This window comes from Rhodococcus sp. 15-725-2-2b, assembly GCF_002259075.1.
Classification (GTDB): domain Bacteria; phylum Actinomycetota; class Actinomycetes; order Mycobacteriales; family Mycobacteriaceae; genus Rhodococcoides.
The window spans coordinates 1-57,413 of record NZ_NPFL01000009.1; the positions used below are offsets into that span (position 1 = coordinate 1).

Consider the following 57,413-nt stretch of genomic DNA (forward strand, 5'->3'; position numbering starts at 1 on the left):
ACTTCTCACTTGCGACGCAGACCTCACCCCGGTGATCGTCGACCACCACGGCGTCCCGCTCGCGCTCGGGCGCACCACCAGACTCGCCACCGACGACCAGCGCATCGCCCTGACCATCCGCGACCGATGCTGCGTCATGTGCGGCCGCCCCGCGCAGTGGTGCCACGCCCACCACGTGAGGTTCTGGGAACACGGCGGCAGAACCGACCTGAGCAACCTCGCGCTGGTCTGCGGCGAATGCCACCGCCTCGTCCACCAGGGCCACTGGCAACTGCTCATGGGCGACGACGGACACCCCTATGCCATCCCACCCGAATCCATCGACCCCACACGCCAACCCATCCCCAGCTACCACCGACGACAACACCGCGCAGCCTGACCACGCGTCAGCTGCGACCCTTCGATTCGACTATTCGTCTCCGGCCGGCGTCTGCGGGGGTACGAGGCTGCGGTAGTGCGCTGCGATCTCGCCCGGTGTTGTGAACCAGACGCCGTCGCCGTTGTCGGTCATGTGCTGCAGCGCCGCGCGGAACCGTCGAAGTCGATAGGGCTGGCCGGTGAGGAAGGTGTGCAGCGAGATCGCGAGCACCAATCGTTGGCGCTCCGCGTTCTCCTTCGATTCGTCGAAACTGTCGATGATGTTGCGCTCGAACGTCGTTGCAGTCTGGTGATGGTGGACGAACACCGGTAGGTCGTTCACCTCGTGCGGGTACGGGACACTGAGCAACGGCCCGCCGCGGGTCTTCAGCCACACCGGCTGATCGTCGATGGGCCAGTCCAGCGTGTACTCGTAGCCTCGTTCGGCGAGAAGGTCCTCGGTCACGCGGCTGGGGTTGGCACCGGGGCTCATCCAACCCCGAGGCGGGGCACCCTCGTGACGCTCGATCGCGGAGGTGACCTCGTCTATCGAGCGCCGTTCGTCGTCCTCGTTCTGATCGTTGGGCTGTACGGCGTTGGTTCGGCCGTGCGAGACGACCTCGGCATCGAGGGCGCGGAAGGCCTCGATCAGTTGCGGGGCATGCTCGTACACCTCGGTGTTGACGAGCACGGTCGGGCGAATGCCGCTCTGCTGCAACGTCTCTGCGATTCGAAACCCACCGACTCGGTTGCCGTACTCACGCCACCCCCAGTTGTAGGTGTTGGGCTGGTCCATCGCTGGCGTGTATCCGAGGCCGGGTTCGCCGTCGTCGTACGGAAAGTGCTCGCAATTGACGGCCACGTACACCGCGAGGCGCGCACCGCCCGGCCAGTCGAACTGTGGTCGATCGCCGATGGGGGAGTAGTCGAAGCGTCCGTGAGAGGCGAGGGGCATGGCCGCAGAATTGCCCACGGTCGTTTCCTGCAAACCAACTGCGTCGATTGCGAATTCGGTGAATGGACATCTCGGGCAGTCCGGTTGCCGCCCGTAGTGATGCACGTGATTCCAGCGCAACGATCGAACCGCGACGGAGTTCGTTGCCCCGGTTCGGGGTCGTCGAGTGATCGTGCGGTGGCTACCGATGCTGCTCGGGGTTGCCTCGAGGATGGCGACTCCGTCGGCGGTCAGTGGGAATGCTGTTGTCGGTTGGCGGCAAATCGGGCTTTCTTCTGACGGTTTCCGCAGGTGTTCATGTCGCACCATTTCCGGCTGCGGCTTTGGCTGGTGTCGAAGAACGCCGCTCGGCAAGTCGGCGATGCGCACAGTGCCAGCTTTCCGTCCCGCTCGCCGGAGATGATGTCGATGGCGTCGTCGGCGATGACGCCCAAGGCGTCTTCGACGGCTGACTCCGAGTTCAACGTCCATCGCCGTGTGCCCTCGGGTGTCAGGACCGCCGACGCATTGCCCCGAACGCTGTGGTCGTTGACGACCTGGACGGCCGACGCGGGCAGAGCCTCGTGGACTGCCGCCGCTGTCGCGGCGAGGTGTATCGCTTCGCGCAGTTCCACGGCCAGGTCCAGTTGTGCCGAGGTGCAGGAATCGACGGAGAGTCCGTTCGATGCCAACCAGTCGACGAAACGATGAGGAACCGGAATTCGTTCCACGGGGTCGCCGCGTCGCTCGGTCAACGTCCCGGTGAACGCGGTGCTCAGCACGCTTCCGGGTCGGAACTCGGGGAACTCTGCAGCCATGCGAACCAGCTTAGCCGGTTGCGCATCGGTCACCGCGAAAGGTAGAACTGGCTTAGCCGGTTCCATCGAAGGAGATTTCATGACGACACCGAGCTCGACGGATGTGCACGCGTTCGAGTTCCGCGCATCGGACGCGGACCTGGACGATCTCCACTCACGGCTGAGCGCCGCACGGCTACCGGAACCGGAGACGGTGTCCCTTAGTGAATCCGGCCGGCGACGATGGAGCCAGGGCGTTCCGCTGGCGGACCTCCAGGAGGTCGTCGGCTATTGGCGTACCGGATACGACTGGCACAAGTTCGAGGACCGTCTCGACGCCGTCGGTCAGTTCCGCACGATCATCGACGGCCTGGGAATTCACTTCATGCACTGTCGATCCGCGCGTGTGGACGCCGTTCCGCTGATCATGACGCACGGCTGGCCGGGCAGTATTGCCGAGTTCGTCGATGTAGTGGACGCTTTGGCGAATCCCGATGACCCCGGCGCGCCTGCGTTCCACGTCGTCGTCCCATCGCTGCCCGGGTTCGGTTTCAGTGGCAGACCGAGCGCCACCGGTTGGGGAACCGAAAAGATCGCGGCCGCGTGGGTCGAGCTGATGCAACGGCTCGGGTACCGAAAGTTCCTGGCCCATGGCGGCGACTGGGGAGGCGTGGTCACCACCATCCTCGGCGGCCGCTTCCCGGAGCATGTCCTCGGGATTCACACCACGCTCGCGCAGGCAACGCCGGGGATGACGACAGAAGGCCTGACCGCTGACGAACGCCGGTGGGCCGAGGACACGAGAGATTTCCGGCTGCATCGCTCGGCATACGCGAAGCAGCAGGCCACCGGTCCGCAGACCGTCGGGTATTCGCTGGTCGACTCCCCGGTCGGTCTGCTTGCCTGGATTCTCGACAAATTCGCGGAGTGGACGGACACCGAGGACAGTCCGTTCGAGACGATCTCGAGGGACCGGCTTCTGGACAATGTCACCCTGTACTGGCTGACCCGCACCGGCGCATCGTCGGCTCGGATCTACTACGAGAGTCACGACTCGCTGGATCCGAATCTGCGGGTCGACGTTCCGGCGGCGATCACGACCTACCCCCACGACATCGAGAAAACTCCTCGCGCGTGGGCTCGGCACCGCTTCCGGCGTATCGCGAGATGGCACGCACCCGAGTCCGGGGGACATTTTCCGTCGCTCGAGAATCCCCAGGGCTTCGTCGGAGATCTGCGGGACGGGCTCGCTGCTGTGATGGCGGAGATCGGAACGCGTAGTACCTGAAAACACGGCTCTGTAGCGCCAGGACCGGCGGGTGGATGCGTTCAGGCACGGCTGCGCCCGCCGATCTCGACCAACTTAAAGTCAGGCTGGACTGTTTGTTGATTTAGCGCTACTGTGCAAAGTGTGACTACCGACACAGGGCTCGACGGCGCAGCGCCTACCGAGCGCCGGACCCAGGCCGAACGCACCGCGGGCACTCGGGCAAAGCTGCTCGACGCCGCGATCGACTGCCTGGTCGAGCTGGGCTTCGCCAAGACCAGCACCCAGGAGATCGCCCGGCGTGCCGGTGTCTCCCGCGGTGCACAGCTGCACCACTTCCCGACCAAGGAATCCCTGCTGATCGCGGCCGTCGAGCACCTGGTCGATCGTCGTCTCTCGGAGATCCTCGAAGCCGAACCGGACCCCGAGCGAGGGCCCGAGATCCTCGCCGACGCATTCTCCGGTCCCCTCTTCCACGCCGCGCTCGAGCTGTGGGTGGCGGCCCGTACCGATCCGGCCCTCCACGAGGCGATGATTCCGCTGGAGCGGCGCGTCGCCGAGGCCATTCAGGGCGGTGCCCAGATCGTCATGGGTAGTCGAATGTCTCCCGAATCCATCGAGCTCAGTGTCGAACTCGCCCGCGGACTGGCCGTCTCGGCGCTGTTCCGTACTCCCGAAGCCGACGCGCAACTGCGCGGGCGGCTCCTTCCGATCTGGTCCGAAAAGGTGATGGACGCGTGAACGCAACACTTCCCGAACAACTCGACGTGTTGGTGGTCGGAGCCGGTTTCGCGGGCTTGGCCGCGGTGGCCAAGATCCTCGCCGCCGACCCGAGCGCCGACGTGACCGTCATCGAACGCGCGTCCGACGTGGGTGGGACGTGGCGCGACAACACCTACCCCGGGTGTGCATGCGACGTGCCGACCTCGCTGTACTCGTTCTCGTTCGCTCCCAGTCCCAAGTGGAGTCACACCTTCGCGCGGCAACCGGAGTTGTTCGACTACCTGCGTTCGGTGGTGGATCGTCTGGACCTCAACGATCGCATCGTCACGAACTGCGAACTTCGGTCCGCGACCTGGGACGAGGCGACCAAGCGATGGTCGGTGCAGACGTCTCGCGGGTCGGCGAGCGCCAGGGTGTTGGTCGCTGCCACCGGGGCACTGTCCACTCCGAAGATCCCGGACGTCCCGGGCATCGACACGTTCGCCGGCACCGTGTTCCACTCCGCCACCTGGAATCACGAGCACGACCTCACCGGTGAGCGGGTCGCCGTGATCGGCACCGGGGCCTCGGCCGTGCAGTTCGTCCCCGAGATCGTCGACCGCGCCGAACGGCTCACCGTCTTCCAGCGCACTCCCGCATGGGTGATTCCGCGCCTGGACCGCACCATCGGCCGGCTCGAAAGAACAGTGTACGAAAAGATTCCCGCGGCCCATCGCGCGGTGCGCGGTGTCATCTACGGCTACCGCGAGGCCTACGTCACGGTGCTGGCGGACAATCCGTGGATGCTGCCCGCGGTGAAGGTGTTCGCCAAGGCCAACTTGAAGCGGCAGGTCAAGGATCCCGCGACGCGGGCCGCTCTCACCCCCGATTACGCACCCGGGTGCAAAAGGCTTCTGCTGTCCAATGATTGGCTGCGGACGTTGGATCGTCCCGATGTCGATCTCGTGACGTCGGGCCTGGCGTCGGTGACCGAGAACGGCGTCGTCGACGCCTCGGGCCGCAACCACGAGGTGGACACGATCATCTTCGCGACCGGGTTCACCCCCACCGAGCCGCCGGTGTCTCATCTGTTGCGCGGCAACGACGGTCGGACGCTGGCGGAGCACTGGGGCGGTAGTCCGCAGGCGCATCTGGGGACCACCGTCGCAGGCTTCCCGAACCTGTTCCTGATGTACGGCCCCAACACCAACCTCGGGCACAGTTCCATCGTCTACATGCTCGAGTCGCAGGCCAATTACGTGGTCTCCGCGCTGAACGAGATGAAGCATCGGAGGGTCGCGGCCGTCGAGGTAAACGAAGCCGCTCAGCGCCAACACAATTCGTGGGTCGACTCCGCGCTCGACGGCACCGTCTGGAATGCCGGTGGCTGCTCGAGCTGGTACCTCGACGCCAACGGCCGCAACTCGACGATGTGGCCCACCTACACGTTCAAGTTCCGCAACAAGACGCGCGAGTTCGACGTCGCGAACTATCGGCTCGCGTCCGACACTCTCGAATCCGACCACGAGGTGGTAACAGCATGAGTGACTACGACGTATTGATCATCGGCTCCGGTTTCGGCGGTAGTGTCGCCGCATTGCGCGCAGTCGAGAAGGGCTACCGGGTGGCGGTTCTCGAGTCCGGTCGCCGATTCGAGGACGGCGAACTGCCGAAGACCAGCTGGCGTCTACGAAAGTACCTGTGGGCTCCGGCCCTGGGTTGCTATGGGGTGCAACGCATTCACCTGCTGCCCGATGTGCTGGTGATGGCGGGGGCCGGCGTCGGCGGAGGGTCGCTGAACTACGCGAACACGCTGTACCAACCGCCGGCGAAGTTCTTCGAGGATCCGCAGTGGGGTTCGATCACCGACTGGCAGCGCGAGCTGAACCCGTACTACGACCAGGCCCGCCGGATGCTCGGCGTCGAGACCAACCCGACCATCACCGCCTCGGACAAGGTGATGAAGGAGGTGGCGGAGGACATGGGCGTGGGGGACACGTTCACCTCGACCCCGGTGGGCGTCTACTTCGGTGACCGCGGCAAGACTGCACCCGACCCGTTCTTCGGTGGTGCAGGCCCCGAGCGCACCGGGTGCACCGAGTGCGGAGCGTGCATGACCGGCTGCCGCGTCGGCGCGAAGAACACCCTCGTCAAGAACTACCTGTATCTCGCCGAACACGCAGGCGCTCATGTTCTTCCGTTGACCACGGTCGTGGACGTGCGCCCGAACGGCGCAGGCTACGACGTGGTGACGCGACGGACGGGCGGGAAGCTGCGTCGCAAGGAGAAGACGATCACCGCCGATCAGGTGATCTTCTCGGCCGGGACCTACGGCACCCAGAAGCTGATGCTCGCGGCCAAGGAGAAGGGCTCGTTGCCACGGCTGTCGGAGCGTATCGGCTCGCTCGTGCGCACCAACTCCGAGGCCGTGCTCGCCGCGACCGCCAGGGGCCGCGAGGTCGACTATCACGAGGGTGTTGCGATCACGTCGTCGTTCCATCCCGACGATCACACCCACATCGAGCCGGTGCGATACGGCAAGGGCAGCAACGCCATCGGCCTGCTGCAGACCGTGCTCAGCGACGGCGGCGGCAAGATGCCACGCATCCTCAAGACCCTCGGCGTCGCGTTGCGTCATCCCGGCGCTGCGGCGCGGAGCCTGTCGGTCCATCGGTGGTCGGAGCGCACCGTCATCGCACTGGTGATGCAGACCGACGACAACTCGCTCGAGCTCGGATCCAAGAAGGGGCCGTTCGGGCGGCGCCTCACCAGCAGGCCCGGTGCGGGTGATCCACCGCCGCAGTGGATTCCGCAGGGGCACGAGGCCATTCGTCTGCTCGCGGACAAGATCGGCGGCGACCCGGGCGGATCGATCGCCGAGATCGTCAACATTCCGATGACCGCGCACTTCCTCGGTGGCTGCGCGATCGGTGACTCGCCGCAGACCGGGGTGATCGACGGGTACCAGCGGGTCTACGGCTACGAGGGACTGCACGTGCTCGACGGTTCTGCCGTCAGCGCCAACCTCGGCGTCAATCCGTCCCTGACGATCACCGCCCAGGCCGAGCGCGCAATGGCGTTGTGGCCCAACAAGGGTGAAGCCGATCGGCGACCCGCGGTGGGATCGGGGTATCAGGAGATCGCACCCACACAGCCGGTGCACCCGGTGGTGCCGGTGTCGGCCCCGGGTGCCCTGCGGCTCCCGCTGACCGTCGTGGGGAGGGATCGATGATGTGGAGTGTCACCGAATCCGAGACCGAGCGCACCGATTGGCCGATCAGCCCGGCAGCGCCGTGGCCGGCGAATGTCCGCGCCACCATCTGGTGGCATCGGGCCCGGTCGTCGGAGTTCGCGCCGGCCGGTGCCAAGACTCTGCCGATCACGATGTGCATGATCGTCGACTACACCACCTCGCCGGTCGGCCCGTACCGCGAGATCCTGGCGAGCCCGGCCCTGCGCCGGGACGTCGGACGCGTTCCGCGGATGGCGGTGCCGTTCATCGCCGTGGATTCCGCGACGTCGGTGCACGGCGGCCGGACCAACTGGCACCTGCCCAAGGTGTTGGCCGAATTCGAGGGCGACGTGCTGGGCGAGGCCGGGGCGAGCGGCGACGAATGGTCGGTCCGGACGACGTCCCGCGGCGTCGGACCGCAGTTCCCGATGCTCGGCTCGATCGGTTTCGCGCAGCCGGTGCCCGGCGGATCGGCCGTGGCCGTCGCGAGTCTGAGGGGCAAGGCCAGGGTGGCCCGCGTCGAGGTGGACGCCAAGGGCCCCACGTTGAGTCGCTGGATGCCGTCGGGCACGTATTTCGGGTTGCAGATCGTGTCGGGGTCGATGCGGACCGGTGAAGCGCGCCTGGTCGGATAGCGACGACCCCGCTTTTCTTGACTTAGTCCAGATTAGGGGCATACTGGGGTACATGCAGCTCACCGAACGTGTCGACCCCGCAGCGCAGTTGCGCTCGGTGGGCCTACGCGTCACCGGACCCCGAGTTGCAGTTCTGGATGCGGTCACAGCCCGACCGCATTCGGACGCCGACGACATCGCTGCCGCCGTTCGCGAGAGCGGCGGCTCGGTGTCGACCCAGGCCGTCTACGACGTGCTCAGGGCCTGCGTCGACGTAGGTCTGCTGCGTCGCATCGAACCTGCGGGTTCGGCTGCGCTGTACGAGAGCCGGACGGCGGACAATCATCACCACCTCGTGTGCCGGGAATGCCACGCGGTGGCCGATGTCGACTGCGTTGTCGGAGCAGCGCCGTGCCTCGTACCCGAGGACACGCGCGGATTCGTCGTCGACGAAGCCGAAATCGTCTTCTGGGGTTTGTGCGGCGACTGCACGAGGCATTCCGTCTAGTACTGCGGTCCAGCGTACGGCCGCTCGGTTTCACCGATTTTCGAGAAGCAGCCCCTTCTCGAACCCGATTCAGCCCTTCAGGAGGCTTCGTATGACCAAGCCGATCACCAACAAACCGACTACCAGCAACTCGGGAATCCCCGTGCCCAGCGACGATCAGTCGCTGACCGCCGGAACGCAGGGTCCGATTCTTCTGCACGATCACTGCCTCATCGAGAAGATGGCGCAGTTCAACCGTGAGCGGGTCCCGGAGCGCGTCGTGCACGCCAAGGGCGCAGGCGCGTTCGGTGAACTCGAGATCACCGGAGACATCAGCAAGTACACCAAGGCGAAGGCGTTGCAGCCCGGTGCCAAGACCGAGATGCTGGCGCGCTTCTCCACCGTCGCCGGCGAGCAGGGCAGCCCCGACACCTGGCGCGACCCGCGTGGCTTCTCGCTGAAGTTCTACACCGAGGAAGGCAACTGGGACCTGGTCGGCAACAACACCCCGATCTTCTTCGTCAAGGACCCGATCAAGTTCCAGGACTTCATCCGCAGCCAGAAGCGCATGCCCGACTCCGGTCTGCGCGACAACAATATGCAGTGGGACTTCTGGACCCTTTCGCCCGAGTCGGCACACCAGGTGACATGGCTCATGGGTGACCGCGGCATCCCCAAGTCGTTCCGCCACATGGACGGCTTCGGCTCGCACACCTACCAGCTCATCGCCGAGGACGGCACGAAGACCTGGGTGAAGTTCCACTTCAAGACCGACCAGGGGATCGACTACCTGACGCAGGACAAGGCGGACGAGGTTGCGGGCACGTCGCCCGACCATCACCGTCAGGACCTGTTCGGATCCATCAAGAACGGCGACTTCCCCAGCTGGACCCTCAAGGTGCAGCTCATGCCGTACGACGAGGCCGAGAACTACAAGTACAACCCGTTCGACCTCACCAAGGTCTGGTCGCAGAAGGACTACCCGCTGATCGAGGTCGGCAAGATGACCTTGAACCGCAACCCGGAGAACTTCTTCGCGCAGATCGAGCAGAGCTCGTTCGAGCCGTCCAACACCGTGCCCGGCATCGGATTCAGCCCCGACAAGATGCTGCTCGGACGCGTCTTCTCCTACGCCGACGCGCACCGGTACCGCATCGGAGCGAACTACGCGCAGCTGCCGGTCAACGCCCCGAAGTCCGAGGTCAACTCGTACTCCAAGGACGGCAACATGCGGTACTCGTTCAACTCTCCGGAAACGCCCGTCTACGCGCCGAACTCGTTCGGCGGCCCGTCGGCTGACACGAACAAGTACGGCGACGACGGAGCGTGGGACTTCGAGCCTCGTTTCGTGCGTACCGGGTACATCGAGCACCCCGAAGACGGCGACTTCGTGCAGGCCGGAGCCTTGGTCCGCGAGGTCATGGACGATGCGCAGCGTGAGCGTCTCGTCGGAAACATCGTCGGACACGTCCTCAACGGCGTGAGCGAGCCCGTTCTGAGCCGGGTGTTCGAGTACTGGACCAATGTCGATGCCGACCTCGGCAAGAAGGTCGAGGAGGGCGTTCGGTCGCAGCAGAACGAGACCGCACCGACCACCGGTGCAGGCGCAGTCGACGATCCTGCCGACGAGGCCGCCAAGGTCTGATCCGACCGGTTCTGGGATCGGCGTCACAGCGACGGTGGCGCCGATCCGGAACAATGCACGTCGACCTGCCGTTGTGCAGTACAGACGAAAGCACAATAATGGCGTGCGATGCACACCGTCGTCCAACGGCAGGGAGGCCACATCATGACGAACCCCATCACCAGTACCCTCGACGCAGGTCAGCAGAAGATCGCCGGCGACGCACTCCAGGGAACCGTGGTCGATCTCATCGACCTCTCGCTGATCGCGAAGCAGGCGCACTGGAACGTGATCGGTAAGAACTTCCGGTCGGTGCACCTCGAACTCGACGAGTTGGTCACGGCCGCACGTGAATTCACCGATCAGGCCGCCGAGCGCGCCACCGCCATCGGGGTCAGCCCCGACGGCCGTGCAGCCACCGTCTCCTCGACGGCAGGCACCAAGGGCTTCGGTGCCGGGTGGACTCAGGACAGCGAGGTCGTCCCCGCTGTCGTCGACAACATCGCCGCGGTCGTCGAGCGTCTTCGCGGACGCATCGCCGATACCGGCGAAGCCGATCCGGTGACCCAGGACCTGCTCATCGGCATCACAGCTCGGCTCGAGCAGCTGCACTGGATGTGGCAGGCCCAGGCCAGCTGACGTTTCTCCACGACAGGCCCCCCGCGTACTGCGGGGGGCCTGTTGCTTTCGTCCGACGATTGTTTGCCCGCACCACCCCCGGGTATCCGACGCTCATGCCTGTCCCCACACCGACTGTCGGTGCAGTTCTGCTCGACATCGACGGCACCCTCGTCGATTCCAACTACGTGCACGTCGACGCCTGGTCGCGTGCATTTCGTGAGGCGGGCCACGAAGTGCCGTCGTGGCGTGTTCATCGAAGCATCGGCATGGACGGGTCGAAGTTGCTGGAGACACTCGTCGGCTCGTCCGACAGTGCACTGGCGCAGGAAGCGAAGAAGCTGCACGGCGAGTACTACGCCGAGGCCTCGTCCGATCTCGAAGTGCTACCGGGTGCTCGGGAACTGTTGGCGGACTTGAGTACCCGTGGAGTGACCGTCGTGCTCGCAACATCGGCTCCCGAGAGCGAACTGTCGACGTTGCGAGATCTGTTGGACGTCGAGGATTCGGTTGCTGTCGTCACGTCCGGTGAGGACGCAGAGGTCGCCAAGCCGGAGCCCGACATCATCGCGGTGGCTCTGGAACGGGCAGGCGTCGAGGCTGTCGACGCGGTGATGGTCGGCGACAGTGTGTGGGACATCGAGTCGGCCGGGCGCGCGGGCGTACGCGCCATCGGCGTGTTGAGCGGCGGAATCTCGCGCAGCGAATTGCTCGACGCGGGCGCGGCAGCGGTGTTCGACGACCCGGCCGATCTGCTCGAGCACGTCGAGAGCAGCCCGATCTTCGCTGGAAAGGCACGTGCTTGAACGACTTCCGAAAGCCGTACCCCCGGGTGGACGGTTATGTCGCCATCGAAAGTTACGGAGCCATCGGCGACGGCCGAACCGTGGCTATGATCGCCGACGACGGCCGCATCGACTGGTTTCCGGTGCCCAACCTCGACTCGCCGCCGCCGTTCGCAGCATTGCTCGACGCGCCACACGGCGGCTACATCGAACTGACGCCCGTGGAAGAGTTCACCGTCCAACGCGAATTCGTCCCAGGGACAAACGTTCTGAGTACCACGTTCCGCACCGATTCCGGTTCCGTGCGCATCACCGACTCGTTGAACACCGGGGTCGCCGGCCGGCTCCCGTGGGTGGAGTTGGCCCGTCGCGTCGAGGGTCTCGACGGCACCGTCGAGCTGAGGTGGTCCGTCGCGCCGGGCACCATGCTCGGCATCGCGTCGCCGTGGGCGTACGACACCGAGCACGGCACCGTCCTGCGGGTCGACGGATTGACCTTGGCGGTGCGGACTCTGGGCATCGAGAACGTGCGCGTGGCCGACCGCGACATCGGTGGGGTCGTCAGCACGCAACCGGGTTCTCGGCATGTGCTGGGTGTGGTGGGGACGGAAAACGAGCCGCTGCCGTTGCCCGATCCGCAGCATCTCGACGAGGGGATCGATCGGACCATCGACAACTGGCGCGTGTGGTCCGACGAGTTCTCGTACGAGGGTCCGTGGGCAAAGCATGTGGCTCGCAGCGCGCTGGCCCTGAAACTGTTGCTGCACAGTCCGTCCGGTGCCATCGCCGCCGCCGCGACAACCTCGCTACCCGAGAACCGGACCGGTGGCAAGAACTGGGACTACCGCTACGCCTGGGTTCGCGACGCCGCGTACACCATTCGCGCTCTGCAACGGTTCGGTCTCCGTGAGGAGATCCACGCCGCGGTGGCGTGGCTGCTGAGGGTCATCCGTGTCAACGATCCGTTGGTCAACGTGTTCTACACCCTCGGCGGTGAATTGCCCGGTGGCACCGAACAACCCGACGTTCCCGGTTGGCGGAGCATCGGGCCGGTGGTCAACGGAAACGCCGCGGCGGACCAGCTGCAGTTGATGATCTTCGGTGACCTGTTCTCGATCATCCGGCAGTACGTCGACGCAGGAAACATCCTCGATGCGCAGACCGGTCGGCTGCTCGCGACCATCGCGGACGAGGCGTGCGATTCGTGGCAGCGCAAGGACGCCGGGATCTGGGAGCTCGAGGACGAGCAGCACTACACCAGTTCCAAACTGGGCTGTTGGCAAGCGCTGGACTGCGCGGTGCACCTGGCCGAAGCAGGGGAGATCCCGGGCATACCCGATCGGTGGAAGGCGGAGAGAGAACGCATCCGCCACTACGTCGAATTCGAATGCTGGTCGGACGAGCGCCAGGCCTATCTCGCGTACCCGGGTGCGGACGGCCTCGACGCGTCGGTGCTGCTGGCAGCCGAGATGGATTTCGATCGTGGAGAACGTCTTTCGTCCACCATCGATGCTCTCGTCGAAGAACTCGGTGCCGGACCGCTGATGTATCGATACAGCGGGGTGTCCGAGGAAGAAGTGACCTTCGTGGCCTGCGCCTTCTGGCGGGTGTCGGCGCTCTCCTGCGTCGGTCGAGACGACGAAGCCACAGCCCTGATGGACCAGCTGGTCGAGCTCTCGAACGACGTGGGGTTGTACAGCGAAATGATCGATGCTTCGGATGGATCGTTTCTGGGTAACTTCCCGCAGGGCTTGAGCCACCTGGCCCTGGTGAATGCGGCGCTGACCATCGCGCGCTCGCACGACGCCACAGCCTGACATCAACCTCTAGCGCAAAGTGGGATCGTATGGATCTGGGAATCGACGGTAGAACAGCGCTGGTGACCGGGGCCGACTCCGGCATCGGTTGGCACACGGCGAAAATGCTGTTGGCCGAGGGCGTTCGGGTCGTCATCAGCGACAAGGATCAGGACTCGCTCGACGCCGCCGCGGCCGAACTCGCGGCAGCGGAGGGCCGGTTGTTCGCGTTCGCTGCGGACGTGACCGACACCGAGGCCGTCGAGAAATTGGCCGTACAGACGCAGAAGGCAGTGGGCGACATCGACATTCTCGTTCAGTCCTCGGGCGTGACCGGAGCGCAGGGACTGTTCCACGAGATCGACGAGGAAGGGTGGCGGTCCACCCTCGACATCGACCTGATGGGCCCGGTCCGCCTGCTGCGGGCATTTCTGCCTGCACTACGCCGCGGCGGTTGGGGACGCATCGTGCTGTTGACGTCGGAGGATGCCGTGCAGCCCTACGACGACGAATTACCTTATTGCTCGGCCAAAGCCGGGGTTCTGGCCCTGGCCAAGGGCCTCTCGCGCAGCTACGCGTCGGAGGGACTACTGGTCAACGCCGTCTCTCCCGCGTTCATCCACACCCCGATGACCGACGCGATGATGGACAAACGCGCCGAGGAGAAGGGCACCGACCGCGACGGTGCCGTCGAGAGCTTCCTCGACGAGGAGCGTCCGTACATGGAACTCGGACGTCGAGGCGAGCCCGAGGAAGTCGCCTCGGTGATCACCTTCCTGTGCTCGGACCGCGCCAGCTTCGTCAACGGATCCAACTACCGAGTCGACGCCGGCTCCGTCGCAACTATCTAGGAGACACATATGACCAATTTCGGATACACCTTGATGACCGAGCAGAGCGGCCCGAAAGAGTTGGTGCAGTACGCCGTCGGTGCCGAGAAAGTCGGCTTCGACTTCGAGGTCAGCAGTGATCACTACTCACCGTGGCTCTCGTCCATGGGCCACTCGCCGTACGCCTGGACGACTCTGGGCGCGGTGGCTCAGGCCACCGAACGCGTCGAGCTGATGACGTACGTGACGTGCCCGATCATCCGGTACCACCCCGCCGTCGTCGCGCAGAAGGCTGCGACGTTGCAGATCCTGGCCGACGGACGCTTCACCCTCGGACTCGGCAGTGGTGAGAACCTGAACGAGCACGTCGTCGGCGAGGGATGGCCGTCCATCGACAAGCGCCAGGACATGTTCGTCGAGGCGCTCGAGATCATCCGCGCATTGCACGCCGGCGGCTTGGTCACCTACGAGGGCAAGCACTTTCGCGTCGACTCCGCCCGGATCTGGGACCTGCCCGAGGGCGGCGTGCCGATCGGTATCGCCGCCGGTGGTGAGAAGGCGGTGGCGCGGTTCGCCGAGTACGGCGATCACCTCATCGCCACCGAGCCGGATGCCGGTCTCGTCAAGGCGTGGTCCGACAACCACGAGGGACCGGCGCGGTCCATCGGACAGATCCCCATCTCCTGGGATCCGGACAAGGACGCTGCCATCGATCGCGCACACGATCGATTCCGCTGGTTCGCCGGTGGCTGGGCCGTGAACGCCGATCTTCCGACGACGGCGGGATTCGCCGGAGCCACCAAGTTCGTGCGGAAAGAGGATGTGGCCGACACGATTCCGTGCGGACCGGACCTCGATGCCATCGTCGAGGCCGTGAAGCCGTACTGGGAGGCCGGTTACACCGACATCGCCCTGGTTCAGGTGGGCGACGAAACCCAGGAGCGCTTCCTCGCCGAGGCCGCAGGCCCACTGTTGGAGAAGCTGCGCGCTGCATCCAGCTGAGCACAAGCGACGAGACCCCGATCGAGACCGTCGATCGGGGTCTCGCGCTGTCACCGAACGTGGATGTCTCTGCGGTTGAGTGCCCTGCCGGTCACCGCGACGACTACGACAGTGAGCAGTGCCGTGGCCGTCAGCACCGATAGTGCGGATCCGGTCGTGAGCGAACCGGAGTCACTGAAAGTGCCGGAGGCCAGTTGGGTTGCGCGAGTTGCCAGTGCATAGGGCAACACGAAGATTGCCTCGGTCACCTCGGCGGTGAGGAGGAACACCGATGTACCGGCCCCGACGAGAGCGATGGCAATCGGCACCGCAAACGACCTGATCGCCATCGACAGACCGGATTGCAGAGCCGCCACCGGTAGCGACCCCACCACGACGAGTGCACTGGTCGCGAAGAGCTCGGAAGGAAGCATGCCGTCGAGCGAGAAAACCACCTTGCCGACAACGACGACCGCTGCCAGCATGACGACGTTCATGGCCGCAGTCAGCGTTGCCACCACAGCCGTCTTGGCGATCACGATGCGCGTCGACGGAACCGGCCCACTCATCAGGGCATTCCAGTTCCCTCCTCGGTGTTCGGATTTCCACGCCAGCGAGGCCAGCACAGCAACGCCGAGTGCGAGTGGGAACAGGCCGTAGAACACGACTGTGCGCAACCACAACGTGCGCCACCCCTCTGCCGACTCTGCGCCCGACGCGATCGTGTTGAACGTTCCGACCCCCGCGATGATCAGAGGGAGGAGAACGACGACAGTCCATGCCTGCGAGCGCCTGAGCTTGATCATCTCTGCCGAAAACGCATTCATGCTCGTACCTCCTGTCGATCGAGTCGAACGGTCATGAGCCAGAACAACATTGCCCCGACAACTCCGAGGGCGACGATGCTGACGTAGGACGGGTTCAGTGTCACCACCTGCTCGCCTCGGTAGTCGGCGGCGGACGCCGAGGAGTAGTACCCCCACGGCGTCAGGTGTGCTGCCCAGGAGGGGAATCCGGAGGCGCAGATCGCGATGACGGTACCCACGATGCCGATTCCCAGCGCGACCAGTTGGTTGTCCACTCGCGCCGAAATCAGCAGGTGGAGTGCAAGTATTACGATGTTCACCGTCACCGCCGCCGCCGTGTAGCCCAACCACAGACCGGCAGGCAACGGTTGAGTCACCCCGATGGCGGTCCCCAGAAATACACCTGCAGCGCTGGCCGCCACCGTCGCGCCACCGACGACGAGGCCCGTCGAGACGAGCTTCGCCCGCACGAGGGCTCCGCGGTCGGCTCCAGTGGTCTGGTTCAGTAACCAGCCGTTGCACTGGTGCTCGACTTCCACTGTGCGGCTTGCCATCACTGCGATCAGCAGTGGCGACGCGATGGGGACGGCAAGGGACAGCCCGGCCAGTGGCAGTGCCCAGGAGACCGCGGTCGAATCGTTCGACGTCGCCGCGGTGAGAGCGCCGACGAAGGTCAACCCTACGATCGCGGCGACCAACAATGCGGCGATCGCGCCGATGTGCAGGTGCCTGAGTTTGGCGAATTCGTTGCGTACGGTCGTCACAGTCGGCCGCCCTTCGTCAGGTTCATGAATACGTCCTCGAGCGACTGATCGTCGCGTCGAACGCCGTAGACGCCTGCGTTTGCGCCGACGAGCTCCGCCACCACCTGCGCGATACCACGATCGTCGATGCCGGACAGCCTCAACGTGTGGTCGTCGAACTGCACCGGGATCTTCTGTTGCAGAATCGAACTCGCGCGGCTGGGATCGCTTGCGTCGATGAGCACGTCCGGAGTGGAGGCGGCGAACAGCTCGTCGCGGGTGCCTTGGAAAATCAGGCGGCCCTGGCTCAGGATTCCGAGCATGTTCGCCGTCTTGTCGATCTCGCCGAGCAGATGGCTCGAGACCATCACTGTCACACCGTGTTCGGCGAGATGACGGAGCAAGCCGCGGATCTCTTCGATGCCTGCCGGGTCCAAGCCGTTGGTGGGCTCGTCCAGGATCAGAAGTCGTGGTTCGCGCGCGAGTGCCATCGCAATGCCCAGGCGCTGTTTCATTCCCAGCGAGTAGTTCTTCACCTTCTTGTCGAGGTGTTCCTGCAGACGGACGGTGGCTACTGCCCGCTCGATCTGCTCGGCGTGCAATCCGAGCGAGCGTTGCACGATACGAAGGTTCTCCGCACCCGTGAGATGTCCGTACCCGGGCGGAGCTTCGATCAGTGATCCGATGTGCGAGAGCACTTCGCGGCGGGTGCCGTGATTCATCGGCCTACCCAGGATCTCCACCTCACCCGAGGTCGGTCGAATCAGGGACAGCAGCATTTTCATGGTCGTCGATTTGCCCGATCCGTTCGGACCGAGAAAGCCGTAGACGCAGCCCTCAGGAATGCGAAGGTTCACGTCGTCGACGACGGTATGCGTGTCGTAGCGCTTGCCGAGGCTGTGAGTTCTGACGATGTCCATGCCTCGACTCTGGCGCGTCGATCATGGAGAGTCGTCGCACCGGAGTATCGACATGGTCATACTCGAGGATGATGCCGAGCGAACCCCTACGGAGCCAGGCGCGAGAGGTTCTTCGAGATGCTCGACGTCAGTGCCTTACCGACGATCGCAGCGAGTCCGGGGACCGGCGCGTCGAAACCGATCGTGTAATCGAGTTCGGTGCCGCCGTCGGCGGTGGGGGTGAACTTCTGCACGCCCCAGTGACCGCGTAGCGGGCCGCCTTTGGTGATGCGGTACTCGATCAGCGAGTTCGGCTCGGAGGTGACCGTCGTTTCCTCGAACGCCGGTAGCGGGCCGAGCTTCAGGCTGCGGGTGGAGCCGACTCCATTGCGCGAGGTGTCACCGTCCCGAACGCGGCCGATCTTGGCCATGAAGAGCGGCCCGAGGTTCTCGTGTTCGGACAGTGCCGCGAACACGACCTCGGGCGGAGAGACGAAACGGTGCTTGACGTGTACGCGGGTGGGTGTCGGCATGTCGAGAAGTCCGTTCGCTGGCTCCGGCAAGGTGGACTCACAGTACGTGAGCACCGCACAACTGAAAATGGACCCGCTCGAGTGAATCGAGCGAGTCCATCTGTGTCGGGGTGGCGGGATTCGAACCCACGACCTCTTCGTCCCGAACGAAGCGCGCTACCAAGCTGCGCCACACCCCGTGTACCGCTGCAGAAGTCTAACTCACGACTGCCTCGGAACGCGAAACGCCCTCGTCGGAGACGTTTTTCGGACCCATTCTCGGGGCCGGAGTCAGCGTGATGAGGGTGGCCTCGGGCCTGCAGCAGAACCGTGCAGGCGCGTACGGTGACGTGCCGATGCCCGCGGAGACGTGCAGTTGGGTGTGTGCGCCCCACTTGGACGGCCCCTTGACGCGCGAACGGTCGATCTCGCAGTTGGTCACCAGGGCACCGTAGAACGGCAGGCACAGCTGGCCCCCGTGGGTGTGACCGGCGAGGACGAGGTCGTATCCGTCCTGGGCGAACTTGTCCAGCACGCGTGGCTCCGGCGAATGGGTGATGCCCAGGCGCAGGTCTGCCAGCGGGTTCGGCTGGCCGGCGATGGTGTCGTAGCGGTCGCGCTTCAGATGCGGATCGTCGACGCCCGCCGACGCGATCCGCACCCCGGCAACCTCCAGTTCGCGGCGTACGTGCGTCACGTCCAGCCAACCCCGCTCGGAGAACGCGGCGCGCAGATCGCGCCAGGGCAACGAGTCGCCGGTGGTGCGCTTGTGATTCTTGTCGAAGTACTTGAACGGGTTCTTCGGCTTGGGCGCGAAGTAGTCGTTGCTGCCGAACACGAACAGACCCGGCCGGGCCAGCAGCGGCCCCAGTGCCTGTACGACGCTGGGCACTGCGCGCTGGTGCGAGAGGTTGTCTCCGGTGTTGACGACCAGATCGGGGTCGAGGCGGTCCAGCTCACGCAGCCAGTTCTGCTTCATCCGCTGGCCGGGCATCATGTGCAGATCGCTGATGTGCAGCACGCGCAGCGTCGCCGAACCCGGCTCGAGCACCGCCATGGACGTCTCGCGCAGCGTGAACGCATTGCGCTCGATGAGTGTGGCGTATCCGACCCCGAGCGCGGCGGCTCCTGCCGTCCCGATCACCGAACTCTTCAGCGGTGACGCCCTGACGGCATCTCGCGCCAGCTCTGCGGCAGAGCGCAGTTGCGTGGAGGCACTGCGCAGTTGCGTGGAGGTGCGGCGCAGTTGCGTGGAGGTGCGGAGAAACGAGGGACTGAATTGTGCGGACACCTCATCCACGATACGGCAGCAACCGGATATGGACGTGCGAGCCGACGACTGCGCCGCGTAGCGTTTCCGCCATGTCCGAACTCAAGGCCCGCCTCCGTACCGACCTCACCGCAGCGATGAAGGCGAAGGACAAACTCCGCCTGGCAACGCTGCGCATGATTCTCGCCGCCATCCAGACCGAGGAGGTCTCCGGCAAGGAGGCCCACGACCTGACCGACGACGACGTTCTCAAAGTGCTTGCCAAGGAAGCGAAGAAGCGCGGCGAGTCGGCCGAGATCTACACGCAGAACGGCCGCGGCGAACTCGCTGCCAACGAGCGCGCCGAGGCGCAGATCATCGACGAGTACCTGCCCACGCCGTTGACCGACGAGGAACTGGCGAACATCGTCGACACCGCCATCGCGCAGGTCGCCGAGGATCTCGGGGAGCGACCGGCGATGAAACAGATGGGTCAGGTCATGAAGATCGCGTCGGGACTCGCCGCGGGCAAGGCCGACGGATCGCGCCTGTCGAAGGCTGTCAAAGACCGCTTGTAGTGCGCTCCGCGCAGTGGTGCGGTTGCGTGCCCCCTGGGGCACATAACCGCACCACTGCCGTAGGCACTACCGAGGAACGGTGATACCGGGGATCGCCGGGATCTGGATTCCCGGCGGTAGGTCCGGAATCTGAATGTTCGGCAACGAGGGCGTCGGGGCGGGGGCAGGCCGAACCGAACCGTCACTGACGTAGATCGTGATGTTCGACCCGGGGACCGCCGAGCCCGACGGCGACGTCGACACCACGGTGCCGCGGGCCGCCTGGTCGGCCGTGGTGGCCACCGTCACCTGGAAGCCCGCACCCTGCAGGGTCGCGGTTGCCGACGACTGGCTCTGGCCGGTGACGTCGGGTACCTGGCCGTTGGCCGAGCCGCGGACGTATTTCTGGTCGACGGGTGGCAACGAGACGGGTCCGAAATTGTTGGCGATCGGGCTCATCGCGTCGAACCATGTCCTGGCCGGTTCGTTACCGCCGTACAGGTTTCCGGACCCGCAGGGCCGCAGCGGGAACGAGCAGATCTCGCTGGGTGTCGGAGAGTCGCCGTAGGTGTAGACGGCCGCGGCGTAGTTGTTGGTGAAGCCGAGGAAGCCGGACGACCGGTGTGACTCGGTGGTGCCGGTCTTGCCGGACATCGGCAACGTCCAGCCGACCGATCCTGCGGCGGATGCGGACGTGCCGCCTGCCTGGTCGTCCTTGCTCATCGCGTTGGCGAGAGTGTTGGCCAGTCCGGGCTCGACGACCTGCTCACAGGCCTGCTGGGTGACGGGAACGGGCTTGCCCTCGCGATCGAAGACCGAGTCGATCGGGGTGGGCGGGCACCACTTGCCGCCGGAGGCCAGTGTGGCCGCAACGTTGGAGAGCTCGAGGGGGTTCACCCAGGTGGGTCCGAGGGTGAACGAGCCGAGGTTCTGGTCCTTCTGGAAATCGGCCATGGACTGGTCGGTTCCCGAGGAACCGGGGTTCGTGTACGAGCGCAGGCCGAGGCGGACGGCCATGTCGACCGTCGGGGTTACCCCGACCGACTCGATCAGCTTGACGAACGCCGTGTTGGGGGACTGGGCCAAGGCGTCGGTGATGGAGAGGGCAGGCGGGTAGTTGCCGGCGTTCTCGACGCAGTACGTCGCTGCCGGGCAGTTCCGTGCTCCGCCGTCGCCGACGCCCTTGACCTCGACACGACGCGGAACCTGCAGCGTTGCGCTGGTGCCGAGTCCGCGTTCCATCGCCGCGGCGGTGGTGAAGATCTTGAAGATCGAGCCCGCGCCGTTGCCGATCAACGAGTACGGCTGCGGCTGAACGGTTTCGTCGGCATCGGCGTCGAGTCCGTAGGTTCGGCTGCTGCCCATCGCGAGGATGCGGTGTTGATCTTGTCCCGGTGCGACGACGTTCATCACCGTGGCGACACCGTCGAGCGAGGGGCTGGTGTTGCCGACCAGGGCGGCCTTGGTGGAGTTCTGCACCGAGGGGTCGAGCGTCGTGCGGATGAGGTAGCCGCCCTTGTCGATCTGCTCCCGGCTGATGCCGGCGTCGGCGAGGTACTGCAGTGCGTAGTCGCAGAAGAATCCGCGGTCACCTGCTGCGATGCATCCGCGGGGCAGGGTCTGGGGGACCGGAAGTACACCGAGCGGCTCGGACTTGAGGGCGGCGAGCTCGTCGGCGCGTTCGGGGAGGTTCTGGATCATCGTGTCGAGCACGGTGTTCCGCCGCTCGATCACGCCCTCCTCGTTGGTGTACGGGTTGAGCGCCGAGCTGGACTGCACCATGCCCGCGAGCATCGCGGCCTGAACGGCGCTGAGCTGGCTGGCGTCGATGCCGAAGTAGGTCTGGGCCGCGTCCTGGATGCCGAAGGACGCGTTGCCGAACGGCACCAGATTGAGGTATCGGGTGAGGATCTCGTCCTTGGTCAGTTCCTTGTCGAGCGTCAACGCCATGCGGATCTCGCGGATCTTGCGAGCGGGCGTCGTCTCGATGGCCGCGCGGCGCTCGGCGTCGGTCTTGGCCACCACGAGCAGCTGATAGTTCTTCACGTACTGCTGGTCGATGGTGGATGCGCCCTGCTCGACCTGCCCACTGGTGGTGTTGGTCAGGAACGCTCGGAGCGTGCCCTGCCAGTCCACACCCTGGTGCTCGGCGAAGCGGCGGTCCTCGATCGAGACGATGGCGAGCTTCATCTCGTTGGAGATCTGGTCGCTCGGCACCTCGAATCGACGCTGCTCGTACAGCCAGGCGATGGGCGTGCCGTTGACGTCCGTCATCGTCGAGACGGCAGGCACTGCGCCTTCCACCAACTCGGCCGAGACGTTGTCGACGGTATCGGCGGCGCGGTTGGAGGCGTACCCGAACCCGCCGGCCAAGGGGAACATCACGCCGGCGAGCAATGCACCGGCGAGTGCTGAACATCCGGCGAGCTTCGCCACGGTTTTTCCAACTGACACAGAGCACAGCGTACGTGGGTACCGCTCGGACCGGCAGAGGCCTGCATGCGCTGTGTGCTGCGCCCCTGCTCGGGACGGCCGTACCAGAAATGTGACCTCGCCGTCTTGCATTCGGGGCTCGCGTTACCTAAATTATGAACACGGTGTGATTCGCATAACACTTGATAATGAATGTGGGGCAGCTCCTAGAATTTGTGCTTCGACCGACGAGGTACAAACCGCTTCGAGCCTCCGGGACGTCCAGTGAGGACGTCCGCAACGCAAAGGGGTATCCGCATGCACACGACAACAGCGCCGACGCGACTCGATGTAGAAGAAGCAGAGGCACGCATCGCCTGGGTGTCGCACGCCCGTTGCAAGGGCACTGACCCGGACCAGCTCTTCGTCCGGGGTGCAGCGCAGCGCAAGGCCGCCACCATCTGCCGGCACTGCCCGGTACTGATGCAGTGCGGAGCGGATGCACTGGACAACCGCGTCGAGTTCGGTGTCTGGGGTGGCATGACCGAACGCCAACGCCGGGCGCTGCTCAAGCAGCACCCCGAGGTCGACTCCTGGTCCGAGTTCTTCGAGACCCAGCGTCAGCAGCAAGCAGCTATCTAGGCAATGCCGGGCACGGCTGACCCGGCCCGTGCGGGTCAGCCGATCTAGCCCTTGCGGGTCAGCTGATCGGCCACTGCGCGCAGCGCGGCGAGGTCGGAGACCTCGAACGGCAGCGACGGCACACCGACGATGGGCACCCGGGGGTGCGCACCGGTGAAGCGTCGAAGCAACCGCACCTCCCGCGCTGCCGTGACCGCGCGCTGGGCGTGGATTCGGAGGACTGCAGCGGTCAGGTCCGCGCCGGGATCCTCGATTCGATCGAGCAGATCTGCGGCCGTCGCTGCGTGATCGGCCTGCACCGTCGACAACGTCGGGTGCGTCCGGTTCACCACCAAGCCGGCCAGCGGCATCTTCTCCGCGGACAACCGCTCCACGAAGAACGCTGCCTCGCGAAGTGCATCCGGCTCTGCGGCAGCGACGACGAGGAAGCTGGTGCCGTCCTCGCGTAGCAACTGGTAGGTACGCGTCGCCCGCTCGCGGAAGCCACCGAACATCGAATCGAGCGACTGAACGAAAGCCGATGCGTCGGAAAGCATTTGGCTACCGATCACGGTGGAGACGCCGCGCATGGCCAAGCTCATCGCGCTGGTGACCACGCGGGTGATGCCGCGACCCGGAGCGGTGAGCAGTCGGATGAAACGGCCGTCGAGGAACGAGCCGAGTCGCTGCGGCGCATCGAGGAAGTCCAGTGCGTTGCGCGACGGCGGAGTGTCCACCACGATCAGATCCCACGACGAGTCGAGGGACAGCTGCCCCAACTTCTCCATCGCCATGTACTCCTGCGTGCCCGAAAACGACGACGCCACAGTCTGATAGAACGGATTGGCCAACACCTGCTCGGCCTTCTCCGGCGTCGAGTGCTCGATGACCATCTCGTCGAAGGTGCGTCGCATGTTCAGCATCATCGCGTGCAGTTCACCCTTGGCGCCGGCACCCAACTTCACCGGCTGCGGGCTGTTGTCGAGATCGCCGAGACCGAGTGCCTGAGCCAGGCGGCGGGCCGGATCGATCGTCAGCACCACCACGCGCCTGCCCTGCTCGGCGGCGCGCAGCGCCATCGCTGCCGCGGTGGTCGTCTTGCCGACACCGCCCGCCCCACAGACGACGACGATTCGCGACGTGGGATCGGTCAGAATGCGGTCGACATCGAGTTCGGTTGCTACTGGTCGCGTCATCGGACACCCTGTTCTGCGAGCTTGGCGGCGAGCTCGTACAAGCCGCCGAGATCGACACCGTCGGCCAACATCGGCAGCGACATCCGCGCGACGTCGAGTTCGTCGAGCGTGGTTGCGCTTTCCACCTGAGCCGAGAGCGTCGCCGCATGCTCGATCGATTCGGTGAGCAGCCCCGCGAAGTCCGCCTCGGACAACGTGATTCCGGTCTTGGCGAGACCGTCCTGGATGGCGACGGCATCGATCTCGCCCCCGGCGATGGCGTCGAGGGACTCCGCAGGCAGGTACGTCGGTTCGGTGCGATTGACGATCACCGTGCCGAGCCGAAGATCGGCCGCCTCCAGCTCGCGCACAGCGTCGGCGGTCTCCTGAACCGGCAGCGCCTCGAGCAGCGTCACCAGGTGCACGACGGTGTCGGCCGAGTGCAGCAACCGCACCACGCCCTCGCTCTGTGAACGAACCGGACCGCCCTTGGCGAGATCTGCCATGGCCTTGGTGACGTCCAGAAAGTTTCCGATGCGGCCGGTCGGCGGCGAGTCGACGACGACCTCGTCGTAGATGCGGTTGCCCTTCTTGTCGGTCCGCACCACACATTCCTTGACCTTGCCGGTGAGCAGTACATCGCGCAGACCGGGTGCGATGGTCGTCGCGAACTCGATGGCACCGATCTTGCGCATCGCGCGGCCGGCGAAGCCGAGGTTGTAGAACATCTCGAGGTATTCGAGGAACGCGGTCTCGATGTCGATCGCCAGTGCGTAGACCTCACCGCCGCCGTCCGCCGAGGCGACCCGCGTCTCCTGCGGCGGGAGCTGCGGCACGTCGAAGAGCTGCGCGATGCCCTGTCGGCCCTCGACCTCGACCAGCAACACCCGTCGACCGCCTGCCGCGAGCGCCAGCGCCAATGCGGCAGCGACCGTCGTCTTGCCGGTGCCACCCTTACCGGACACGAAATGCAGCCGCGCGGCATCTGCCTTCGCCGGCCATCCCTCTTCGTTCGCTATACCCACACCCCGACCATATAGAGGTCGTCCCCGGGCGTCCGACCGAAGTCTCTAACTCTGCCCCGAGTGTCGGCGGAGTCGGTCGACCAATTGCCGGGTGTAGCCGTCGAGATCCGGAACTGCGTCGGGACAGGCGACCATGGCAACCGTCACCACAGAGCCGATGCCGAAGATCCCGTGGTTGAGACACCGGCCGTCTTCGAGGAACGGAAAGCCCGCCGAGAAGCGCGAAACGGCACCGCACAGCTCGAGATTCGCGCGGCCACGGTCGACACTGACCACGGTTGTCTGAGCCCCGACGCGCGCCGGAGAGCGGTCGCGTTTTCGGAATCGACGTCCCTGGACGAATCGGACGATCGGTGCGGGCACCCGCTCGTCCGCTCGCGCGATGCGTAGCAGTGGCGCGGCCGTCACTCTGGCTCGTTCGACTGCGAGCGACCGAGTGATCAGCTCGGCCCGCTTCTCGAGATCGGGTTCGCCGACGTGGAGATCGACCGTTCCGACCACTGCGCGATTCGCTGCAGGCCACTCCGTATCGCGAGGCAGGGCCATCGGGACGAAGGCCGACACGATGCCTCCGGTCTCGGACAGTGCCCCGTGACCGTCGCCGAGATACCGATCGAGGCACGGGCCGACGGCGCAGAGAGCGGACACCGTCAACGACGCGGCACCCACGCGGACCTCCGTCGCCTGCATCGGCACTATCCGGACGACTCGATACGGCCCCACGGCCCGGTTGATCGACGTGGCGGGCACCGCAGGCGGGCCGGGCGTCGTACCCCGGTAGGCGCGAATCGCGCGGCGGGCCTCCCACCGCGATCGCGCGAGATCCACCGGTGCCCGGACCACCGCACTCAACACGCCGGCAACGGGGTGCTCCCGCTCGGGTTCGGTCTGCGGAGACGGTGCCGCGCCCGCCGAGGACTGTGCCTCGAACAGTGCGCGAACCATCTTCGAGACGCCGAGGCCATCGGTCAGGGCGTGTCCGACCTGCAGTATCACCACCGTGACCGCTCCCTGTATCAGCGGAGCAGAACCGACTCCGCGCACCACGTGCACGTGCCAGGAGTGGTCTCTCGGATCGAGACGGGTACGGAGCAGGTCGCCCATCAAGGCCTCGAAATCGGCCCAGGGAGCACCGCCGAGATCGTGATCGGACATCCGTTCGGACACCGGGGACGTGTCGGGTACCCATCGCGGGTAGTCGAGGTTCAGCGGCGCCTCCCGAAGCCGTAGCCCCAGGCCGGGAACGAGGGGCACACGGGTCTCCATGTGCGCGACGACCTCCTCGAACGAGGGCGCGGCGCGATCGACCGAGTCGAACACCGTCAGGGAGAACTGGTCTCGAGAATCACCGAGGTTGCGCGCGAAGTGATAGATGGCGTCCTTGATATCGAGCCGATCCATGCGACGACTGTAGTTCCGGCACCGCGTGGGCGATAGGCTCGACAGTCATGAGCGAAAAGATCATCTGGGAGTACTTCACCGCACCGGTTCTGATTCATGCCACCAAGCAGATTCTCGACAACTACGGCTCCGAGGGCTGGGAGCTCGTCACGATCATGGCGGGACCCAACGGCGGTGACACGTTGGTCGCGTACTTCAAGCGTCCGAAGGCCTGAGCGCGTGGCGAACTGGAGCGAACGACTGTCCGAGCTGGGCATCGAGCTGCCCGACGTCGTCCCGCCGCTGGCGGCCTACGTCCCGGCGGTGCAGGTGGGCTCGCTCGTCCACACCTCCGGCCAGTTGCCGATCGTGGACGGAAACCTGACGTCCGTGGGCAAGGTCGGTGCCGACGTCACCGCTGAGGACGCCACCGCTGCGGCACGCATCTGTGCCCTGAACGCGCTCGCCGCCGTGCACGCGCTCGTCGGCATCGATTCGGTGGCCCGGGTGATCAAGGCGGTCGGGTTCGTCGCCTCCGCGCCGGGATTCACCGGTCAGCCCGGGGTGATCAACGGGGCGTCGAACGTCATCGGTGAGATCTTCGGCGATGCGGGCAAGCACGCGCGCTCGGCTGTGGGTGTCGCCGAACTGCCCCTCGGTGCTTCGGTGGAAGTGGAGCTCATCGTCGAACTGCGCTGACGCGCAGTGGTGTGTTCGTGTGCTCTCTGGGGCGCTCGACCACGCCACTGGGGCGTAGCCGCACATGTCACTGGGGCGTAGCCGCACATGTCACTGGGGCGCAGCCGCACTGATCACCTTCTGTAGGTGCAGGCCTCGGTGTACCGAGCATTCGTGATCGACACCCTTGTCGACCGACTCGAGGAATTCGTCCAGCAGGACGGCGAAGCAGTCGGTCGACGAGGTCGATCGATCGGTGAGTGTCTCGACTCCGTCGGTGCCGCTGAGTTCTATCCGCATCAGAGACGGCATGATCGGCGTCCGCAGGGACAACTGCACCGTGCTGCGGGCTCCGCCTTCGTGTTCGAGCAGCACCGTCCAACTGTCCGACGCCACCTCTCGGTGCGAGTAGGCAACGCGCGCAATGGTTCCCAGCGCTGCATCGAGCAGATCGAACACGTGTGGTCCGATGTCGAGGATTGCCCCGTCGTCGTGTCGCCACTGGGAGTTCGCGTACGCCCCGCCGAGGACGGCACCGGAAAACCAGGTTCCCGAGCCCGCGGCCCACGCTCGACCGGCGGCCGCGTCGAGGAATCGCCTTGTCTCCGGGGCGAACCGGAGAGTCAGCGTCACCATCGAGCGCACGCCCGCTGCAGTCACCGCCGCTGCCAGTTCCTCGGCCTCGGCCACTGTTGCGGCAATCGGCTTGTCCAGCAACACATGTTTGCCTGCCTGGACCGCGCGGAGCGCGTACCCGGCTTGCACGGCCGGTGGTACGGCGAAGGCGACCGCGTCGACCGCGCTCAGCAGGGCTTCGAACGATTCGAAGACCGGTGCCCCCATCTCGGCCGCCGCCTCGGGCCGTCGGGCCCACACTCCGGCGAAGTCGACGGCGGGATGAGCGAGCAACGAGGGGGCTTGAGTCTTGCGGGCCCAGGGGCCCGCTCCGACGAGTCCGATCTTCATAGGTGTCGACGGTAGTCCGCATGGACACGAGCTGGGGTCGGCGACCTACAGTGTTTCAATGGCCGTTTCGAATCCCCAGCATCCCGCGTACGGACTACGCCGGCAGGTGACGCCGACCGCGTCGGTTCTGCTCGCCGACAACCCGGGCAAGATGACCCTCGACGGAACCAACACCTGGATTCTCCAGGCACCGGGGTCCGAGGAATGCATCGTCGTCGATCCGGGGCCGAAGGACCGAGCCCATCTCGACGCCGTCGCCGCGTCGGGCACGGTGGTGCTGACCCTGGTGACCCATCGCCACGCCGATCACACCGGCGGGCTGAAGCGTTTTCACCGAAAGACGGCGGCTCCGGTGCGCGCGGTCGGGGAGAAGTTCCTGCACGGGGACGGCGCTGCTCTGGCCCACGGCGAGGTCATCGAGGCCGCGGGTCTTCGGATCGAGGTTCTGCACACGCCGGGTCACACCGCGGATTCGGTGAGTTTCGTGCTCGACGACGCGGTCCTGACGGGAGATACCGTCCTCGGCCGCGGCACGACGGTGCTCGACCCGAAGGACGGCTCGCTCGCGGATTATCTGCAGTCGTTGGACCGGCTCGAAGCGGCCGGTGCGGGGAAGACCGTGCTTCCCGGTCACGGGCCGGAGTTGCCGGACACCGCCGAGGTGGCGCGGGCGTATCGCGCTCACCGTCGGCAGCGGCTGGATCAGGTTCGCTCGGCGCTCGCCGAACTAGGCGAGAACGCGAAACCGATGCAGGTGGTACGCCACGTCTATGCGGACGTGGACAAGAAGTTGTGGCCTGCTGCGCGGATGTCGGTCAAAACGCAGCTGGCCTACCTCCGCGAGAGCTAGCGAGCTCGGCGTGCCAGACGCTCGGAGTCCGAGATCAGCACCGACTTGCCTTCGAGGCGCAGCCATCCGCGGTGTGCGAAGTCGGCCAGTGCCTTGTTGACGGTCTCGCGAGAGGCACCGACGAGCTGAGCGATCTCTTCCTGCGTCAGGTCGTGGGTGACGCGCAGCGAGCCCGCTTCCTGGGTGCCGAAGCGCTGGGCCAGCTGCAGCAGCGCCTTCGCGACGCGTCCGGGAACGTCGGTGAAGATGAGGTCGGCCAGGTTGTTGTTGGTGCGACGCAACCGGCGGGCCAGCACGCGCAGCAACTGCTCGGCGATCTCGGGGCGCTGATCGATCCAGTCCTTGAGCGCAGCTCGATCCATGCTGACCGCGCGCACCTCGGTGACCGTGGTGGCCGAGGACGTACGGGGGCCGGGGTCGAAGATCGACAGCTCGCCGAACATGTCCGACGGTCCCATGATCGTCAGCAGGTTCTCGCGACCGTCGGGGGAGCGTCGCCCGAGCTTGATCTTGCCGGAGACGATGATGTAGAGCCGGTCTCCGGGCTCGCCCTCGTTGAACACGACGTGTCCGCGGGGGAAATCGACAGGCTGCAGCTGCTTCGTCAGTGCCGCAACCGCAGAGGGTTCGACTCCTTGGAAGATGCCGGCCCGTGCCAGGACGTCGTCCACTTGCGCTCCTTTTGGGATGTCGGTGACGCGGCAACCCGCACCACCGAAAGCGTTTGTACACAGTTCGTGCCATGCACCGAACTGCGGTGCAGTTCAGGCGTCGACGCCGACCAGATGATCAAACACAACAATTACCTCAGGGGAGTCTACTTCGAGTCGGTGGAAACCGAGTGATCGACGCCACCACAGGTTGCCAGAGGTCTCGGGAGTGTGTTCCCGTTCACCTGAAATTCATCCAAATTACGACCAATGGGACGAAACGCGCGCTCAGCTGGCTCGTTGGTCGACCATGCCGTCGCGCGTGTCGACGGTCCGCGGCGGGGTCTGGCGGCGTTTGCGGGTGTTGAATCGGGCCAGTGCGTGCGGGAAGCCCTCGTTCGCCAGAGTGGCGACCTCGGACGTGCTCGCCTGATCGAGGAACTCCTGTACTTCCTGCTCTCGGACGCCGAGCTTGCTGAGCCGGAACTCGACGCGTTCCATCGCGAGTGCGAAGAGCATGAGTAGTACCGGAAAGAGCACCACGGCGAGTCCTTGCATACCGGCCAGTTAACACCGAAAAGGTCTCGATACAAACACAGCCCACTCCTGCCGCGAGGAACGTTACGCATTCTTGTCCGTACAGTTGTGGAGTGGATTCGACAGCTCCGAAACGCCCCGACGTGCGCAAACGCGAGGAGACGCACCTCGGGCTCGTGCGCCGAGCTCGGCGGATGAACCGGACGTTGAACACTGCCTTCCCGCATGTGTACTGCGAACTGGACTTCACCACGCCCCTCGAACTCGCCGTCGCGACAATCCTGTCCGCGCAGTGCACCGACAAGCGCGTCAACATGGTCACCCCGGCACTGTTCGTGAAATACCGCACAGCCCGCGACTACGCCGAGGCGGACCGCACCGAGCTCGAGGAGTACATCCGCACCACCGGGTTCTACCGAAACAAGGCGAACTCACTGATCGGACTCGGACAGAAGTTGCTGGACAACTTCGACGGCGAGGTGCCCGCGACGTTGAAGGATCTCGTCACCCTTCCCGGGATCGGCCGCAAGACGGCCAACGTCGTGCTCGGCAATGCCTTCGATGTTCCGGGAATCACCGTCGACACCCATTTCGGTCGGCTCGTGCGACGGTGGCAGTGGACCGAGGAGGAGGACCCGGTCAAGGTCGAGCATGCCGTCGGCGCACTCATCGAACGCAAGGAGTGGACGTTGCTCTCGCACCGAGTCATCTTTCACGGTCGACGCGTCTGCCACGCTCGTACACCCGCCTGTGGGGTGTGCGTCCTCGCCAAGGACTGCCCGTCCTTCGGCACCGGTCCGACCGACCCCGCCGCTGCGGCCGCGTTGGTGAAGGGCCCGGAAACCGACCACCTCCTCGCCCTTGCCGGAATCGTGCCGTGAACAGATCTGCTCTGCGGTGGTCACTGGTCGCTCTGATCCTGGTGGTCGGGATGGTCTACGCGCTGTGGCCCCGAAGCGACGCGCCGACCGCCCAACCCACGGACTCTCCCGGCCTCGGGCAGCGGGCACCGGGCACGGACGAGCGTCGCGCAGCCGACACCGCCGAGGCCCTTGCCCCGCTGCGGCGCGACGCAGGGCTGGCCGCATGTCCGACGCCGTCGGGTGCTGCATCCGGTCCGCTGACCGGCATCACCCTCGAATGCATCGGCGACGGCTCGTACGTCGACCTCGGCCAGGTACTCGCGGGCCGACCGGCGCTGCTCAACATCTGGGCGTACTGGTGCGGGCCCTGCGCCGAAGAGCTGCCCTACCTCCAGCAGTACGCCGAACGGGCGGGCGAAAAGATCGAGGTCCTGACGGTGCACAACGACGCCAACGAAGCCAACGGCCTGACTCGGCTCACCGACTACGGCGTCACGCTGCCCGGCGTTCAGGACGGTGCAGGCAGAGTCGCCGCCGCCGTCGGAGCGCCCAATGTGCTGCCCGTTTCCGTTTTGATATCTGCGGATGGCACTGTCGCCAAGGTGCTGCCACAACCCTTCCGGAGCGTCGACGACATCGCCGACGCCGTCCGCGTGAACCTCGGAGTCGACTCGTGACCGCACCCGACTGGCTCGGGCGCATGATCGACGTCGCAGGCAGGGCGGGCGGACTCACCGACACCACCGGCACCAATCCCGTGCTGCAGCGTCAAGCGCCGTCGTCCGACCGGCCGCGGTCCGCCGCCGTGCTGGTGCTGTTCGGCGGCACACCCGTCGCCGATCCCGGTGCGCTCGGCGGACTGCCTGCCGACGCCGACGTCCTGCTGACCCAGCGTGCATCGACACTGCGAGATCACAGCGGGCAGATCGCCTTTCCCGGCGGAGCCACCGACCCGGGCGACGACGGCCCGATCGGCACGGCACTGCGGGAGGCGCAGGAGGAGACCGGGCTCGACCCGGCAGGCGTCGTCCCGTTGGCGACGATGCCAGGAATCTACGTTCCGCCCTCGCGCTTCGACGTGGTTCCGGTGCTCTCGTACTGGGAGCGGCCGACCCCGGTTCGCGTCGTCGATCCCGGCGAGACCGAGAGAGTGGTGCGAGTTCCGTTGCGCGAGTTGCTCGATCCGAACAACAGATTCCAGGTACGCCACCCTGCGGGATACCAGGGTCCCGCGTTCGCTGTGCAGGGCATGCTGGTGTGGGGCTTCACGGGCGGTATCCTGGCGGGTCTGCTGGCTGTATCGGGCTGGGAGCCCGAGTGGGACACGGGGGACATACGCGATCTGGAGGCCAGCTTGACTGCGGTAGGAGCGAGGCTCGATCGGTGACAGGTTCAGGGTGGGTCGATATCGCGGTGGTTGCCATCGCACTGCTGGCGGCGACGTCGGGATGGCGGCAGGGGGCGGTGGCGTCGGCGCTGGCGTTTCTCGGTGTCGTGCTCGGGGCCGTCGCCGGCATTCTGGTGGCACCGCACGTGCTCGAACACGTCGACGGTTCGCGGACGCGGGTGTTCGTCGGAATCGCGCTGATCGTGGTGTTGGTGATCGTCGGTGAGGTGGCCGGCATGGTTCTCGGTCGGGCATTGCGCAGCGGAATCCATTCGCGCGCAGCACGATCGGTCGACAGCACCATCGGTGCCGGGTTGCAGGCCGCAGCCGTTCTCGCGGCCGCGTGGCTGCTCGCCATTCCACTGACGTCGTCCTCGCAGCCCGAGGTCGCCAGCGCTGTACGCGGCTCGACGGTTCTGGGCAAAGTCGACGAGGTGGCTCCAGACTGGTTGCGTCAGGTGCCCAAGGAATTCTCGGCGCTGCTCGATACGTCCGGGCTTCCCGACGTCATCGGACCGTTCGGACGCACTCCGGTCGCGAACGTCGCCGCACCCGATTCCGGGATCGCAGCGGGACCGATTCCGGTGCAACTGCAATCGAGCGTCATCAAGATCAACGGCATCGCGCCGAGCTGCCAGAAGGCGTTGGAAGGTTCGGGTTTCGTCGTCGGATCGGATCTGGTGATGACCAATGCACACGTCGTCGCAGGCACGTCCGAGGTGACGGTCGATTCGCCCAACGGACCGCTCGACGCCGACGTCGTGTTGTTCGACCCGGAAGAAGACGTTGCCGTGCTTCGGGTTTCGGAGCTCGCGGCCCCGGTCTTGCCGTTCGCGCCTGCACCTGCCGAATCCGGAACCGACGCCATCGTGCTCGGCTACCCCGGGGGCGGGCCGTACACGGCGAGCCCGGCGCGCATCCGCGAGATCATCAACCTCAGCGGACCGGACATCTACCGCACCGGCACCGTCCAACGCGAGGTCTACACCGTCCGCGGATCGGTGCGGCAGGGCAATTCCGGTGGACCGCTGGTCAACTCGTCCGGTGAGGTACTCGGTGTGGTGTTCGGCGCGGCGGTCGACGACCCCGACACCGGATTCGTGCTGACCGCGTCGGAGATCGCGGACGAGCTCGCGCAGAGTTTCGATGCCCCGGTGCCGGTGGGCACGGGCGACTGCATCGTCTAGCGCTCGCGCACGACCCGCAGGATCTCCTCCGACACCACGTCGGGGGATTCCTGGTGCACGTAATGCCCCACGTCTCGCACTGTTCGACGCGTCAGCCCCGGAGCCCAGTGTCGATCTCTGTCGAGGGTGGTGGGCAGGACGTACGGGTCCAGGTCGCCGCTGATCTGCGCGACGCGAATCGAGGTGCGGACGTCCACGGCGTCCATGAAGCGGCGGCCGTCGGAACGGAACTGACTGCGGAACGCCCACCGCTGATATTCCAGTGCGCAGTGCGCAGCCCCCGGAATACGGATGGCCGACCGCATCTTGGCCGTGGTGTCCGCGAAATCCTCGGTGCGCTGCCACGCGTTCCCGGCGCGGCTACTCATCAGTTCTTCCACCGCGACACCGCCTCGACGCGTCAGCAGTCTCTCGGGGCGTAGCGGAACCTGGTAGCGAACGAAGTGGGGCAGCAGGGCGGCGCGTTGGGCTGAGTCCTTCAACACGGAGCGACGTAGAGAGATGGGATGCGGCGCGTTGACGAGCACCATCGAGTTCACCAGGCGGGGGTGCAGCGCTGCACTGGCCCAGCAGACGAGACCGCCGTCGGCGTGGCCGACGAAGGTGGCGTTCGGGTAACCGAGTGCTCGAACCAGGCCGACGATGTCGCCCGCCAGGGTCCACCCGTCGTAGCCGCGTGGAGGCTTGTCGGAGTCACCGTATCCGCGCAGGTCGACGGCAATGGCGCGAACCCCCGACCGCGACAGCGCCTCGAGTTGGTGTCGCCAGGAGTACCAGAAGTCGGCGAAGCCGTGCAGCAGAACCACCAACGGTGCGTCCGGTGCGTGTTCGCCGACCTCGACGACATGGAACCGAATTCCGTTGGCGTGGATGTCGCGGTGGATCCACTGTCCCGGATATCGGACCGTGGACGGATCGGGCTGATTCATACTGCTCGACTCGCCGGGCTACTACTTCTTGTAGCCGGGAACTCCGGGGATGGAATCGTGCTGATTCGGCAGCACCGTCGACGCCTGCTTGAGCGAGTCGATGGTCTTCTCGGGCTTGCGCAACTTCTTGACCCTGCGGTATCCGAGGAATCCGAACAGCGCCGCCGCCAACACCATGACGGCGAACACGATCAGGAATGCCGCCCAGCGGTAGAGCCACACGTCCAGCAGTTCGGCGGCGAAGAAGAAGAAGAAGAACGAGCTGAACAGCAACACCGTCAACGCGATGATGAAGAAGACGCTGCCCTGCAGTCCCTTCTTGACCTCGCCGGTGACCTCGGCCTTGGCGAGGGCGACTTCGGCGCGTACGAGCGTCGAGACCTGAGTGGTGGCGTCCTTGACGAGGTTTCCGATGCTGGCGCTACCAGGGGTGCGGGCATCGACATCGGTCAGAGGTATCGACGAAATCGTGTTCGGGACGCCGTTGCCGTATCCCTTGTCATTGCTGACGCTCAACTCTCGACCCCTTGTAATTGCTCTGCTCGGTGTTGTGCGGAAGATCGTATCGACAGTAGTGCCTAGATAGCAGATTAACTGTTTCCCGCTAGTCGAGCGACGCTCGGCTGTCGTGGCCGGGTACCTCCGCGTCCGCGAGGGCAAACACGACAATGTTGCACGAACCGGCAACGAACAGCCCCAGGGCGTGAAATTCTCAGGTGTTCATCAGGTAATTTGCAGGGAACTTCCCCCTTCAGGAGCATTCGTGAGTTCAGCACACGCCGTCACCGCCGACGGCGCCATTCCCGCACCCCAGGTGCCGCGGTCGCGCATTGTGATCGCCTCGATGGTCGGCACGTCCATCGAGTTCTTCGACTTCTACATCTATGCCACCGCCGCAGTGCTCGTCTTCCCGCGTCTGTTCTTCCCCGCGGGCAACGACACCACCGCTCTGCTGGCGTCGTTCGCGACCTTCGGCCTGGCGTTCATCGCGCGGCCCGTCGGGTCGATTCTGTTCGGCCACTTCGGCGATCGCATCGGACGCAAGGCGACGCTCGTCGGCTCCCTGCTGACGATGGGTGTCGCGACGTTCGCGATCGGACTGTTGCCGACGTACGCCGCGGTCGGCCTGTGGGCTCCGGCTCTGCTGGCGATCATGCGCTTCACCCAGGGCGTCGGTCTCGGCGGCGAGTGGAGCGGGGCAGCGTTGCTGGCCACCGAAACCGCCAAGCCGGGCAAGCGAGCGTGGGCGGCGATGTACCCGCAGCTGGGCGCGCCTATCGGCTTCTTCTTCGCCAACGGCATCTTCCTGCTCATCGTCATCGCGACGGGCTACGACTCCGTGAACTCGGGCACCGATCACGCGTTCCTCACATGGGGTTGGCGAATCCCGTTCCTGCTCAGCGCCGTCATGGTCATCATCGGCCTGTACGTGCGGCTCAAGCTGGAGGAGACGCCGGTGTTCAAGCTGGCCGTCGAGCGTGGCCAGAAGGTCAAGACCCCGCTGGCGCAGGTGTTCAAGACCAGTTGGCGTCAGCTGATCATCGGAACGTTCGTCATGCTCGCCACCTACACGCTGTTCTACATCATGACCACGTGGGTGGTCAGCTACGGAACGGGCAAGGTCTCCGACGTCAACGGCCCCAAGCTGGCCATCCCGTACACCGACTTCCTCGAGCTCCAGCTGATCGCGGTGCTGTTCTTCGCGGCGCTGATTCCGGTGGCCGGACTGCTGGCCGACAAGTACGGCCGTCGCCCCACGCTGATCGTCATCACGTCGGCGATCGTGCTGTTCGGCCTGTCGTTCCACTGGTTCGCAGATCCGGCGTCCGCCTCGGCAGGCAAGATGCTGGTGTTCATGTGCGTCGGCCTCGGGCTGATGGGCCTGACCTTCGGACCGATGAGTGCCGTTCTACCCGAACTGTTTCCGACGAACGTTCGGTACACGGGCTCGGGAATCTCGTACAACACCGCGTCGATCCTCGGTGCCGCAGTCGCACCGTTCATCGCCACCTGGCTGGTGAGCAGCTACGGCGTCGGTTGGGTTGGCGTGTACCTCGCCATCGCCGCAGCGTTGACGCTGATCTCGCTGATCATCATGAACGAAACACGAGATCAGTCGCTCGACAGCGTGTAGAGCGGCTGCGCCGCACGTGAGCGGAAATTCGTAGCAGGGGTCGAATTTCCGCTCACGTGGGTCCGCTCTTTTCGTCCGCTGCGACGATTGACGGGCGATTGTCAGCAACTTGATCGCACATCCTCAGGATCGGGGGCAACAGTGATCGACTGTGACCGTCCTCGAACGCGACATCGCTCGCCCGCGCTGGGCAATGCCCACTCTCGCCGCCCTTCTCGTTGCGACCGCAGGGGCCTACGCCCTCGATCTGAACCGCGAGCACTGGGGTAATTCCTTCTACGCAGCCGCCGTTCAAGCCGGCTCGGTGAGCTGGAAGGCCTTCCTCTTCGGTTCGTCCGACGCCGCGAACTCCATCACGGTGGACAAGCCGCCTGCGTCGCTGTGGATCATGGAACTGTACGTGCGGATCTTCGGCCTCAACTCGTGGTCGCTGCTGCTACCGCAGGTGCTGATGGCGGTGCTGAGCGTGGGAATCATGTACGCGATCGTCGCCCGTCGATTCGGCTACGGGGCCGCATCGATCGCGGGCGCAGTACTGGCGACGACGCCGACCTTCGCCCTGATGTTCCGCTACGACAATCCCGACGCCCTTCTCACCCTCACCTTGTTGGGGGCAGCGTGGGCGATGCTTCACGCGCTCGAGGACGGGCGAACTCGATGGTTGGTGCTCACCGGAGCCGTTGTCGGCCTGGGGTTTCTGACGAAGCAACTCCAGGCGTTCCTCGTCGTGCCGGCTCTTGCCGTGACGTACGCGGCGTTCGGTCCACCGAGGCTCGGCGCTCGACTTCTCCAGCTACTGGCGGCCGGTGCGGCTGTGCTCGTGACGGCCGGGTGGTGGGTCGCGATCGTCCAGTTGGTTCCGGCTGCCGACCGGCCGTGGGTCGGCGGGTCGAAGACCGACAGCATTCTGGACCTGACGTTCGGTTACAACGGCCTGGGCCGACTGACGGGAAACGAACACGGCGGCGTCGCGGAGTCGTTTTCGGGCAGTGCAGGCCCGGCCGGGCACGGTGCGCAGACGGGAATCACCCGCTTGTTCGCGGATGCCCAGGGTGGTCAGATCTCGTGGCTGATTCCGGCTGCGCTGGTGCTCGTGGTGGCGGGAATCATCATGCGCGGCACAGCTCCTCGACGGGACTTCGCTCGCGCCTGGTTCGTGATGTGGGGATTGTGGCTCGTCGGGTGCTCGCTGGTGTTCAGCTTCATGTCGGGCACCTTCCACTCGTACTACACGATCGTGATCGCGCCGGCGATCGCCGCGATCGTCGGCGCTGCGCTGCGTGAACTGTGGGTGCGACGCGAGAGAGTTTGGGCGCGTGTGATTCTCGCGCTCGTTTCGGCTGTTACCACGGCAACGTCGTTCGTCTTTCTCGCCCGCACTCCCGACTTCGTGCCGTGGCTGCGGTGGGTCGTGTTGGCAGCGGGAGTGATCGTGGCCGTCGCGCTGCTGTTCCGGGGATCTCGGCAGGCATCGATGGCGTTGGGAGCAGTCGCTCTGGCTGTCGCGTTGGCGGGGCCGGTCGCGTATGTCGCCGACACTGTCGTCACCCCGCACAGTGGGGGAGGTCCATCGGCGGGCCCCTCGATTCCGTCCGAGGCGGCAGGGTCCAGAACCGGAGTGCGCGACGACAATGCCGGGCACTCGGCGCACTTCACTGCCCAGGCACCGGACGACGAACTGACCGGGCTGCTCGAATCCGATGCACAGCACTACACCTGGGTGGCGGCGACGATCGGATCCAACGCCGCCGCGGGCCTACAGCTCGCGACCGACGACCCGGTGATGCCGGTGGGCGGGTTCTCCGGAACCGACCCGTCGCCCACGCTCGACCAGTTCCGGGCCGACGTGGCAGCCGGGAAAATCCACTACTTCATCGCCGGCACCGACAAGGACCGACCGTCGGCGATCGCTGATTGGGTGACAGCGACCTTCACACCCGAAACCGTCGGCGACTACACGGTGTTCGATCTGAGCGGCTGCGCCGCATGTGAGTGAAACTTCGTAGCAGGCTACGAAGTTTCACTCACATGGGAGCGCTAGCGACCCTTCGTGATCGCCTCGAACACCTTCGGGTCGACGAGGGTGGACACGTCGCCGAGTTCGCGGCCCTCGGCCACGTCGCGCAGCAGGCGACGCATGATCTTGCCCGATCGGGTCTTCGGCAGCTCGGGAACGATGGAGATCTCCCGCGGCTTGGCGATCGGCGAAATTTCCTTGGAGACCTGAGCTTTCAGTTCGGCGATCAACGCATCGCCGGTGTTCTCCTCGCCGCCGCGCAGGATGACGAATGCGACGATGCCCTGCCCGGTGGTCTCGTCGGCGGCACCGACCACTGCGGCCTCGGCGACACTGTGATGGCTGACCAGGGCCGACTCCACCTCGGAGGTGGAGATGCGGTGGCCGGAGACGTTCATGACGTCGTCGACGCGGCCGAGGACCCACAGTGCGCCGTCCTCGTCGTACTTGGCGCCGTCACCGGCGAAGTACCAGCCCTCCTCGGCGTAGCGCGACCAGTACGTTTCCTTGTAGCGGTCCATGTCGCCCCAGATGCCGCGCAGCATCGACGGCCACGGCTCGTCGAGGACGAGATAACCGTTGCCGCCGTTGCCCAGTGGCTTGGCGTCGTCGTCGACGATCTTGGCGGAGATACCGGGCAGCGGGGCCATCGCGGAGCCCGGCTTGGTGGCGGTGACGCCGGGCAGCGGGGAGATCATGATCGCGCCGGTCTCGGTCTGCCACCAGGTATCGACGATCGGTGCGCTGCCGCCACCGACGACGTCGCGGAACCAGCGCCACGCCTCGGGGTTGATCGGCTCGCCGACGGAACCGAGCAGACGGATCGAGGACAGATCGTGGGCCTCGGGGATTTCCTTGCCCCACTTCATGAACGTGCGCACGAGGGTGGGAGAGGTGTAGTAGATCGAGACCTTGTACTTCTCGATGACGTTCCAATGCCGGTGCTCGTCGGGCGAATTGGGCGTTCCCTCGTAGACGACCTGCGTGGCGCGGTTGGAGAGCGGGCCGTAGACGATGTAGGAGTGTCCGGTGACCCAGCCGATGTCGGCGGTGCACCAGTAGACGTCCTTGCCTGCCTTGTGGTCGAAGACGTTGTGGTGGGTGTACGAGGTCTGCGTCAGGTAGCCGCCGGAGGTGTGGATGATGCCCTTGGGCTTACCCGTCGTACCCGAGGTGTAGAGGATGAACAGCGGATGCTCGGCCGGGAAAGGCTGCGCCTCATGCTCTTTCGATGCCTTCGCGACGGTCTCGTGCCACCACAGATCGCGTCCGTCGGTCCAGGCGACGTCGGAGTCGGTGCGCTTGACGACGAGGACGTGTTCGATCGAAGCCGCCCCGTCGACGGCCTCGTCGACGGTGTCCTTGATGGGTGCGGGCTTGCCGCGTCGCCACTGGCCGTCGGTGGTGATGACGAGCTTGGCTTCGGCGTCGTCGATGCGTGAGCGCAGCGCGGTGGCCGAGAAGCCGGCGAAGACGACCGAGTGGGTCAGGCCCAGGCGTGCGCACGCGAGGATCGAGACGATTGCCTCGGGGATCATGGGCATGTAGATCGCAACGCGGTCGCCGGAGACGAGGCCGAGTTCGGTCAGGGTGTTGGCGGCCTGGCTGACGTCTGCGAGCAGATCGGAGTAGGTGACGTCGCGGCTGTCGCCTGGCTCGCCTTCCCAGTGGATGGCCACCTGGTCGCCGTGTCCGTCGAGGACGTGGCGGTCGACGCAGTTGTAGGCGACGTTGAGCTCGCCGTCGGCGAACCACTTGGCCACGGGGGCGTCGGACCAGTCGAGTACTTCGGTGAACGGGGTGTGCCAGTGGAGTCGGCGAGCCTGTTCGGCCCAGAAGCCGAGTCGGTCCTCCTCGGCGGCGGCGTAGAGCTCGGCCCCGGCGTTCGCCGTAGCCGTGAACTCGGCCGACGGCGCGTAGGAGGCAACCGCGGTCTCGTCGGTTCCGGAGGTACTGGTCGTCATCTCGAATAGCTCACTTTCGTCCGGTGCATTTCGCTCATGAAACTGCACTCCCGTGCCTGTCTCGAGCCCCTTGTGAGGGTAGTCACATGTGATGGCGATCGCACCGTTGCAATCGCCTGCAACCCCCTGATCTGCGGTGATCGGTAGTTTCTGCACGCTGGGCGGTCATCGGGGCCGTCGGCGTGGACCCGTGGCGACGAGGATGTCCGAACTGTGAGAAATCGACTTGCCGAAACGTTTCGATCATGTTTCCGGCTTACTCACGGGTCAGCAAAAGTTGGGGGAGTTCACATGTTCGTTTCAGGATGTGTCTAAAGTCCATCCCATCAGATCGTTGGAACGGCCCACCTGCCGTGCCATGCGGTCGCCCACGAATCCCCGGGCGTCGCGCCCGAGGAACTGAGCACGGATGACCCCGTGTTCACATCTGGATGGAGGATTTTCTTGCGTATCAAACGTGCCGTGGTCGTCACCACGGCTGTGCTGATGAGTGCGAGCCTGCTCGCCGCCTGTGGCGGTGGAGGCTCGAGCTCCGGTGGCAGTTCCGACGGGATCTACAGCATCTACATCGGTGAGCCGGAGAACCCGTTGGTTCCCGGAAACACCACCGAGAGCGAAGGCAGCCAGGTCCTCGAGGCCCTCTTCACTCCGCTGGTCACGTTCAACGACGAGGACAACAGCGTCGAGTACAACGGCGTTGCCGAGTCCGTCGAATCCGAGGACAACACCACCTGGACCATCAAGCTCAAGGACGGCTGGACGTTCCACGACGGCACCCCCGTCACGGCCGAGTCCTACACCAAGGCATGGAGCTACAACGCGTTGAGCACCAACGCATTCGGTGCCTCGTACTTCTTCGAGAACATCGAAGGCTACGCGGATCTGCAGGGTAGCGACACCGCCGAGCCCGTCGCAACCGAACTGAGCGGTCTGAACGTCGTCGACGAGACGACCTTCACCGTCAAGCTCACCGGACCGTTCGCCATCTTCCCGCTCACGCTGGGATACACGGCATTCGACCCGCTGCCCGAGGCGTTCTACGCCGACCCCGATGCATACGGTGCCCGCCCGATCGGTAACGGCCCGTTCAAGGCCGACTCGGACTTCGTTCCGGGACAGGGCTTCACCGTCACCAAGTACGACGACTACAAGGGCGACAACCCGGCTCAGTCCGCAGGCGTCAACTTCAAGGTCTACACCGAGCTGAACACCGGCTACAACGATGTTCAGGGCGGCGGACTCGACGTCATGCTCGATCTGCCCGAGGATGCGTGGGCCACTGCTCGTGACCAGTTCGGTGACCGCTATGGCGAGCGTGCGCGTCCCGACATCACTTCTCTCGGTTTCCCGACGTACGATCCGCGATTCCAGGATCCGAACGTGCGTAAGGCATTCTCGATGGCCATCGATCGTCAGGCCATCGCGACCGCGATCTTCACCGATACCCGTACCCCGGCAGGATCTTTCGCTTCGCCCGTCGTCGACGGCTACCGCGAGGACGCCTGCGGTGCGAACTGTGAGCTCAACCCGGACGAGGCCAACCGCCTGCTCGACGAGGCCGGCTTCGACCGCAGCCAGCCGGTGGACCTGTGGTTCAACGCCGGTGCGGGCCACGATTCGTGGATGACCGCGGTGGGCAACCAGTTGCGTGACAACCTGGGTGTGAACTACGCACTGCGCGGCGATCTGCAGTTCGCGCAGTACCTGCCGTTGCAGGACGCCAAGGGTATGACCGGCCCGTTCCGCTCGGGCTGGATCATGGACTACCCGTCGATCTACAACTTCCTCTCCCCGTTGTACTCGGCAGCCGCAACCCCGCCGGCAGGTAGCAACTACGTCTTCTTCAACGACCCGGCATTCGACGCCGCGTTGGCCGAAGGCAACAACGCTGCAGATATCGACGCGGCAACGGCGGACTACCAGAAGGCAGAGGACATCCTGATCGACCAGATGCCCGCTACCCCGCTGTTCTACGGCCTGAACCAGGCTGTGTGGTCCGATCGCGTCTCCGACGTCAAGATCGACAACCGTGGCAACATCGTTCTCGAGGACGTCGTAGTCAGCTGACGACGCACCCAGGTGGGTGGCAGCCGAGCATGATCGGTTGCCACCCACCGGGTTTCGTTCATCCGTGGGTCGCATCTGCCCCACACCGACCTGCGCCGGCAAGACCCGAGGCGCAGGTTCGTCCCTTGTTCAAGGAGAAGACACACAGTGGGTCGCTACATCACTCGCCGATTACTGCTGACGATTCCCGTCCTGATCGGCTCCTCGTTCTTGATCTTCGCGATGGTCTACGCGCTACCGGGTGATCCCATCCGCGCCCTCGCTGGAGATCGTCCCCTCGCCCCCGGCGTCGTCGCCCAGCTGCGAGACGAGTTCAACCTCGACGACAATCTGTTCGTCCAGTACTTCAAGTACATCGGCGGCTTCTTCCAGGGCGACTTCGGCACCGACTTCTCCGGACGCCCCGTCCTCGACACCATCGAGCGGGCACTTCCGGTCACGGTCCGGTTGACCATCGTGGCCGTCGTCATCGAGACCGTCATGGGCATCGCCGCAGGCGTGCTCGCCGCCCTCAAGCGCGGATCGTTCTTCGACAACCTGGTGCTCATCTCGACGACGCTGCTGGTGTCGGTGCCGGTGTTCGTTCTCGGCTTCATCGCCCAGTTCACCCTCGGCCTGAAGTTGGGGCTCTTCCCGATCTCCGGCATCAACGACGGCTGGTCGAGCTTCCTGCTGCCCGGCCTCGTGCTCGCATCGCTGTCGATGGCCTACGTCGCGCGGTTGACCAGGACATCGGTCGCCGAGTCGATGGCGGCGGACTACATCCGCACCGCGAAGTCGAAGGGAATCAGCAACCGTCGCATCATCGTTCGGCACGCGCTGCGCAACTCGTTGATTCCCGTCGTCACCTTCATCGGTGCCGACGTCGGTGGACTGCTGGGCGGTGCCATCGTGACCGAAACGGTGTTCAACCTGCCAGGTCTCGGCCGCGCGATCTACGACGGTCTCGCCCGTCAGGAAGGTGCCGTCGTCGTCGGCATCGTGACGCTCTTCGTGTTCTTCTACATCTTCTTCAACCTCGTGGTGGACGTTCTCTACGCGGTTCTCGATCCAAGGATTCGCTATGAATAAAGAAGATTCGAGCGCAGCTCAGCACGCCGCAGACGAGGGCCTGCCCGGCAACGTCATCACCGGCGAGGCCGTCGAGTTGGTCGGTCAGGCCAGCCTGTGGGGCAATGCGTGGAAGTTCCTGCGGAAGAGCCCGTTCTTCATCATCGGCACGTTCCTGCTGTTGGTGCTGTTGGTGATGGCGGTGTTCCCGCAGCTGTTCGCCCGCGGCATCGATCCGCGCGTGTGCTCGCTGTCCGATTCCCGTCAGAGTCCCAGCGCTGCACACTGGTTCGGCACCGACGTCCAGGGCTGCGACTACTACGCCAACGTCATCTACGGTGCGCGGATCTCGCTGTCGATCGGTGTGCTCTCGGTCATCGGTGTGCTCATCATCGGCGTCCTGATCGGTGCTCTCGCCGGGTACTTCGGCGGAATCACCGACAGCATCCTGGCTCGCTTCACCGACGTGTTCTTCGGAATCCCGCTGCTGCTCGGTGCCCTGATCCTGCTCACCGTCACGGCCCAGCGCACCATCTTCACCGTCTCGCTCGCCCTGGTGGCCTTCGGCTGGATGACGGCGATGCGACTGGTTCGATCATCGGTGATCTCGATCAAGAACAGTGAATACGTCCAGGCTGCACAGGCATTGGGGGCGTCGACCTACCGCATATTGGTGCGACACATCCTGCCCAACGCTCTGGCTCCGGTGATCATCTACGCGACCATCTCGGTCGGTACGTTCATCGCGGCCGAGGCGACGCTGACCTTCCTCGGAATCGGATTGCAGGCTCCCGAGATCTCCTGGGGCCTGCAGATCAACCTCGGTCAGAACGTGTTCCTGACGGCACCGCACCTGGTGCTGTTCCCGGCCGCGTTCCTCTCCGTCACGGTGCTGGCGTTCATCATGCTCGGCGACGCACTCCGTGACGCACTCGATCCGAAACGGAACTGACATGAGTACTGCGAAGGACACCGTTCTGAGTGTCACCGATCTGACGGTCGAGTTCGAGGTCGACAAGGTCTGGCGCAAGGCGGTCGACACCGTCTCGTTCACCGTCGCCTCCGGCGAGGTGCTGGCCATCGTCGGTGAATCCGGATCCGGCAAGTCGACGACGGCCATGGCCGTCCCGGGCCTGCTGGCCGATAATTCGCGGGTGTCGGGCAGCATCAAGCTGGGCGAGAAAGAACTGGTCGGGCTACCCGAGAAGCAGCTCGCACCCATCCGCGGCAAGAACGTCGCGGTGATCTTCCAGGAACCGATGACGGCGCTCAATCCGGTGTACTCGATCGGCTGGCAGATCACCGAGGCCATCCGCGCGCACACCTCGCTGTCGAAGAAGGAAGCCAAGGCGCGGGCCGTCGAACTCCTGAAGCTCGTCGAGATGCCGGATCCGGAGACGCGGGTCGACTTCTACCCGCACCAGCTCTCCGGTGGTCAGCGTCAGCGCGCCATGATCGCCCAGGCGCTGTCCTCGGATCCGTCGTTGCTGATCGCGGACGAGCCGACCACGGCTCTGGACGTGACGGTGCAGGCCGAGATTCTCGACCTGATGCGAGACCTGCGTAATCGAATCGATGCGTCGATCGTGCTGATCACCCACGACATGGGCGTGGTAGCAGACATGGCCGATCGCATCGCGGTGATGAAGGACGGCGTCATCGTCGAAACCGATGCTGCGCAAACTATTTTCAAGAACGCGTCGCATCCGTACACGCAGCAGTTGCTTGCCTCGGTTCCGCACCTGGGCAGCAGCATCGAGGCCGTGACCGCCGGGAGGATCGCCGAGCCGAGTGCCGTCGAGGAGACCCGAGCACTGAGCATCGTCGACGGCGTCATCGAGTATCCGGGCCGCACCGTGTTCCGGGCCGTCGACGGGGTCAGCCTCGACATCGAGATGGGTGAGGTCGTCGGCCTCGTCGGTGAATCGGGCTCGGGTAAGTCCACGATCGGCAAGGCCGTCGTGGGACTGAACAAGCTCGCCGGCGGGTCGTTGTCGATCGCAGGGGTCGACATCACCAACCTGTCGAATCGTGAACTGCGTTCGGTGCGCAGCAAGGTCGGCATCGTGTTCCAGGATCCGGGTTCGTCGCTGAACCCACGCTGGCCGATCGGACAGTCGATTGCCGAGCCGATGCTGTTGCACACCGAGCACAGTGCTGCAGAGCGGAACCGCAAGGTCGAGGAATTGCTCGACCGGGTCCACCTGTCGCGGACCATGCGCAACCGCTACCCGCACCAGCTGTCCGGCGGTCAACGTCAGCGAGTCGGTATCGCGCGGGCACTCGCCCTGGAGCCGACGCTGCTGGTGGCCGACGAACCGACGTCTGCGCTCGACGTGTCGGTGCAGGCCAAGGTGCTCGAGCTGTTCAAGGAACTCCAGCACGAGTACGGGTTCGCATGCCTGTTCATCAGTCACGACCTCGCTGTCGTGGAGGTGCTGGCCAAGCGCATCGCGGTGTTGAACAAGGGCAAGCTGGCCGAGTTCGGTACGACGGATCAGATTCTGCGTCGTCCGACCAACGAGTACACCAAGCGGTTGCTCGCGGCCGTTCCGGTGCCGGACCCGGCCGAACAGGCCAAGCGTCGTCAGGCGCGAGCCGAGCTGTTGGCGGCAGGAGCGAAGTAGGCGACAACGCCGAGTGGGGGAGGGGGTACCGTCGTCTGTCGTGACGGACCCCCTCGCCCCACTGCTGGAACTACCTGGAGTTCTCGACTCCGCCGAACGTGCGCGCGACGCTCTGGGCGCGGTGCATCGGCACAAGGCCAATCGTCGGGGATGGCCGGCCACCGCCGCCGAGGCCGCGGTCCGTGCGGCTCGCTCGTCGTCGACGCTCGAGGGCGGTTCGATGGATTTCCCCCGCGAGGGCGAAGAAGGCGACCCCATTCTGGCGGGTGCGCTGCGAGTCGCGGCCGCCCTCGACGGTGATGCGCTGCAGAACACGGTCTCGACGTGGAAGCGCGCACCGCTTCAGACCCTCGCACGACTGCACCTGTTGGCCGCAGCCGACCTCGTCGACGACGCCTCCGAGCTCGGCCGTCCCCGCAGCGATGCAGGTGTCGGCGAGCGACTCGACCTCCTCGCACAGCTGGTGACCGGTGGAACGTCGGCACCGGCCCCGGTGATCGCGGCGGTGGTGCACGGTGAACTGTTGACGCTCAAAGCTTTCGGATCGGCCGACGGCGTCGTTGCGCGGGCTGCATCGCGACTGGTGGCAGCGTCGTCGGGATTCGACCCCCACAACCTGGGAGTACCGGAGGTGAGCTGGATGCGTCGGGCGAATGCCTACCGAGACGGCGCGACAGGATTCGCGGAGGGTACGGCAACCGGCGTCGGAAGTTGGGTGATCCTGTGCTGCGGGGCATTCGAAGCCGGTGCGGCAGAAGCGACTTCGATTGCCGAGGCTGCTCAGTAGGAGTTGTGCACACGTAAAAGGGCCGCGAGCGGAGCCTGCAGTAGTGAGCATATAAAAGGGCCGCGAGCGGAGCCTGCAGTAGTGAGCATATAAAAGGGCGGCGATGCCGACTTGCGTCGACGTCGCCGCCCGTTAGCACGGAGCGCCTGGTTACCAAGCGTGCACAGGTGGGCTGTGATGGACTACCACGTGGCCTCGGCGAGAATTCGACGGTGATGAGGTCATCCCTGCAACCGGTGCAGGGTTCTTGCTGATCACTGACGAATGTCGCAGGCCCACAGCGCTTCTGCCATTAGGTGGCAAGCTCCGCGTGGGTGCCGGTGTCCGTGCTGGGAATTCCGGTCGGGAGAGCGAATCTTCTCTTCCGATTCGTTCTTGGCCTTCCGTTCTTCCGTACGTCATTTGTACCCCGTGACGCTCCTCACATCAAGGGGTTGGACGTCATCTTTTTCTTCGGAGCAGTCCGTAGGTGATCGCGCCGGCCGCGAGAGCGCTGAAACCTGCTGCGGCGCTTGCTGCTACGGTTTTGCCCGACGGGGTCTGGATTCGTGATCGCAGCGAGACCGGGTTGGAGAAGGTGAGAATCGGCCATCCGCGGGAGGCTGCTTCCTTGCGCAGTGCACGATCGGGGTTGACGGCCGTGGGATGCCCGACTGCGCGCAGCATCGGCACGTCGGTGATCGAATCCGAGTACGCGTAGCTCGACGCCAAGTCGTAATCATGTTGCGCGGCCAGGGAGTTCATGGCGTCGACCTTGCCCTCGCCGTAGCAGTAGAAGTCGACCTCGCCGATGTACTTGCCCTCCACGGTCACCATCGTCGTCGCCATGCTGTGATCGGCCCCCAGCAGCTCGGCGATGGGGCGCACGATCTCGTCACCGGACGCCGAGACGACCACGACGTCGTGTCCACGGAGCTTGTGGTCGGCGATGAGATCGGCGGCTTCGGCGAACACGAGGGGGTCGACGATGTTGTGCAGCGTTTCGGCGACGATTGCTCGCACCTGTTCGACGTCCCAGCCTGCGGTCATGCTCGCGATGTGCGCGCGCATGCGCTCCATCTGGTCGTGATCGGCTCCGGACAGCAGGAACAGAAATTGTGCGTAGCTGCTCTTGAGAACGGCGCGCCGGTTGATGAGTCCTTGGTCGAAGAACGGCTTGCTGAATGCCAAAGTGCTGGACTTGGCGATGATCGTCTTGTCGAGGTCGAAGAATGCCGCGACGCGCGCTGTGCGTCGGCCGGCCGGGACGTCGTCGTTGCTCGCGCTCTGGGTCACGTTTGTCACCATAGTGGCCGGTGGTGACCGTTGGATGTTGCGCGGTGCCACTGGCGGACTCGGTTCGACGCGGTCGAGAAAAGCCGACGGTTGAACTTGCAAACAAGGACGTCCACGGGTGTAGTATTTTCTACGAGCCCGGTTCATTCCGGGCGGTGTTCAGCCCGACCCCCCGGGGCTGAACCAGACGACCCTCGCCTCCTCCCCCCCTGGCGAGGGTCGTCCTCTTTTCCGGGGTAGGTCGAAAACTGGTACAGCAGTACCGGTATTCATCCACAGGCCCGAATCTATCCACATTTCCCCAAGTCGCGCGCATCTCGAGCAGATTCTCACGCACGCTTGGCGCATGGAAACGGACTCGCGGCAGCGGACCACGCACCCGGCAGTGACGATGTCGATCGAACTTCGCGGACTGCGCGAGGATGTCTACCGAATCGCCGCGGCCGCGGATTGTGTTGTGGAAGAGCAGAACTTACTGGTCGGTATCGGCTCGACACGTTCGATGTGGGACCGTTGCGGAATTATTCTGGTCGACTTCGCGTCCGCAGAGACGGCACTGTCGACGGGATTTCCGAGACGCGCGGGCGTCATTCTGGTCACGGCCGCACCGCCGACGCTCGACGATTGGCGAATCGCCACATCGCTCGGTGCCGAGCATGTGATCGCCCTGCCGTGGGACGAGGACGCACTCGTGCGGATACTCGGCGAACCCGCGTCGGCACCATCCGGAGACGGCGGCGTGATCGCTGTGGTCGGCGCTCGCGGTGGCGCGGGCGCATCCACTTTCGCGGCCGCACTCGGACTGTGCAGCAGCCGTTCGGGTCGACGTGCCCTCGTGGTCGAGGGCGACCGGTACGGCAGCGGCCTGGACCTGCTGCTCGGTTGGGAGAACGCTCCAGGTCTGCGGTGGTCCGGCTTGGTCGTCGAGGGCGGCCGAGTCTCCGCCGACGCTCTGCACGGGGCCCTGCCCTCCCGCTCCGGAATGTCGGTGCTGGCACTGGGCCGAGCCGACGGCCGAGGTATCGGACTCTCTGCCGTCGCAGTGGCGGCTGTACTCGATGCAGGACGCGCAGCGGGCGATCTCGTGGTGTGCGACGCCCCGCGTCATCCCAGCGACGTCTCCGACGCTCTGTATGCCGCGGCGGACCTCGTCACGCTGGTACTTCCGGCCGAACTGCGAGCCGTGACGTCGGCCGAGGCGGTGGCCGCGCACGTGGTGGATCGAAATGCCAATGTCGGACTGGTCGTTCGCGGGCCGGCTCCGGGTCGGCTGAGGGCCGACGACATCGCCGTCGCCCTCGGGCTTCCGCTGTTGACGTCGATGCGTGCCGAGCCTGCACTGGCCGAGCGCCTCGAACGAGGAGGTCTGGTGCTGGGCCGTCGTTCGCCGCTGGCCGCAGCAGCCGAAGCCGTGCTCGATACGTTCGCGCACAAGCCCGGTGGGCAGCGGAGGGCGGCATGAGCGCCGTCGTCACCGCGGATCTGCTCGACCGCGTCCGCGATCGTTTGGCTGCATCGGCCGACGCTCCGGTTCCCGCCACCGTCGCCGCAGCCATTCGAGCGGAAGCAGGCGGGGTCATCGGCGACACCGATATGCTTGCGGCCCTGAGGGTTCTGCAAACCGAGCTGACCGGCGCGGGGCCGTTGGAGCCGCTGCTGTCCGAACCGGGAGTGACCGACGTACTGGTCACCGCACCGGATCAGGTGTGGATCGATCGTGGGCGCGGACTCGAGCGCACCGGAGTTCGTTTCGTCGACGAGGCTGCCGTTCGCCGGCTCGCGCAACGGCTCGCCCTCTCGGCCGGCCGTCGACTCGACGACGCGCAGCCCTGGGTCGACGGTCGACTGCCCGGCGTCGGGCAGGGAGCGTTCGGCGTCCGCCTGCACGCTGTGCTGGCACCGGTGGCGAGCGGAGGAACGTGCGTGTCGCTCCGGGTGCTGCGACCCGCGACGCAGGGACTCTCCGCTCTCCGTGCATCGGGAGCCGTGACGGGGGACGGGTACGAGCTACTGCGTCGAATCGTGTTCGGTCGCTTGGCTTTCTTGGTCGTCGGCGGCACCGGGGCAGGGAAGACGACCCTTCTTGCTGCGCTGCTGGGCGAAGTGGATCCGTCCGAACGGATCGTCTGTGTCGAGGACGCGGCCGAGTTGGCACCGGCCCATCCGCACGTTGTTCGTCTCGTGGCCCGCGCACCCAACGTCGAAGGTGTCGGCGAGGTGTCGGTGCGGCAGCTGGTGCGTCAGGCCTTGCGAATGCGACCCGATCGTCTCGTGGTCGGTGAGGTGCGCGGGGCCGAGGTGATCGACCTGATGACGGCGCTCAACACAGGTCACGACGGCGGAGCCGGAACCATCCACGCGAACTCCCCGGCGGAGGTGCCCGCCCGGCTCGAAGCCCTTGCCGCACTGGGCGGAATGGGTCGAGACGCGCTGCACAGCCAACTCGCCGCGGCGGTCCAGGTGGTGTTGCACGTCCACCGCAGCGCCGACGGTACCCGACGACTACGTGAGATCGGAGTGGTCGACGTCGATCCCACCGGGCGTGTGCACATCGCTCCGGCCTGGTCGGTGGCTGCCGACGCGACGCCGGGTCGAGGTCGACTCCTCGAACTGCTCGATCGTCGCTGCGGTGACAACCGATGACGGCCGCGCTCGTGGTCCTCGCTGCAGCAGTCGTACTGTGGCCCAGCAGTTTTCGTCGGCTGCCGCGGAAGGCACGAACGGCGTCGAGCGCGCCGCGATGGCTGATGCCGACCGGCTGCGCTCTCGTCGTGGCAGGGACGGTGTGGTGGTTCGGCGGGTTCTGGGCCGTGAGCGCGGCGGCGGTGGCGGGTGGCACCGGATGGCGGCGTTATCGTCGGAGACTCGAACGCGATCGGCGGGCCGAGGAATTGAACTGGCTCGCAACCGGAGTCGAGGTGGTCATCGGCGAGCTCCGCGTCGGATCCCATCCCGCCACGGCCAGCGCGGTTGCGGCGGACGAGTGCGGCGGCATCGCGTCGACGGCATTGCGCGGCGCGGCGTCGCGGGCCCGGCTGGGCGGCAGGGCTGCCGACGGCATCGCTGCGTCCGATTCGTTGCTGGACGCGGAGCTGGCCCGATTGGCCGCAGCGTGGCGGGTGGCGGATGAGTACGGACTCGCGCTCGCCGAACTGCTCGACGCCACCCGTGAGGACATGCTGGGGCGTAGACGGTTTCGCGAACGAACGGACGCAGCGCTCGCCGGAGCCCGCGCCACCGCGCTGGTCCTGGCCGGTCTACCGATCCTCGGAGTCGCGCTCGGTCAGCTGATGGGAGCGAATCCACTGCAGCTCCTGCTCGGCGGCGGGCTCGGCGGAATGCTGCTGGTCATCGGCACGGCCCTGGGCTGCGCGGGACTGCTGTGGACCGACGCGATCACCGGCAAGGTGACGACGTGATGTGGGCGACGGTGCTCTGTCTGGCATCGGCACTGATCACGCTGCCCACGGTCGCGAGCGGATTGCACAGGCTGGCACCCGACGGTCGTGCGAATGCCGACGCCGACGATGCGCCGGCCCCCGACCCGCTCGCGGTGGCCATGACCTTCGATCTGCTCGCAGCGTGCCTACGTTCGGGCCTTCCCGTGGCGACTGCCGCTGCGGCAGCGGCACATTCCGCTCCGATCTCGTTCGGTGTCGCGTTGCGCAAGGCCGCCGATCTGCTCGAACTCGGAGCCGACGCCACCACAGCGTGGGACGCCGTCGCACAGGATCCGGAGACCGAGGCTCTGGCGAGGATGGCACGGCGATCTGCCCGAGCCGGGTCGTCCATGGCGTCGGCGATGACGGAACTCGCTGCGACCCAACGAACCCGGGCCGAAGACGCATCGGCTGCTGCCGCCGAGCGTGCCGGTGTGCTGATCAGCGGGCCGTTGGGGCTGTGCTTTCTGCCTGCCTTCATCTGCCTCGGCATCATCCCCGTGGTGATCGGACTGGCGGGCAACGTACTGGGCGGCGGTCTGCTGTGACCGCCGCGTACTCGAGTGTCCGATGCGGAGATGCTGCATCGGAGAACAGGGAGGGGAATCGAGATGATCGAGAATGCACTGCAGGAGTTGAAGACTCGAATCATGCTGTTCGGCGTGGAGGACGACGGCATGTCGACCGCGGAATACGCCATCGGCACCATCGCGGCCGCGGCGTTCGGGGCGGTGTTGTACACGGTGGTGACCGGCAACAGCATCGTGACGGCGTTGACGGGGATCATCGATCGAGCGTTGAACACTGCCGTCTGATCTTGGGCGATGATGACGGGGCCGTGACGGTGGAGGCGGCGTTCGCGATCGCGTCCATCGTCGCGGTGATCGTGGTGTGTATCGGGGCGATCGTGTCGGTGACGATGCACATCGGGTGCGTCGATGCCGCCAGAGAAGCTGCTCGGTTGGCGGCCAGAGGTGATGGTGCGCAGGCTGTCTCGGTGGGGCAACGGGTCGGGCCCGACGGTGCTCGGGTGACGGTGACCGAGGACGGTGAGTTCTTCGTCGCGCGGGTGGAGGTGGAGAGTCCGCTGCCGGGGTTGACATTGTCGGCTGAGGCGGTTGCTGCTGCGGAACCGGTTGCAGCGGAATGAGGCCCGCTTTCGGGAGGGCGCTACAAGACGACGAGGGCGGGGCGACGGTGTTGGCGGCGCTGGCGATGTCGGCGGCGATCGCCGTCGTTGTGATGGTGATTCATGTGGGCTCGGCGGTGGGTGCTCGTCATCAGGCGCAGTCGGCGGCCGATCTCGCGGCGCTGGCTGGTGCGGGGGCTCTCGATCGTGGGGTGGCCGATGCGTGCGAGACGGCGCGGGGGTTGGCGGTGCGCATGGGTACCCAGTTGCGGGAGTGCACGATCAACGAGTGGGACGTGATCGTCACGGTGGGCCAGCCGGTGTTTCTGGGTCGCTTCGGAATGTCCGACGCCATCGCCTCGGCGCGGGCGGGTCCGGGGTGACCGGACGTCCGCCGGGGACCCGTCTGGATCCGCCCTGGTTCGCAAACGCGCGCGCGTTTGTCAGGCGCGCCCGCCTTGGTTCGCAAACGCGCGCGCGTTTGTCAGGTGCGGGCGGAATCGCCCCGTTCGAGCCGGCTATTTCGCGCGCGCTCAGCGAATGCGCGCGCATTTGCGCCGAACCGGGACCTCCAACCCGGCCCCGACGGGCCCCACGGGCCTCGACGGTCCGACTTCAGCGGTCAGTGTGGAGTAACGGTGCGGGCCCCGGACTGCAGTGGGGCCAATCGAGTCAGTTGAGTGACGTGCTCCGGGGTGAGCTCGGCGATCGAATTGACCTGCAGCAGTTGCATGGTGCGCACGATGTCCTCGCGCAGGATCTCGATCATGCGGTCGACGCCCGCGCGACCTCCGGCCATCAGGCCGTACAGGTACGCCCGGCCGACGAGTGTGAACGACGCCCCCATCGCGATGGAGGCGACGATATCGGCACCGTGCATGATGCCCGTGTCGACGGCGACCTCGAAGTCGGAGCCGACTTCGCGCACGACCTGCGGCAGCAGGTGGAAGGGGACAGGAGCGCGATCGAGTTGTCGGCCTCCGTGGTTCGACAGGATGATGCCGTCGACTCCCAGTTCGGCGAGACGGGCCGAATCGGCCACCGACTGAACACCTTTGACGACCAGCTTGCCGGGCCAGATCTCCCGGATGACGTCGAGATCCTCGAACGAGATGGACGGATCCATCGCCGAATTGAGCAGCTCGCCGACCGTGCCGCCAGTGGAAGACAGTGACGCGAACTCGAGCTTGGCCGTGGTGAGGAAGTCCCACCACCACCATGGACGCGGAATGGCGTTGGCGATCGTCGACGCGGTCAACTGCGGCGGGATGGAGAACCCGTTGCGCTTGTCGCGCAGGCGAGCTCCTGCAACCGGTGTGTCGACCGTGAACAGCAGTGTGTCGAAGCCTGCCTTCGCGGCGCGTTCGACCAGCCCGAACGAGATGTCGCGGTCGCGCATGACGTAGAGCTGGAACCAGTTGCGCCCATTCGGGTTGGTGGCCTTGACGTCCTCGATCGACGTGGTGCCCAGGGTCGAGAGGCAGAACGGAATTCCAGCCGCTCCGGCTGCGGCAGACCCGGCGTACTCACCCTCGGTCTGCATCAGGCGGGTGAATCCCGTCGGCGCGATGCCGAACGGGAGCGCGGACGGCCCACCGAACACTGTCGTCGAGGTGTCGACGTGGGAGACGTCCCGCAGGATCGAGGGATGGAATTCGACGTCGCGGAAGGCCTGACGAGCTCGCGAGAGTGAAATCTCGGCGTCGGCGGCACCGTCGGTGTAGTCGAACGCCGCGCGCGGGGTGCGTCGACGGGCGATGGTGCGGAGATCGTCGATGGTGAGTGCCGCGCTCAGGCGTCGGCGGCGCAGGTTCAGATCAGGCTTCTTGAACGAGAGGACCTCGCGCAGGTCGGTAGCTTTGGGAATCTGCCGGGTGATGGGCATGTCATGGTCTCGATTCTGTGGGCGGATCTCCTCCCACCACACCACCCGAGGTCCCGGCAGCGACGCGCAGGGTGGTGCCCCGTCAGCTCCGCATCAGAGTGCGGAGCGCCGTGGCCATCGCGGGTTCGGTGTATCCACCGGTCCTGGCCACGAATGTGGTTCGACAGGTGATCACTTCGATTCCCGACCCGTCGGTGAGGGTGTTGCTGGTGACCATCACGTCGCTGCCCGAGGATTGTCGAAACGATTCCAGACACAGGTCGGAGTTGATCCGGTCGCCCACCTGCAACGGTCGTCGGAGCACGATCTGCTGATCGGTGTGCAGCACGTCGCTCACGGAGTAGCCGATCAGCAGGTGCTCGAACAGTTCGGGCAACAGCCGCGTGCCGATGACGCTGACGAAAGTGACGGGGGCGATCAACGAGTCGTAGCCGAGAATGGCTGCGGCACGTTCGAGGTGATGCGATGGATGGTCGTCCTGGACGGACCGGGCGAACTCTCGAATCTGTTCACGCCCGATCTCGTAGTCCTGCGGCGGGAGATAGTGACAACCCACCTTTTCCACGATGGCCGGAACAGCCGCTGCATACCGGCCCGTCACGCGATCGGTCACAGGCATGTCGGACCTCCACAAGTCCTCCGGCTTTGTCGAGTCATCGACATTGGAACAGACTCAGAACTGACAGGTCGTCAGAGTTGCGCATATTTTGCGAACGATCACAGTGGAGTCGGCGGTGTGCTGGAGATTCGCCAGGGCGCGCCCCGCCGCAGGTTCGCAAACGCGCGCGCTCTTGCCAGGTGCGCGCAGATCTGCCCCGATCCGGCGACAATTGTGCTCGCGTTCAGCGAATGCGCGCGCGTTTGCGGCCGAACTGGGGCGGCCGGCTCACCCCTCCCGAGTGATGGCCGACAACACCGCCGTCAACACTCGAACAGCGCCGTCTTTGTCCAGTGGATCGTTGCCGTTTCCGCATTTGGGTGATTGCACACACGAGGGACATCCGGTCTGACATTCGCACGAGACGATGGCGTCTTTCGTGGCGGTGAGCCAGTCTGCGATGGCGACGTGTCCTCGGTCGGCGAAGCCTGCTCCGCCGTCGTATCCGTCGTAGACGAACACCGTCGGCAGGCCGGTGTCGGGGTGCAGTGCCGTCGACACTCCGCCGATGTCCCAGCGATCGCAGGTCGCCACCAGTGGCAGCAATCCGATCGCGGCGTGTTCTGCGGCGTGCAGTGATCCGGGGAATCGTTCGTACGGAACTCCGCTGTGCTCGAGCAACTCCGGAGTGATGGTGTACATGACGGCTCGGGTGTCGAGAGTCTGTGCGGGCATGTCGAGTTCGATGGAATCGAGTACCTCGCCGGAGAGCAGGCGTCGCAGATATCCGACGACTTGATGTGTGACGTTCACCTGAACCAGCGCGACGCGTACCTCGCCGTAGTCGACGGATTCGTGCACCGCGGTGATCGAGATGTCGGTGATCTCGCGCGCCGAGGTGTTCCATTCGGGCTGCTCGGCGTGCACCAGCGCGAGACCGGCATCGAGATCGAGTTCGTCGACGACGAAGGACTCGCCCTGGTGGATGTGGACGGCACCGGGGTGGGCGGTGGCGGGCGCTCTTCCCCCGTCGACTGTGCCGAGCATGCGGCCCGACTCGCCGTCGACGATGGCCACCTGCACCCCGGTGCCGCCGCGAATGTTGACCGCGCCGTGCGGCGAGAGTTGCTGTCCTTCGGGGGTGATGAACCACCCGTGCGGACGCTTGCGTACGTAGCCCTTCAGCTCGAGTTCCTCGAGCACCGATTCCGCGTTCAGCTCCTCGGCCTCGACGAGGGTGATCGGTAGTTCGACTGCAGCGCAGAGCAATTGCGGAGCCAGGATGTACGGGTTGGTGGGATCGGTGACGGTGGCCTCGACAGGCTTGTCCAGCAGGGCCGCCGGGTGATGCACCAGATACGTGTCGAGGGGATCGTCACGCGCCACCAGTACCAGCAGCGAGCCTTCCCCGCGTCGTCCGGCCCGGCCGCCCTGCTGCCAGAACGACGCGACGGTGCCGGGAAAGCCGGCGACGATCACCGCGTCCAAACCGGCGATGTCCACGCCCAATTCGAGCGCATTGGTGGTGGCCACGCCGAGCAGGGTGCCGTCGGACAGGTCGGATTCGAGCTTGCGCCGGTCCTCGGCCAAATACCCTGCGCGATAGGCGGCGACGCGTCGTACCAACTGCGGATCGACGTCGGCGAGAATTCGCTGGGTACCCAGAGCGGTCACTTCGGCTCCGCGTCTGGACCGCACGAATGCCAGGGTTCGCGCGCCCTCCACCAACAGGTCGGCCATGATGCGCGACGCCTCGGCCCCGGCCGACTTGCGAACCGGCGCACCGTTCTCGCCGGTGATCTCCTCGAGCAGCGGCGGTTCCCACAATGCGACGGTGCGTGCTCCGTGCGGGGATCCGTCCTCGGTGATCTCCTCGCACGGCGCTCCGATGAGGCGACTGGCTGCTCGCCCCGGTTCGGACGTCGTCGCACTGGCCAGAACGAATACCGGCGATGCGCCGTACCGTGCGCACAGGCGTCGTAGCCGGCGT

General features: G+C 65.6%; 57 protein-coding genes and 1 tRNA gene (1 of these 58 running past the window's edge). 36 read left to right on the forward strand and 22 right to left on the reverse strand.

The genetic code is table 11. The features are described from left to right. On the forward strand, positions 1-379 hold a 379-nt coding region (locus tag CH306_RS11235), incomplete at its 5' end, for an HNH endonuclease signature motif containing protein (RefSeq protein WP_143545382.1). A 30-nt stretch (positions 380-409) separates the two neighbouring features. On the opposite strand, the gene CH306_RS11240 is transcribed toward CH306_RS11235, so the two are convergent. After that, positions 410-1,330, reverse strand: a complete 921-nt coding sequence (locus tag CH306_RS11240) for a polysaccharide deacetylase family protein (RefSeq protein WP_256981136.1) — start codon at positions 1,328-1,330, stop codon at positions 410-412. 212 nt (positions 1,331-1,542) lie between these two features. Beyond that, the gene (locus CH306_RS11245; protein ID WP_094646728.1) at positions 1,543-2,109 is read right to left on the reverse strand and encodes a CGNR zinc finger domain-containing protein; all 567 of its coding nucleotides are present in this window, start codon (positions 2,107-2,109) and stop codon (positions 1,543-1,545) included. Positions 2,110-2,188: 79 nt separating this feature from the next. Here CH306_RS11245 and CH306_RS11250 point away from each other — a divergent pair, with 79 nt between their 5' ends. The 12 genes from CH306_RS11250 to CH306_RS11305 all read left to right on the forward strand — a co-directional run bounded on the left by CH306_RS11250 (position 2,189) and on the right by CH306_RS11305 (position 15,045). After that, entirely contained in the window at positions 2,189-3,376 is a 1,188-nt protein-coding gene (locus CH306_RS11250) for an epoxide hydrolase family protein (protein WP_094646649.1), read from the forward strand. 114 nt (positions 3,377-3,490) lie between these two features. Continuing rightward, a complete protein-coding gene (locus tag CH306_RS11255; protein ID WP_373453941.1) occupies positions 3,491-4,096 on the forward strand; it encodes a TetR/AcrR family transcriptional regulator in 606 nt (201 codons plus the stop codon). Further along, positions 4,093-5,601, forward strand: coding sequence for a flavin-containing monooxygenase (locus CH306_RS11260; RefSeq protein WP_094646650.1), 1,509 nt, complete (start codon positions 4,093-4,095; stop codon positions 5,599-5,601). Before CH306_RS11255 ends, CH306_RS11260 begins: the two co-directional genes overlap by 4 nt. Then, positions 5,598-7,289, forward strand: coding sequence for a GMC oxidoreductase (locus CH306_RS11265; RefSeq protein ID WP_094646651.1), 1,692 nt, complete (start codon positions 5,598-5,600; stop codon positions 7,287-7,289). Before CH306_RS11260 ends, CH306_RS11265 begins: the two co-directional genes overlap by 4 nt. After that, complete coding sequence (locus CH306_RS11270; protein ID WP_094646652.1) at positions 7,289-7,924, forward strand: acetoacetate decarboxylase family protein; 636 nt, start codon at positions 7,289-7,291, stop codon at positions 7,922-7,924. Before CH306_RS11265 ends, CH306_RS11270 begins: the two co-directional genes overlap by 1 nt. Before the next feature lie 52 nt (positions 7,925-7,976). Continuing rightward, positions 7,977-8,411 carry a Fur family transcriptional regulator gene (locus tag CH306_RS11275; protein WP_094628492.1) on the forward strand — a complete coding sequence of 145 codons (435 nt, stop codon included), beginning with the start codon at positions 7,977-7,979 and terminating at the stop codon, positions 8,409-8,411. Positions 8,412-8,502: 91 nt separating this feature from the next. Beyond that, positions 8,503-10,035, forward strand: coding sequence for a catalase (locus tag CH306_RS11280; protein WP_179272856.1), 1,533 nt, complete (start codon positions 8,503-8,505; stop codon positions 10,033-10,035). A 144-nt stretch (positions 10,036-10,179) separates the two neighbouring features. Next, positions 10,180-10,653: a Dps family protein gene (locus CH306_RS11285; RefSeq protein WP_032380678.1), complete on the forward strand. Its 474-nt coding sequence runs from the start codon at positions 10,180-10,182 to the stop codon at positions 10,651-10,653. A 95-nt stretch (positions 10,654-10,748) separates the two neighbouring features. Beyond that, a complete protein-coding gene (locus CH306_RS11290) occupies positions 10,749-11,438 on the forward strand; it encodes an HAD family hydrolase (RefSeq protein ID WP_032395277.1) in 690 nt (229 codons plus the stop codon). Further along, positions 11,435-13,234 carry a glycoside hydrolase family 15 protein gene (locus tag CH306_RS11295; protein ID WP_179272855.1) on the forward strand — a complete coding sequence of 600 codons (1,800 nt, stop codon included), beginning with the start codon at positions 11,435-11,437 and terminating at the stop codon, positions 13,232-13,234. The genes CH306_RS11290 and CH306_RS11295 overlap by 4 nt, the downstream gene beginning before the upstream one ends. 29 nt (positions 13,235-13,263) lie before the next feature. Beyond that, positions 13,264-14,064, forward strand: coding sequence for an SDR family NAD(P)-dependent oxidoreductase (locus tag CH306_RS11300; protein WP_032395275.1), 801 nt, complete (start codon positions 13,264-13,266; stop codon positions 14,062-14,064). 9 nt (positions 14,065-14,073) lie between these two features. Next, complete coding sequence (locus CH306_RS11305; protein WP_032395274.1) at positions 14,074-15,045, forward strand: LLM class F420-dependent oxidoreductase; 972 nt, start codon at positions 14,074-14,076, stop codon at positions 15,043-15,045. Positions 15,046-15,095: 50 nt separating this feature from the next. On the opposite strand, the gene CH306_RS11310 is transcribed toward CH306_RS11305, so the two are convergent. The 6 genes from CH306_RS11310 to CH306_RS11335 all read right to left on the reverse strand — a co-directional run bounded on the left by CH306_RS11310 (position 15,096) and on the right by CH306_RS11335 (position 19,170). Then, a complete protein-coding gene (locus CH306_RS11310; protein WP_094646653.1) occupies positions 15,096-15,851 on the reverse strand; it encodes an ABC transporter permease in 756 nt (251 codons plus the stop codon). Then, a complete protein-coding gene (locus CH306_RS11315; RefSeq protein WP_094646654.1) occupies positions 15,848-16,594 on the reverse strand; it encodes an ABC transporter permease in 747 nt (248 codons plus the stop codon). Before CH306_RS11315 ends, CH306_RS11310 begins: the two co-directional genes overlap by 4 nt. Continuing rightward, positions 16,591-17,493 (reverse strand): ABC transporter ATP-binding protein, encoded by a 903-nt coding sequence (locus tag CH306_RS11320; RefSeq protein ID WP_094646655.1) that lies wholly within the window; start codon positions 17,491-17,493, stop codon positions 16,591-16,593. Before CH306_RS11320 ends, CH306_RS11315 begins: the two co-directional genes overlap by 4 nt. Positions 17,494-17,579: 86 nt before the next feature. Further along, positions 17,580-18,005 carry an SRPBCC family protein gene (locus CH306_RS11325; RefSeq protein ID WP_045200851.1) on the reverse strand — a complete coding sequence of 142 codons (426 nt, stop codon included), beginning with the start codon at positions 18,003-18,005 and terminating at the stop codon, positions 17,580-17,582. A 105-nt stretch (positions 18,006-18,110) separates the two neighbouring features. Further along, positions 18,111-18,184: transfer RNA gene (locus CH306_RS11330), tRNA-Pro, on the reverse strand. A gap of 17 nt (positions 18,185-18,201) precedes the next feature. Further along, positions 18,202-19,170, reverse strand: a complete 969-nt coding sequence (locus tag CH306_RS11335) for a metallophosphoesterase (RefSeq protein ID WP_032395561.1) — start codon at positions 19,168-19,170, stop codon at positions 18,202-18,204. Between the two features lie 176 nt (positions 19,171-19,346). On the opposite strand from CH306_RS11335, the gene CH306_RS11340 reads away from it, so the two are divergent. Then, complete coding sequence (locus CH306_RS11340) at positions 19,347-19,811, forward strand: GatB/YqeY domain-containing protein (RefSeq protein ID WP_032395267.1); 465 nt, start codon at positions 19,347-19,349, stop codon at positions 19,809-19,811. Positions 19,812-19,877: 66 nt separating this feature from the next. Here CH306_RS11340 and CH306_RS11345 read toward each other — a convergent pair whose 3' ends face one another. Beyond that, a complete protein-coding gene (locus CH306_RS11345; protein WP_032395266.1) occupies positions 19,878-22,226 on the reverse strand; it encodes a penicillin-binding protein in 2,349 nt (782 codons plus the stop codon). 294 nt (positions 22,227-22,520) lie between these two features. On the opposite strand from CH306_RS11345, the gene CH306_RS11350 reads away from it, so the two are divergent. Continuing rightward, positions 22,521-22,844 (forward strand): WhiB family transcriptional regulator, encoded by a 324-nt coding sequence (locus CH306_RS11350; RefSeq protein WP_008712729.1) that lies wholly within the window; start codon positions 22,521-22,523, stop codon positions 22,842-22,844. A 44-nt stretch (positions 22,845-22,888) separates the two neighbouring features. On the opposite strand, the gene CH306_RS11355 is transcribed toward CH306_RS11350, so the two are convergent. The 3 genes from CH306_RS11355 to CH306_RS11365 are packed head-to-tail and all read right to left on the reverse strand — an operon-like array spanning position 22,889 to position 26,424. After that, entirely contained in the window at positions 22,889-24,019 is a 1,131-nt protein-coding gene (locus tag CH306_RS11355; protein WP_032395265.1) for an ArsA family ATPase, read from the reverse strand. Continuing rightward, positions 24,016-25,023: an ArsA family ATPase gene (locus tag CH306_RS11360; RefSeq protein WP_094628506.1), complete on the reverse strand. Its 1,008-nt coding sequence runs from the start codon at positions 25,021-25,023 to the stop codon at positions 24,016-24,018. The genes CH306_RS11355 and CH306_RS11360 overlap by 4 nt, the downstream gene beginning before the upstream one ends. Positions 25,024-25,068: 45 nt before the next feature. Next, positions 25,069-26,424 carry a wax ester/triacylglycerol synthase domain-containing protein gene (locus CH306_RS11365; RefSeq protein WP_094646656.1) on the reverse strand — a complete coding sequence of 452 codons (1,356 nt, stop codon included), beginning with the start codon at positions 26,422-26,424 and terminating at the stop codon, positions 25,069-25,071. Between the two features lie 47 nt (positions 26,425-26,471). On the opposite strand from CH306_RS11365, the gene CH306_RS11370 reads away from it, so the two are divergent. Next, a complete protein-coding gene (locus CH306_RS11370; RefSeq protein ID WP_094609297.1) occupies positions 26,472-26,639 on the forward strand; it encodes a DUF4177 domain-containing protein in 168 nt (55 codons plus the stop codon). A gap of 4 nt (positions 26,640-26,643) precedes the next feature. After that, positions 26,644-27,102 (forward strand): RidA family protein, encoded by a 459-nt coding sequence (locus CH306_RS11375; protein WP_032395261.1) that lies wholly within the window; start codon positions 26,644-26,646, stop codon positions 27,100-27,102. A gap of 90 nt (positions 27,103-27,192) precedes the next feature. Here CH306_RS11375 and CH306_RS11380 read toward each other — a convergent pair whose 3' ends face one another. Then, complete coding sequence (locus tag CH306_RS11380) at positions 27,193-28,047, reverse strand: Gfo/Idh/MocA family protein (protein WP_094646657.1); 855 nt, start codon at positions 28,045-28,047, stop codon at positions 27,193-27,195. Between the two features lie 58 nt (positions 28,048-28,105). Between CH306_RS11380 and CH306_RS11385 the strand changes: the two genes are divergently transcribed. Then, the gene (locus CH306_RS11385) at positions 28,106-28,897 is read left to right on the forward strand and encodes an MBL fold metallo-hydrolase (protein ID WP_032395259.1); all 792 of its coding nucleotides are present in this window, start codon (positions 28,106-28,108) and stop codon (positions 28,895-28,897) included. Here the strand turns inward: CH306_RS11385 and CH306_RS11390 are convergent. Then, complete coding sequence (locus tag CH306_RS11390; RefSeq protein ID WP_027494494.1) at positions 28,894-29,568, reverse strand: Crp/Fnr family transcriptional regulator; 675 nt, start codon at positions 29,566-29,568, stop codon at positions 28,894-28,896. The two genes, CH306_RS11385 and CH306_RS11390, sit on opposite strands and share 4 nt — an antisense overlap. A gap of 267 nt (positions 29,569-29,835) precedes the next feature. Continuing rightward, entirely contained in the window at positions 29,836-30,105 is a 270-nt protein-coding gene (locus CH306_RS11395) for a hypothetical protein (protein ID WP_032395258.1), read from the reverse strand. Positions 30,106-30,197: 92 nt separating this feature from the next. Here CH306_RS11395 and nth point away from each other — a divergent pair, with 92 nt between their 5' ends. From nth to marP, 4 genes are read left to right on the forward strand one after another with little or no spacing between them, the layout of a single operon-like run. Further along, the gene (gene nth / locus CH306_RS11400; protein ID WP_094646658.1) at positions 30,198-30,965 is read left to right on the forward strand and encodes an endonuclease III; all 768 of its coding nucleotides are present in this window, start codon (positions 30,198-30,200) and stop codon (positions 30,963-30,965) included. A gap of 50 nt (positions 30,966-31,015) precedes the next feature. Beyond that, positions 31,016-31,624, forward strand: a complete 609-nt coding sequence (locus CH306_RS11405) for a TlpA family protein disulfide reductase (protein ID WP_179272868.1) — start codon at positions 31,016-31,018, stop codon at positions 31,622-31,624. Between the two features lie 23 nt (positions 31,625-31,647). Next, positions 31,648-32,334, forward strand: coding sequence for an NUDIX hydrolase (locus CH306_RS11410; protein WP_094646731.1), 687 nt, complete (start codon positions 31,648-31,650; stop codon positions 32,332-32,334). Continuing rightward, positions 32,331-33,521 carry an acid resistance serine protease MarP gene (marP, locus tag CH306_RS11415; protein WP_094628516.1) on the forward strand — a complete coding sequence of 397 codons (1,191 nt, stop codon included), beginning with the start codon at positions 32,331-32,333 and terminating at the stop codon, positions 33,519-33,521. The genes CH306_RS11410 and marP overlap by 4 nt, the downstream gene beginning before the upstream one ends. On the opposite strand, the gene CH306_RS11420 is transcribed toward marP, so the two are convergent. Both CH306_RS11420 and CH306_RS11425 read right to left on the reverse strand, forming a co-directional pair. Next, on the reverse strand, positions 33,518-34,450 hold the full coding sequence (locus tag CH306_RS11420) for an alpha/beta fold hydrolase (protein WP_094646660.1): 933 nt from the start codon (positions 34,448-34,450) through the stop codon (positions 33,518-33,520). The two genes, marP and CH306_RS11420, sit on opposite strands and share 4 nt — an antisense overlap. A 21-nt stretch (positions 34,451-34,471) precedes the next feature. Beyond that, complete coding sequence (locus CH306_RS11425) at positions 34,472-34,966, reverse strand: phage holin family protein (RefSeq protein ID WP_032395253.1); 495 nt, start codon at positions 34,964-34,966, stop codon at positions 34,472-34,474. 247 nt (positions 34,967-35,213) lie between these two features. Between CH306_RS11425 and CH306_RS11430 the strand changes: the two genes are divergently transcribed. Both CH306_RS11430 and CH306_RS11435 read left to right on the forward strand, forming a co-directional pair. Next, positions 35,214-36,584: an MFS transporter gene (locus CH306_RS11430; protein ID WP_179272854.1), complete on the forward strand. Its 1,371-nt coding sequence runs from the start codon at positions 35,214-35,216 to the stop codon at positions 36,582-36,584. 151 nt (positions 36,585-36,735) lie between these two features. After that, positions 36,736-38,580 (forward strand): glycosyltransferase family 39 protein, encoded by a 1,845-nt coding sequence (locus tag CH306_RS11435; protein ID WP_256981137.1) that lies wholly within the window; start codon positions 36,736-36,738, stop codon positions 38,578-38,580. A 41-nt stretch (positions 38,581-38,621) separates the two neighbouring features. Here CH306_RS11435 and acs read toward each other — a convergent pair whose 3' ends face one another. Beyond that, a complete protein-coding gene (acs, locus tag CH306_RS11440) occupies positions 38,622-40,565 on the reverse strand; it encodes an acetate--CoA ligase (protein ID WP_045198427.1) in 1,944 nt (647 codons plus the stop codon). A gap of 444 nt (positions 40,566-41,009) precedes the next feature. On the opposite strand from acs, the gene CH306_RS11445 reads away from it, so the two are divergent. From CH306_RS11445 to CH306_RS11465, 5 genes are all read left to right on the forward strand, one after another. After that, positions 41,010-42,632 carry a peptide ABC transporter substrate-binding protein gene (locus CH306_RS11445; protein WP_094646734.1) on the forward strand — a complete coding sequence of 541 codons (1,623 nt, stop codon included), beginning with the start codon at positions 41,010-41,012 and terminating at the stop codon, positions 42,630-42,632. Between the two features lie 147 nt (positions 42,633-42,779). Further along, positions 42,780-43,703, forward strand: coding sequence for an ABC transporter permease (locus tag CH306_RS11450; protein ID WP_094646661.1), 924 nt, complete (start codon positions 42,780-42,782; stop codon positions 43,701-43,703). Then, a complete protein-coding gene (locus CH306_RS11455; RefSeq protein ID WP_094637965.1) occupies positions 43,696-44,634 on the forward strand; it encodes an ABC transporter permease in 939 nt (312 codons plus the stop codon). Before CH306_RS11450 ends, CH306_RS11455 begins: the two co-directional genes overlap by 8 nt. A 1-nt stretch (position 44,635) precedes the next feature. Then, positions 44,636-46,309 (forward strand): ABC transporter ATP-binding protein, encoded by a 1,674-nt coding sequence (locus CH306_RS11460; RefSeq protein WP_094646662.1) that lies wholly within the window; start codon positions 44,636-44,638, stop codon positions 46,307-46,309. A 40-nt stretch (positions 46,310-46,349) separates the two neighbouring features. After that, complete coding sequence (locus CH306_RS11465; RefSeq protein ID WP_094646663.1) at positions 46,350-47,096, forward strand: oxidoreductase; 747 nt, start codon at positions 46,350-46,352, stop codon at positions 47,094-47,096. A gap of 441 nt (positions 47,097-47,537) precedes the next feature. Here CH306_RS11465 and CH306_RS11470 read toward each other — a convergent pair whose 3' ends face one another. Further along, the gene (locus CH306_RS11470) at positions 47,538-48,383 is read right to left on the reverse strand and encodes an HAD family hydrolase (protein ID WP_230596757.1); all 846 of its coding nucleotides are present in this window, start codon (positions 48,381-48,383) and stop codon (positions 47,538-47,540) included. 334 nt (positions 48,384-48,717) lie between these two features. Between CH306_RS11470 and ssd the strand changes: the two genes are divergently transcribed. The 7 genes from ssd (at position 48,718) to CH306_RS11505 (ending at position 53,323) form a co-directional block, all read left to right on the forward strand. Continuing rightward, a complete protein-coding gene (gene ssd / locus CH306_RS11475) occupies positions 48,718-49,833 on the forward strand; it encodes a septum site-determining protein Ssd (protein ID WP_094646664.1) in 1,116 nt (371 codons plus the stop codon). Further along, a complete protein-coding gene (locus tag CH306_RS11480; protein WP_094646665.1) occupies positions 49,830-51,014 on the forward strand; it encodes a TadA family conjugal transfer-associated ATPase in 1,185 nt (394 codons plus the stop codon). Before ssd ends, CH306_RS11480 begins: the two co-directional genes overlap by 4 nt. Next, entirely contained in the window at positions 51,011-51,790 is a 780-nt protein-coding gene (locus CH306_RS11485) for a type II secretion system F family protein (protein ID WP_094646666.1), read from the forward strand. Before CH306_RS11480 ends, CH306_RS11485 begins: the two co-directional genes overlap by 4 nt. Then, on the forward strand, positions 51,787-52,359 hold the full coding sequence (locus tag CH306_RS11490) for a type II secretion system F family protein (RefSeq protein ID WP_094646667.1): 573 nt from the start codon (positions 51,787-51,789) through the stop codon (positions 52,357-52,359). The genes CH306_RS11485 and CH306_RS11490 overlap by 4 nt, the downstream gene beginning before the upstream one ends. Before the next feature lie 63 nt (positions 52,360-52,422). After that, positions 52,423-52,626, forward strand: coding sequence for a DUF4244 domain-containing protein (locus CH306_RS11495; RefSeq protein WP_032395244.1), 204 nt, complete (start codon positions 52,423-52,425; stop codon positions 52,624-52,626). A 2-nt stretch (positions 52,627-52,628) separates the two neighbouring features. Next, positions 52,629-52,961 (forward strand): TadE family type IV pilus minor pilin, encoded by a 333-nt coding sequence (locus CH306_RS11500; RefSeq protein WP_230596755.1) that lies wholly within the window; start codon positions 52,629-52,631, stop codon positions 52,959-52,961. Then, positions 52,958-53,323 (forward strand): Rv3654c family TadE-like protein, encoded by a 366-nt coding sequence (locus tag CH306_RS11505; protein WP_094646668.1) that lies wholly within the window; start codon positions 52,958-52,960, stop codon positions 53,321-53,323. Before CH306_RS11500 ends, CH306_RS11505 begins: the two co-directional genes overlap by 4 nt. Positions 53,324-53,562: 239 nt before the next feature. Here the strand turns inward: CH306_RS11505 and CH306_RS11510 are convergent, their stop codons facing one another. The 3 genes from CH306_RS11510 to CH306_RS11520 form a co-directional block, all read right to left on the reverse strand. Further along, on the reverse strand, positions 53,563-54,825 hold the full coding sequence (locus CH306_RS11510; RefSeq protein WP_094646669.1) for an alpha-hydroxy acid oxidase: 1,263 nt from the start codon (positions 54,823-54,825) through the stop codon (positions 53,563-53,565). Positions 54,826-54,907: 82 nt separating this feature from the next. Then, complete coding sequence (locus CH306_RS11515) at positions 54,908-55,444, reverse strand: FAS1-like dehydratase domain-containing protein (protein ID WP_094646670.1); 537 nt, start codon at positions 55,442-55,444, stop codon at positions 54,908-54,910. A 267-nt stretch (positions 55,445-55,711) separates the two neighbouring features. Next, on the reverse strand, positions 55,712-57,413 hold the 3' portion of the coding sequence (locus tag CH306_RS11520; RefSeq protein WP_045198454.1) for a DEAD/DEAH box helicase. Its footprint extends 668 nt past the window's final position; only the last 1,702 of its 2,370 coding nucleotides appear in the window; the start codon falls outside the window, past its right edge; the stop codon is at positions 55,712-55,714.

Excerpts from the sequence above, each read along its gene's own strand:
- CH306_RS11285 (WP_032380678.1), top strand. The coding sequence starts at position 10,180 with ATGACGAACCCCATCACCAGTACCCTCGACGCAGGTCAGCAGAAGATC.
- CH306_RS11480 (WP_094646665.1), top strand. The coding sequence starts at position 49,830 with ATGAGCGCCGTCGTCACCGCGGATCTGCTCGACCGCGTCCGCGATCGT.
- CH306_RS11265 (WP_094646651.1), top strand. The coding sequence starts at position 5,598 with ATGAGTGACTACGACGTATTGATCATCGGCTCCGGTTTCGGCGGTAGT.
- CH306_RS11485 (WP_094646666.1), top strand. The coding sequence starts at position 51,011 with ATGACGGCCGCGCTCGTGGTCCTCGCTGCAGCAGTCGTACTGTGGCCC.
- CH306_RS11470 (WP_230596757.1), bottom strand. The coding sequence starts at position 48,383 with ATGGTGACAAACGTGACCCAGAGCGCGAGCAACGACGACGTCCCGGCC.
- CH306_RS11395 (WP_032395258.1), bottom strand. The coding sequence starts at position 30,105 with ATGCAAGGACTCGCCGTGGTGCTCTTTCCGGTACTACTCATGCTCTTC.
- CH306_RS11290 (WP_032395277.1), top strand. The coding sequence starts at position 10,749 with ATGCCTGTCCCCACACCGACTGTCGGTGCAGTTCTGCTCGACATCGAC.
- CH306_RS11310 (WP_094646653.1), bottom strand. The coding sequence starts at position 15,851 with ATGAATGCGTTTTCGGCAGAGATGATCAAGCTCAGGCGCTCGCAGGCA.
- CH306_RS11420 (WP_094646660.1), bottom strand. The coding sequence starts at position 34,450 with ATGAATCAGCCCGATCCGTCCACGGTCCGATATCCGGGACAGTGGATC.
- CH306_RS11270 (WP_094646652.1), top strand. The coding sequence starts at position 7,289 with ATGTGGAGTGTCACCGAATCCGAGACCGAGCGCACCGATTGGCCGATC.
- CH306_RS11325 (WP_045200851.1), bottom strand. The coding sequence starts at position 18,005 with ATGCCGACACCCACCCGCGTACACGTCAAGCACCGTTTCGTCTCTCCG.
- CH306_RS11250 (WP_094646649.1), top strand. The coding sequence starts at position 2,189 with ATGACGACACCGAGCTCGACGGATGTGCACGCGTTCGAGTTCCGCGCA.
- CH306_RS11280 (WP_179272856.1), top strand. The coding sequence starts at position 8,503 with ATGACCAAGCCGATCACCAACAAACCGACTACCAGCAACTCGGGAATC.
- CH306_RS11410 (WP_094646731.1), top strand. The coding sequence starts at position 31,648 with ATGATCGACGTCGCAGGCAGGGCGGGCGGACTCACCGACACCACCGGC.
- CH306_RS11505 (WP_094646668.1), top strand. The coding sequence starts at position 52,958 with ATGAGGCCCGCTTTCGGGAGGGCGCTACAAGACGACGAGGGCGGGGCG.
- CH306_RS11320 (WP_094646655.1), bottom strand. The coding sequence starts at position 17,493 with ATGGACATCGTCAGAACTCACAGCCTCGGCAAGCGCTACGACACGCAT.
- CH306_RS11405 (WP_179272868.1), top strand. The coding sequence starts at position 31,016 with ATGGTCTACGCGCTGTGGCCCCGAAGCGACGCGCCGACCGCCCAACCC.
- CH306_RS11515 (WP_094646670.1), bottom strand. The coding sequence starts at position 55,444 with ATGCCTGTGACCGATCGCGTGACGGGCCGGTATGCAGCGGCTGTTCCG.
- CH306_RS11355 (WP_032395265.1), bottom strand. The coding sequence starts at position 24,019 with ATGACGCGACCAGTAGCAACCGAACTCGATGTCGACCGCATTCTGACC.
- acs (WP_045198427.1), bottom strand. The coding sequence starts at position 40,565 with ATGACGACCAGTACCTCCGGAACCGACGAGACCGCGGTTGCCTCCTAC.
- CH306_RS11365 (WP_094646656.1), bottom strand. The coding sequence starts at position 26,424 with ATGGATCGGCTCGATATCAAGGACGCCATCTATCACTTCGCGCGCAAC.
- CH306_RS11460 (WP_094646662.1), top strand. The coding sequence starts at position 44,636 with ATGAGTACTGCGAAGGACACCGTTCTGAGTGTCACCGATCTGACGGTC.
- CH306_RS11510 (WP_094646669.1), bottom strand. The coding sequence starts at position 54,825 with ATGCCCATCACCCGGCAGATTCCCAAAGCTACCGACCTGCGCGAGGTC.
- CH306_RS11245 (WP_094646728.1), bottom strand. The coding sequence starts at position 2,109 with ATGGCTGCAGAGTTCCCCGAGTTCCGACCCGGAAGCGTGCTGAGCACC.
- CH306_RS11275 (WP_094628492.1), top strand. The coding sequence starts at position 7,977 with ATGCAGCTCACCGAACGTGTCGACCCCGCAGCGCAGTTGCGCTCGGTG.
- CH306_RS11455 (WP_094637965.1), top strand. The coding sequence starts at position 43,696 with ATGAATAAAGAAGATTCGAGCGCAGCTCAGCACGCCGCAGACGAGGGC.
- CH306_RS11300 (WP_032395275.1), top strand. The coding sequence starts at position 13,264 with ATGGATCTGGGAATCGACGGTAGAACAGCGCTGGTGACCGGGGCCGAC.
- CH306_RS11495 (WP_032395244.1), top strand. The coding sequence starts at position 52,423 with ATGATCGAGAATGCACTGCAGGAGTTGAAGACTCGAATCATGCTGTTC.
- CH306_RS11350 (WP_008712729.1), top strand. The coding sequence starts at position 22,521 with ATGCACACGACAACAGCGCCGACGCGACTCGATGTAGAAGAAGCAGAG.
- CH306_RS11370 (WP_094609297.1), top strand. The coding sequence starts at position 26,472 with ATGAGCGAAAAGATCATCTGGGAGTACTTCACCGCACCGGTTCTGATT.
- CH306_RS11380 (WP_094646657.1), bottom strand. The coding sequence starts at position 28,047 with ATGAAGATCGGACTCGTCGGAGCGGGCCCCTGGGCCCGCAAGACTCAA.
- CH306_RS11305 (WP_032395274.1), top strand. The coding sequence starts at position 14,074 with ATGACCAATTTCGGATACACCTTGATGACCGAGCAGAGCGGCCCGAAA.
- ssd (WP_094646664.1), top strand. The coding sequence starts at position 48,718 with ATGGAAACGGACTCGCGGCAGCGGACCACGCACCCGGCAGTGACGATG.
- CH306_RS11385 (WP_032395259.1), top strand. The coding sequence starts at position 28,106 with ATGGCCGTTTCGAATCCCCAGCATCCCGCGTACGGACTACGCCGGCAG.
- CH306_RS11340 (WP_032395267.1), top strand. The coding sequence starts at position 19,347 with ATGTCCGAACTCAAGGCCCGCCTCCGTACCGACCTCACCGCAGCGATG.